General features: G+C 49.0%; 60 protein-coding genes (2 of these 60 running past the window's edge). 36 read left to right on the top strand and 24 right to left on the bottom strand.

What is annotated here, in order from left to right; all coding sequences use genetic code 11:
• The 4 genes in view from MHM93_RS08625 to MHM93_RS08610 are tightly spaced (at most 21 nt apart) and all read right to left on the bottom strand, a layout consistent with a single transcriptional unit that may run on beyond the window.
• Positions 1-578: the 5' portion of an ABC transporter ATP-binding protein gene (locus tag MHM93_RS08625; protein ID WP_138548311.1), read on the bottom strand. 445 nt of this gene lie to the left of the window's left edge; only the first 578 of its 1023 coding nucleotides appear in the window; the start codon lies at positions 576-578; the stop codon falls past the left edge of the window.
• Positions 579-599: 21 nt separating this feature from the next.
• Positions 600-2090 carry an iron ABC transporter permease gene (locus tag MHM93_RS08620; protein ID WP_239448696.1) on the bottom strand — a complete coding sequence of 497 codons (1491 nt, stop codon included), beginning with the start codon at positions 2088-2090 and terminating at the stop codon, positions 600-602.
• A complete protein-coding gene (locus MHM93_RS08615; protein WP_239448695.1) occupies positions 2090-3130 on the bottom strand; it encodes an ABC transporter substrate-binding protein in 1041 nt (346 codons plus the stop codon). Before MHM93_RS08615 ends, MHM93_RS08620 begins: the two co-directional genes overlap by 1 nt.
• Positions 3131-3943, bottom strand: coding sequence for a hypothetical protein (locus tag MHM93_RS08610; RefSeq protein WP_045979908.1), 813 nt, complete (start codon positions 3941-3943; stop codon positions 3131-3133).
• 258 nt (positions 3944-4201) lie between these two features.
• Here MHM93_RS08610 and ybaK point away from each other — a divergent pair, with 258 nt between their 5' ends.
• The 6 genes from ybaK (at position 4202) to MHM93_RS08580 (ending at position 9516) form a co-directional block, all read left to right on the top strand.
• Positions 4202-4663, top strand: coding sequence for a Cys-tRNA(Pro) deacylase (gene ybaK, locus MHM93_RS08605; protein ID WP_138508305.1), 462 nt, complete (start codon positions 4202-4204; stop codon positions 4661-4663).
• A 278-nt stretch (positions 4664-4941) separates the two neighbouring features.
• Positions 4942-7203 carry an acyl-CoA dehydrogenase gene (locus MHM93_RS08600; protein WP_239448694.1) on the top strand — a complete coding sequence of 754 codons (2262 nt, stop codon included), beginning with the start codon at positions 4942-4944 and terminating at the stop codon, positions 7201-7203.
• A 99-nt stretch (positions 7204-7302) separates the two neighbouring features.
• Positions 7303-7692 (top strand): DUF393 domain-containing protein, encoded by a 390-nt coding sequence (locus MHM93_RS08595; protein ID WP_239448693.1) that lies wholly within the window; start codon positions 7303-7305, stop codon positions 7690-7692.
• The gene (locus tag MHM93_RS08590; RefSeq protein ID WP_239448692.1) at positions 7671-8381 is read left to right on the top strand and encodes an SDR family NAD(P)-dependent oxidoreductase; all 711 of its coding nucleotides are present in this window, start codon (positions 7671-7673) and stop codon (positions 8379-8381) included. Before MHM93_RS08595 ends, MHM93_RS08590 begins: the two co-directional genes overlap by 22 nt.
• An 18-nt stretch (positions 8382-8399) precedes the next feature.
• Positions 8400-9050 (top strand): flavin reductase, encoded by a 651-nt coding sequence (locus tag MHM93_RS08585; protein ID WP_239448691.1) that lies wholly within the window; start codon positions 8400-8402, stop codon positions 9048-9050.
• A gap of 64 nt (positions 9051-9114) precedes the next feature.
• Complete coding sequence (locus MHM93_RS08580) at positions 9115-9516, top strand: cytochrome b562 (RefSeq protein WP_239448690.1); 402 nt, start codon at positions 9115-9117, stop codon at positions 9514-9516.
• An 18-nt stretch (positions 9517-9534) separates the two neighbouring features.
• On the opposite strand, the gene MHM93_RS08575 is transcribed toward MHM93_RS08580, so the two are convergent.
• From MHM93_RS08575 to MHM93_RS08560, 4 genes are all read right to left on the bottom strand, one after another.
• Positions 9535-10617 (bottom strand): substrate-binding domain-containing protein, encoded by a 1083-nt coding sequence (locus MHM93_RS08575; protein ID WP_239448689.1) that lies wholly within the window; start codon positions 10615-10617, stop codon positions 9535-9537.
• A 110-nt stretch (positions 10618-10727) separates the two neighbouring features.
• Positions 10728-10871: a type B 50S ribosomal protein L36 gene (gene ykgO / locus MHM93_RS08570; RefSeq protein ID WP_022945177.1), complete on the bottom strand. Its 144-nt coding sequence runs from the start codon at positions 10869-10871 to the stop codon at positions 10728-10730.
• Positions 10868-11122, bottom strand: coding sequence for a type B 50S ribosomal protein L31 (locus MHM93_RS08565; protein ID WP_022945176.1), 255 nt, complete (start codon positions 11120-11122; stop codon positions 10868-10870). The genes ykgO and MHM93_RS08565 overlap by 4 nt, the downstream gene beginning before the upstream one ends.
• A 279-nt stretch (positions 11123-11401) precedes the next feature.
• The gene (locus MHM93_RS08560; protein ID WP_239448688.1) at positions 11402-12055 is read right to left on the bottom strand and encodes a DUF6058 family natural product biosynthesis protein; all 654 of its coding nucleotides are present in this window, start codon (positions 12053-12055) and stop codon (positions 11402-11404) included.
• A gap of 170 nt (positions 12056-12225) precedes the next feature.
• On the opposite strand from MHM93_RS08560, the gene dapA reads away from it, so the two are divergent.
• The 23 genes from dapA to MHM93_RS08445 all read left to right on the top strand — a co-directional run bounded on the left by dapA (position 12226) and on the right by MHM93_RS08445 (position 32987).
• On the top strand, positions 12226-13143 hold the full coding sequence (dapA, locus tag MHM93_RS08555) for a 4-hydroxy-tetrahydrodipicolinate synthase (RefSeq protein ID WP_239448687.1): 918 nt from the start codon (positions 12226-12228) through the stop codon (positions 13141-13143).
• Positions 13144-13333: 190 nt separating this feature from the next.
• Positions 13334-14035: a beta-ketoacyl synthase chain length factor gene (locus MHM93_RS08550; protein ID WP_239448686.1), complete on the top strand. Its 702-nt coding sequence runs from the start codon at positions 13334-13336 to the stop codon at positions 14033-14035.
• Complete coding sequence (locus MHM93_RS08545; protein ID WP_239448685.1) at positions 14025-14795, top strand: lysophospholipid acyltransferase family protein; 771 nt, start codon at positions 14025-14027, stop codon at positions 14793-14795. The genes MHM93_RS08550 and MHM93_RS08545 overlap by 11 nt, the downstream gene beginning before the upstream one ends.
• Complete coding sequence (locus tag MHM93_RS08540; protein WP_045979917.1) at positions 14792-15055, top strand: phosphopantetheine-binding protein; 264 nt, start codon at positions 14792-14794, stop codon at positions 15053-15055. The genes MHM93_RS08545 and MHM93_RS08540 overlap by 4 nt, the downstream gene beginning before the upstream one ends.
• Before the next feature lie 13 nt (positions 15056-15068).
• The gene (locus MHM93_RS08535; RefSeq protein WP_022945170.1) at positions 15069-15314 is read left to right on the top strand and encodes an acyl carrier protein; all 246 of its coding nucleotides are present in this window, start codon (positions 15069-15071) and stop codon (positions 15312-15314) included.
• Positions 15315-15322: 8 nt separating this feature from the next.
• Positions 15323-15892, top strand: a complete 570-nt coding sequence (locus MHM93_RS08530; RefSeq protein ID WP_152441665.1) for a hypothetical protein — start codon at positions 15323-15325, stop codon at positions 15890-15892.
• On the top strand, positions 15876-17255 hold the full coding sequence (locus MHM93_RS08525) for an AMP-binding protein (RefSeq protein WP_239448684.1): 1380 nt from the start codon (positions 15876-15878) through the stop codon (positions 17253-17255). Before MHM93_RS08530 ends, MHM93_RS08525 begins: the two co-directional genes overlap by 17 nt.
• Entirely contained in the window at positions 17248-17607 is a 360-nt protein-coding gene (locus MHM93_RS08520; RefSeq protein ID WP_045979919.1) for a thioester dehydrase, read from the top strand. The genes MHM93_RS08525 and MHM93_RS08520 overlap by 8 nt, the downstream gene beginning before the upstream one ends.
• Positions 17604-18344, top strand: a complete 741-nt coding sequence (locus tag MHM93_RS08515) for a glycosyltransferase family 2 protein (protein WP_239448683.1) — start codon at positions 17604-17606, stop codon at positions 18342-18344. Before MHM93_RS08520 ends, MHM93_RS08515 begins: the two co-directional genes overlap by 4 nt.
• A complete protein-coding gene (locus tag MHM93_RS08510) occupies positions 18341-19288 on the top strand; it encodes an acyltransferase (protein WP_239448682.1) in 948 nt (315 codons plus the stop codon). Before MHM93_RS08515 ends, MHM93_RS08510 begins: the two co-directional genes overlap by 4 nt.
• A 3-nt stretch (positions 19289-19291) precedes the next feature.
• Positions 19292-20836 (top strand): aromatic amino acid ammonia-lyase, encoded by a 1545-nt coding sequence (locus MHM93_RS08505; RefSeq protein ID WP_239448681.1) that lies wholly within the window; start codon positions 19292-19294, stop codon positions 20834-20836.
• The gene (locus MHM93_RS08500; protein WP_239448680.1) at positions 20829-21257 is read left to right on the top strand and encodes a thioesterase family protein; all 429 of its coding nucleotides are present in this window, start codon (positions 20829-20831) and stop codon (positions 21255-21257) included. Before MHM93_RS08505 ends, MHM93_RS08500 begins: the two co-directional genes overlap by 8 nt.
• Positions 21254-21778 (top strand): hypothetical protein, encoded by a 525-nt coding sequence (locus MHM93_RS08495; RefSeq protein WP_239448679.1) that lies wholly within the window; start codon positions 21254-21256, stop codon positions 21776-21778. The genes MHM93_RS08500 and MHM93_RS08495 overlap by 4 nt, the downstream gene beginning before the upstream one ends.
• Positions 21775-24021: a hypothetical protein gene (locus MHM93_RS08490; protein ID WP_239448678.1), complete on the top strand. Its 2247-nt coding sequence runs from the start codon at positions 21775-21777 to the stop codon at positions 24019-24021. Before MHM93_RS08495 ends, MHM93_RS08490 begins: the two co-directional genes overlap by 4 nt.
• Entirely contained in the window at positions 24005-25255 is a 1251-nt protein-coding gene (locus tag MHM93_RS08485; RefSeq protein ID WP_239448677.1) for an NAD(P)/FAD-dependent oxidoreductase, read from the top strand. Before MHM93_RS08490 ends, MHM93_RS08485 begins: the two co-directional genes overlap by 17 nt.
• On the top strand, positions 25255-25812 hold the full coding sequence (locus MHM93_RS08480) for a DUF3261 domain-containing protein (RefSeq protein ID WP_239448676.1): 558 nt from the start codon (positions 25255-25257) through the stop codon (positions 25810-25812). Before MHM93_RS08485 ends, MHM93_RS08480 begins: the two co-directional genes overlap by 1 nt.
• Positions 25809-26984 carry a beta-ketoacyl-ACP synthase gene (locus MHM93_RS08475; RefSeq protein ID WP_239448675.1) on the top strand — a complete coding sequence of 392 codons (1176 nt, stop codon included), beginning with the start codon at positions 25809-25811 and terminating at the stop codon, positions 26982-26984. Before MHM93_RS08480 ends, MHM93_RS08475 begins: the two co-directional genes overlap by 4 nt.
• Positions 26981-27442: a hotdog family protein gene (locus MHM93_RS08470; RefSeq protein ID WP_239448674.1), complete on the top strand. Its 462-nt coding sequence runs from the start codon at positions 26981-26983 to the stop codon at positions 27440-27442. Before MHM93_RS08475 ends, MHM93_RS08470 begins: the two co-directional genes overlap by 4 nt.
• Positions 27439-28164, top strand: coding sequence for a 3-oxoacyl-ACP reductase FabG (gene fabG / locus MHM93_RS08465; protein ID WP_239448673.1), 726 nt, complete (start codon positions 27439-27441; stop codon positions 28162-28164). Before MHM93_RS08470 ends, fabG begins: the two co-directional genes overlap by 4 nt.
• Positions 28164-29384 carry a beta-ketoacyl-ACP synthase gene (locus tag MHM93_RS08460; protein ID WP_130146898.1) on the top strand — a complete coding sequence of 407 codons (1221 nt, stop codon included), beginning with the start codon at positions 28164-28166 and terminating at the stop codon, positions 29382-29384. The genes fabG and MHM93_RS08460 overlap by 1 nt, the downstream gene beginning before the upstream one ends.
• Positions 29381-30190 (top strand): MipA/OmpV family protein, encoded by an 810-nt coding sequence (locus MHM93_RS08455; protein WP_239448672.1) that lies wholly within the window; start codon positions 29381-29383, stop codon positions 30188-30190. The genes MHM93_RS08460 and MHM93_RS08455 overlap by 4 nt, the downstream gene beginning before the upstream one ends.
• Positions 30191-30193: 3 nt before the next feature.
• The gene (locus MHM93_RS08450) at positions 30194-30622 is read left to right on the top strand and encodes an excinuclease ABC subunit A (RefSeq protein WP_022943864.1); all 429 of its coding nucleotides are present in this window, start codon (positions 30194-30196) and stop codon (positions 30620-30622) included.
• Between the two features lie 139 nt (positions 30623-30761).
• Complete coding sequence (locus MHM93_RS08445; protein ID WP_239448671.1) at positions 30762-32987, top strand: DUF5916 domain-containing protein; 2226 nt, start codon at positions 30762-30764, stop codon at positions 32985-32987.
• Here the strand turns inward: MHM93_RS08445 and MHM93_RS08440 are convergent.
• From MHM93_RS08440 to MHM93_RS08415, 6 genes are all read right to left on the bottom strand, one after another.
• Entirely contained in the window at positions 32984-34342 is a 1359-nt protein-coding gene (locus MHM93_RS08440; RefSeq protein ID WP_239448670.1) for a DUF2254 domain-containing protein, read from the bottom strand. The genes MHM93_RS08445 and MHM93_RS08440 overlap by 4 nt on opposite strands.
• Before the next feature lie 429 nt (positions 34343-34771).
• A complete protein-coding gene (locus MHM93_RS08435) occupies positions 34772-35161 on the bottom strand; it encodes a DUF6173 family protein (protein ID WP_239448669.1) in 390 nt (129 codons plus the stop codon).
• A gap of 516 nt (positions 35162-35677) precedes the next feature.
• On the bottom strand, positions 35678-37267 hold the full coding sequence (locus MHM93_RS08430) for an AbgT family transporter (protein WP_026110962.1): 1590 nt from the start codon (positions 37265-37267) through the stop codon (positions 35678-35680).
• A 201-nt stretch (positions 37268-37468) separates the two neighbouring features.
• Positions 37469-38938, bottom strand: a complete 1470-nt coding sequence (locus tag MHM93_RS08425; protein ID WP_239448668.1) for an FAD-binding domain-containing protein — start codon at positions 38936-38938, stop codon at positions 37469-37471.
• Positions 38931-39230 carry a hypothetical protein gene (locus MHM93_RS08420; RefSeq protein ID WP_130146496.1) on the bottom strand — a complete coding sequence of 100 codons (300 nt, stop codon included), beginning with the start codon at positions 39228-39230 and terminating at the stop codon, positions 38931-38933. Before MHM93_RS08420 ends, MHM93_RS08425 begins: the two co-directional genes overlap by 8 nt.
• 55 nt (positions 39231-39285) lie before the next feature.
• Positions 39286-39543 (bottom strand): DUF3081 domain-containing protein, encoded by a 258-nt coding sequence (locus MHM93_RS08415; protein ID WP_022943876.1) that lies wholly within the window; start codon positions 39541-39543, stop codon positions 39286-39288.
• Positions 39544-39635: 92 nt separating this feature from the next.
• On the opposite strand from MHM93_RS08415, the gene MHM93_RS08410 reads away from it, so the two are divergent.
• Positions 39636-40616: an MBL fold metallo-hydrolase gene (locus MHM93_RS08410; RefSeq protein WP_239448667.1), complete on the top strand. Its 981-nt coding sequence runs from the start codon at positions 39636-39638 to the stop codon at positions 40614-40616.
• On the opposite strand, the gene MHM93_RS08405 is transcribed toward MHM93_RS08410, so the two are convergent.
• Positions 40600-41418, bottom strand: a complete 819-nt coding sequence (locus MHM93_RS08405) for a helix-turn-helix domain-containing protein (RefSeq protein ID WP_239448666.1) — start codon at positions 41416-41418, stop codon at positions 40600-40602. The genes MHM93_RS08410 and MHM93_RS08405 overlap by 17 nt on opposite strands.
• A gap of 56 nt (positions 41419-41474) precedes the next feature.
• Between MHM93_RS08405 and MHM93_RS08400 the strand changes: the two genes are divergently transcribed.
• Positions 41475-42299, top strand: coding sequence for a redoxin family protein (locus MHM93_RS08400; protein ID WP_239448665.1), 825 nt, complete (start codon positions 41475-41477; stop codon positions 42297-42299).
• A gap of 2 nt (positions 42300-42301) precedes the next feature.
• Here MHM93_RS08400 and MHM93_RS08395 read toward each other — a convergent pair whose 3' ends face one another.
• Together MHM93_RS08395 and MHM93_RS08390 are read right to left on the bottom strand one after the other, a co-directional pair.
• Positions 42302-43198 carry a DUF4231 domain-containing protein gene (locus MHM93_RS08395; RefSeq protein ID WP_239448664.1) on the bottom strand — a complete coding sequence of 299 codons (897 nt, stop codon included), beginning with the start codon at positions 43196-43198 and terminating at the stop codon, positions 42302-42304.
• Between the two features lie 81 nt (positions 43199-43279).
• On the bottom strand, positions 43280-43420 hold the full coding sequence (locus tag MHM93_RS08390) for a DUF2256 domain-containing protein (protein WP_239448663.1): 141 nt from the start codon (positions 43418-43420) through the stop codon (positions 43280-43282).
• Between the two features lie 101 nt (positions 43421-43521).
• Here MHM93_RS08390 and MHM93_RS08385 point away from each other — a divergent pair, with 101 nt between their 5' ends.
• On the top strand, positions 43522-43773 hold the full coding sequence (locus MHM93_RS08385) for a TIGR03643 family protein (RefSeq protein ID WP_045979941.1): 252 nt from the start codon (positions 43522-43524) through the stop codon (positions 43771-43773).
• Positions 43774-43776: 3 nt separating this feature from the next.
• Here the strand turns inward: MHM93_RS08385 and MHM93_RS08380 are convergent, their stop codons facing one another.
• Genes MHM93_RS08380 through MHM93_RS08365 form a run of 4 tightly spaced genes read right to left on the bottom strand, consistent with a single transcriptional unit; the run spans position 43777 to position 48351 of the window.
• Positions 43777-44580 carry a DUF1338 domain-containing protein gene (locus MHM93_RS08380; protein WP_022945492.1) on the bottom strand — a complete coding sequence of 268 codons (804 nt, stop codon included), beginning with the start codon at positions 44578-44580 and terminating at the stop codon, positions 43777-43779.
• Positions 44581-44615: 35 nt separating this feature from the next.
• Complete coding sequence (gene astD, locus MHM93_RS08375) at positions 44616-46082, bottom strand: succinylglutamate-semialdehyde dehydrogenase (protein WP_239448662.1); 1467 nt, start codon at positions 46080-46082, stop codon at positions 44616-44618.
• A gap of 3 nt (positions 46083-46085) precedes the next feature.
• Positions 46086-47120, bottom strand: a complete 1035-nt coding sequence (astA, locus tag MHM93_RS08370; protein WP_022946782.1) for an arginine N-succinyltransferase — start codon at positions 47118-47120, stop codon at positions 46086-46088.
• A 25-nt stretch (positions 47121-47145) separates the two neighbouring features.
• Positions 47146-48351: an aspartate aminotransferase family protein gene (locus tag MHM93_RS08365; RefSeq protein WP_239448661.1), complete on the bottom strand. Its 1206-nt coding sequence runs from the start codon at positions 48349-48351 to the stop codon at positions 47146-47148.
• 162 nt (positions 48352-48513) lie between these two features.
• On the opposite strand from MHM93_RS08365, the gene MHM93_RS08360 reads away from it, so the two are divergent.
• The 3 genes from MHM93_RS08360 to MHM93_RS08350 all read left to right on the top strand — a co-directional run bounded on the left by MHM93_RS08360 (position 48514) and on the right by MHM93_RS08350 (position 52007).
• Entirely contained in the window at positions 48514-48942 is a 429-nt protein-coding gene (locus MHM93_RS08360; protein WP_053909376.1) for an Lrp/AsnC family transcriptional regulator, read from the top strand.
• Positions 48943-49119: 177 nt separating this feature from the next.
• The gene (locus MHM93_RS08355) at positions 49120-51435 is read left to right on the top strand and encodes a S8 family serine peptidase (protein WP_239448660.1); all 2316 of its coding nucleotides are present in this window, start codon (positions 49120-49122) and stop codon (positions 51433-51435) included.
• 11 nt (positions 51436-51446) lie between these two features.
• A complete protein-coding gene (locus tag MHM93_RS08350) occupies positions 51447-52007 on the top strand; it encodes a hypothetical protein (RefSeq protein WP_239448659.1) in 561 nt (186 codons plus the stop codon).
• A 28-nt stretch (positions 52008-52035) separates the two neighbouring features.
• Here the strand turns inward: MHM93_RS08350 and MHM93_RS08345 are convergent, their stop codons facing one another.
• From MHM93_RS08345 to MHM93_RS08335, 3 genes are all read right to left on the bottom strand, one after another.
• Entirely contained in the window at positions 52036-52905 is an 870-nt protein-coding gene (locus MHM93_RS08345) for a mechanosensitive ion channel domain-containing protein (protein ID WP_022946788.1), read from the bottom strand.
• 54 nt (positions 52906-52959) lie between these two features.
• On the bottom strand, positions 52960-53880 hold the full coding sequence (locus tag MHM93_RS08340) for a hypothetical protein (protein WP_239448658.1): 921 nt from the start codon (positions 53878-53880) through the stop codon (positions 52960-52962).
• Positions 53881-54013: 133 nt separating this feature from the next.
• Positions 54014-56176: a M3 family metallopeptidase gene (locus MHM93_RS08335; RefSeq protein WP_239448657.1), complete on the bottom strand. Its 2163-nt coding sequence runs from the start codon at positions 56174-56176 to the stop codon at positions 54014-54016.
• A 359-nt stretch (positions 56177-56535) separates the two neighbouring features.
• Here MHM93_RS08335 and MHM93_RS08330 point away from each other — a divergent pair, with 359 nt between their 5' ends.
• Positions 56536-57671: the 5' portion of an HDOD domain-containing protein gene (locus tag MHM93_RS08330; RefSeq protein WP_022946791.1), read on the top strand. It continues 76 nt past the right edge of the window; 1136 of the gene's 1212 nt are visible here — the first part of the coding sequence; it begins with the start codon at positions 56536-56538; the stop codon falls past the right edge of the window.

Genomic DNA, 57671 nt, shown 5'->3' with positions numbered 1-57671 from the left:
ACAGAGAGCGCTTCTTCTTGGTCGTGGGTCACCCAAATAGCGGGCACGCCGGCTTCTTTCAAAGCGTTGCGAATATCCCAGCGTAGCGTGTCTTTAAGCGCTGCATCTAGATTTGATAAGGGTTCATCCAGTAGCACAAAATCAGGCTGATGCGCCAAAGTGCGGGCCAGGGCAACACGCTGTTTTTGGCCGCCGGAGAGGGTGGCTGGCTTTTTATCGCGAAATGCCTGAAGGCCAAGTAAGTCAATCCAATGATCGGCCAGGGTGTGGTCTTTTAAACGAAAGCAAATATTTTGCTGCACATTTAGGTGTGGGAACAACGCAAAGTCTTGGAATACCATACCTACGCTGCGTTTTTCAGGAGGCACCGTTTGCGTGGGGGTAGCGCGCCACTTGCCAACATCGATTTGCCCCTCACTGATGGGAATAAGCCCGGCGAGGGCTTGCAAAATTGTGCTTTTTCCACAGCCTGTGGGGCCTACGAGCATCAAAATTTCGCTTTTATCAAGGGCCAGGTCGAGTTCACTGACAACGCGATTGCTACCGTAATCGATAGACAGCTTACTTACAGATAGCATGTTTAGGTTTCCTCTTCACGTTTAACTGCTGCGCTTCTCGCCCGAAAGCATAATAGCGAGGCCGCCGGCGGAGATCACTACTAGAAGTAGCCCTGGAATTGCTGCGCGACCAAAATATCCGGCCTCATACACTCGCCATAGGTAGGTAGACAGGGTCTCAAAGCCAGTTGGACCAAGCAATAAAGTTGCTTCGAGCTCGCGCATAGACTCTAAAAATACCAGTGCAGCACCAGCGACAATGCCGCGTGCAGTCAGGGGCAAAGTCACGCGCTTAAAGGCCTCCCTCGGAGAAGCACCTAATACCCGCGCGGATTTGACTAAACTGCCATCCAAATGTTCAGTGCTGGTACGAATGCTCCCTACGGCTAAAGGGAGAAAGCGCAGTACATAGGCAATCACTAATAAAGCGAGGGTTTGATAGAGCAGGGGTAATTGCAGGCCACCATATACCAATGCTGTGCCCATAACAATTCCGGGAATACCAAAACCAAAGTAGGTGACGCGCTCCATAATACGCCCGGCCTTGCCGGTCAGTGCTGCATGGGCAACGGGGATAGCGACAATCACGGCGGTGAGCGCGGCTATAATCGACGCATACGCCGAGTTCCAGGCGATATTTATGTCAAAATCGGCAACGCCATCACGGGCGAGCCAAAGCATAAAAATAGCCAAAGGCAAACCAATAGCAAGCATCAGAATAGGTGTGAAAATGGTAAATAAACCCATTAACTGCAAGCGACTGGGGAACAGGACAAGCGCACGACCATGGCGCTCGGTGGCGGTTTTTATCTGTGATTCTAAAAACAATAAGAAGCCAACAATACACATTAACTGTAATGACAGCATTGCTGCTCGATTTAGGCCAAAGGCATTGTATTCAACGTAGATAACACGGGTGAAAGTATCCAGGCGCATCATCGCTGGGGTGCCAAAATCGGATAAGGTATACAGTGCCACCAGTAGCGAGCCGGCGGCGATACCATTGACCACGCGCGGTAAAATCACCTTAAAAATACTGCCGGTCATGGACATTCCTAAAGTGCGCGCAGCGTTGACCATACTGGCATCTAAGCTTAATAGCGACGAGCGGGTGGTCATCATCACAAAAGGAAAGGTATAAAGGGTCATCACTATCGCTGCGCCGCTGAGACCATACATAGGCGCGGTGGTCAGGCCAAACAACCCTTCTATTTCGCCACCGGGACCGAATGCGGCATACAAGGTAAATGCCCCGATATAACTCGGGATAGCGAGGGGAGCGGCAAAAAGAACTAACCAGAACTTTTTCAGTGGTAAGTGCACATACGCGCTTATAAACGCCAAGGGCACGCCGATAAGGATGGAGCCCAACACGGTCAATGCCATTAGCGCTAAGGTGTTGCCGAGAATCTCGAGATTATGACTGTCAAATAGGGTGTTAGCGTCACTCGCTAAGCTCAGCAGCACATACACAGGGGTTAGGGCAACTAGCGCCGCGAGCAGCGCTAGAGGGTAAGACGCAGGTAGGCGCATTACAACACACCGCTGGCGCGCATTAAATCGAGAGTCGGTCGCAAATCTGCTAGTTGTGTTAAGTCTACTTTGGGTGGTGAAATACTAGCCAGTGGCGGCAGCCCTTGTGGCTGCGAAACACCGCTTATAAGTGGAATTTCATAGGCTTCTTGGGCGAGATAACTTTGTACTTCGGCGCTTAGTAAGTAGCGCATAAAGTTCACTGCTAATGGGTCTTCGCTCAGAGCCAAAATACCAGAGGCATTGACTAAACAGCCAGCATCATCATTGGTAAAGGCTAACGCTAAATTGGCATCGGGCTTACCGGATTTCAACCTTAAGGTGTAATAATGGTTGGCAAAACCAATATCTACCTCACCGCGTTCAACAGCCATCACTACGCCCAGTTCGCCAGCGTAGGATTTGGCGCGTTTTTGCACCTTCTTTAACCATTTTGCGGTTTTGTCATCACCTTCTATGAGGCGCATGGCCGTGACAAAAGATTGGAACGAAGCGTAAGCGGGTGCCCAACCGATGCTCAAGTCGCTCTCGGCAATATCCATAATATCTGTTGGGATCTGCTCAACACTTAGACGCTCAGTGTTGTAGGGTAAAGTGCGAACCCTGCCAGTCACCGGTGCCCAACCAGGGTAACGGAACTGGGGCTGAAGCTGGGCAGACAGATCATCAGGTAAGGGGTGGGCTAGGCCTGCATCGGTGACCAGACCTATAGCGCCAGAGTCGACGGCCCAGAACAAATCGGCGCGCTGCACGCCCATTTTAGCCTCGGCTACAATAGTATTTGCCAAAGCGGCAGTCGGACCACGACGGATCCCAAGCTCTAGTTTGGGGTTTTTGTCTTGGATGGCTTGTAACACGTTTTCATACAAGCCACCTTCACCGCGACCGAGGTAAAGCGTCAGCTTCCCCTCTAAACGCGGTAACTGATCAACAGAAACAGGACTGGCTGTGGTCGCGGCAAATGCACGTGACAGAGGCAGCGGCAAGGCGCCAGCCACCCCTAACGCAGCTAGGCCTTGAATAAAGGTCCTACGCTTCACTTAAAATACATCCTTACGTGCTTTTTCGGCTTTCTCAATCAACGCCTTAGCGCGGTCTAATTTTGTTTGCATATCAATGACAACGTTGCGCACCGCATCAACGCCTTTATCATCGGCGATGGCTTTAGGCAGCGTAACGTTAAAATCTTTTTCTAGTACTTCAACGAGGTTAGCGTCTTGCTCAATCAGCGTGCCCTCTACGCCTTCAAAAAGGTGCAAGTAGGTATCGTGGACAATGCTGGTCGCTTCTTCATTAAGGCGCTCTGCGTATTTGGCAACCACGCGGTCCAGTTTGTGCTTGATTTCAACAATGGTGGCACTTTGGGTCATGGACTCCGTTGCTGTGGTTTTAACGCTCTCAAGCAAGCCTTTTTGTTGGTACTGCGCGGCAAGTTTAACAGCCCCAAGACCCTGCCACAAGGCTGCATTCATGGCTTGTTGTTGGGTACGCACGTTGCTGCTAGGTTCGCCATTATCAATGGCCATTTTTACACCATACAAACCTTGCCAAATCGAGGCATAAACCGGCACATAATTAGTTTCAATGGCACTGTGGAACTTAACCGATTCCCAGTATTCAATGAGCTCATCACTGTTTACTGACTTTTTGCCTTGCTGTTCATATTTGCTGACTAGGGTATCAACCTTGCCAACCATCCATTCAACTTCTTCTGAATAGTCTTTTAAGTTTTCCTGTAGGTGATTTACGTGCTCACCAATTGGGCCGTTTGCAAAGGCTGGTTGAGTGGCTACGGCAGAGGCTAGAACAAGGCCAAGGCCCGCGAGTTTTATAGAGTGTGACCATGTTTTCATAATTAGATTACCGAAAAGTATAAGTGTAAATGATAGCTATTATCATATCCCTCGAGGCGCACTTAATCAATACGCAGACAACCCCTTATGAGTGATTTCATGACATCCTAACGAAGCTTTTATGAAACTTAGATTAAAGTTACACTGAGTTAACATAAGAGCCTTGTTATCATATAGTTAGCTAGGTTCTGAAACATAGACAAAGAACTAACCCCGCAGTATGCTTTAAGTTACAGATGATAAAGATATGGACACACTATGACCCCCGCTGTGACCCTATTAGAAAAGCACAAACACGCATACGAGTTGCTCAGTTTTAGCCATGACCCTCAAGCTGACAATTACGGTCAGGAAGTCGTTGCCAAGCTCTCTCTAGATTGTGAAAGCGTGTTCAAAACCTTGGTTCTTAAAACCGCGAATAATGACTATGTTGTCGCCATTACGACAGTCAATCGCACGGTCGATACCAAAGCGCTGGCAAAATTAGTGGGGTGTAAAAAGGTGGCGATGGCCAGTGCGAGTGAAGTTGAGCGCATTACCGGCTATGTGCTTGGGGGAGTCAGCCCATTTGCGCAAAAAAAACGCTTGCCGACTTTTGTTTATCAAAGTGCACTACAACAGCCACGTATTTATGTCAGCGCAGGCAAGCGGGGCGTTGAGCTGGCAATTGCACCTGATGTGTTAGTACAGTTACTCCCAGTAAAATTCGGTGCCTTCTAGCACAGGCTCTGTGCCTTTTCCTTATCTTAACTACCCGAGCGTTTGGGTATTGTTTTGATTTACAGCCCGCCTGCTTTTTCGTCTCAGCCGATACCAAGGTAAATAACAAAAAAACTCAGCGTACAACTGTGCGCTTAAAGCCATTTAATTTCAATATGTTAATTGCACCAACTTAAACGGGAATTGAAATTTCTGTTAAAAAACTGGTTGGACCAATTGATCTGTTTGTATTTTTATGCCGTAATAGTGGGTAAATTAACTGGTCTGATGAGTTGGTTATGAGCTTACGTACTAAATTGAAAAAAATCCTTCCGAGTATTTCTGTTACCGAGCAAGAGGCGCTAGACGCTGGTGATGTTTGGTTAGAGGGCTCGATTTACCGGGGTAAACCTGACTTTGCTGCCCTGCGCGATGTGCCAGCGGCAACCTTGAGTGCCGAAGAGCAGGCATTCCTCGACGGCCCAGTGGCACAATTGCTTGAGATGATTGATGAGACCGAAATCCAATCGGGTAATCATCTCCCTGAGCATATTCTAGAATTTCTTAAAAAAGAGCGCTTTTTCTCGTTAATCATCCCGAAAAAGTTTGGCGGTTTAGAGTTTAGCCCATATGCAAACTCTACCATCGTTGCGACAATCTCAACGAAGTCATCGGCGGTGGCAGTGACAGTCATGGTGCCTAACTCCCTAGGCCCAGGTGAGTTACTGCTTCACTACGGCACTAACGAGCAACAAAATCACTATTTACCACGTCTGGCTGATGGCCGCGACATTCCTTGCTTCGCGCTAACTAGCCCTGAGGCCGGCTCTGACGCCGGTGGTATCCCAGACATTGGTGTGGTTAAAGAAGGTGAGTTTGAAGGTAAGAAAGTACTGGGTCTTGAGGTCACTTGGGACAAACGTTATATCACCTTAGCCCCTATCGCGACTGTACTTGGTTTGGCGTTCAAAGTCGTAGACCCTGATGGGCTACTCGGTGGCAAAGAAAACCTAGGTATCACTTGTGCGCTTATTCCTCACGACCACCCTGGCGTGCAATTAGGTAACCGTCACGACCCGATGGGCGTGCGTTTTTATAATGGCACGACACGCGGCGAGAAAGTCTTTATCCCGATGGAGTTCATCATTGGCGGACAACAGAATATTGGTCGTGGTTGGCAAATGCTGGTGAGCTGTTTAGGCGCAGGGCGCGGTATTTCACTACCTGCACTGGGCGTATCGGTATCACAAGTATCCTTTAAAGGCGCGGCAGAATACGCCGCAGTGCGTGAGCAATTCGGCTTGGCTATTGGCCAATTTGAGGGGATCCAGGAAAAACTCGCGGATATTGCCGGTAAAACTTACTTGCAAGAAGCCATGCGAGTGCTGACCACCGAAGGACTTGGCATGGGCTTGAAGCCATCAGTGGTAACCGCTATTGCCAAATACCACATGACTGAAATTGGTCGCGATGTGCTTAATTCAGCAATGGATATCCAAGCCGGTAAAGCGATTCAACGCGGCCCGCAAAACACCCTAGCTAGCGGCTTTGTGGCGCAGCCTATCGCTATCACCGTTGAAGGCGCAAACATTTTGACGCGCAACCTGATGATCTTTGGTCAAGGTGTAATGCGTTGTCACCCGTACCTGCAAAACATGGTTGAGGCGATTCACTCACAGGAAAAAGATGCCGACGCGACGTTCAATCGCATCTTGCGCAAAACTGTGGGTTACAGCACCGCAAACGCACTTCGTGCATTTAAGCACGGCATGCTCCCGTTCACTGCGTCAAGTCAGTCAAACTTGCCAGAGGTGCGTGAATATGAAAAAGCGGTACATAAGCTATCCTCTCGTTTAGCAGTATACGCCGATTTCTCGCTACTGGTGTTAGGTGGCAAGCTTAAGCAAGCAGAAATGTTGTCAGCGCGTTTAGGTGATGTGATGAGCTATATGTATGCAGCTATGGCATCCATTAAATACTATGAGCAAAAAGTCAGTGCTGAGGATAGAGAGCAAGCGGCTCCTTACTTCCACTATGCAACTCGTTGGGCGTTGCAGCAGGCGGAAAAGGCATTGCATGCATTTTTGGATAACTTCCCTGCGTCTGGTACGCGTAAGTTCATGCGCTTTTTGACATGGCAGTATGGCTACAAAATGCCTGCTATCGGCGACGAGTTGGTACGTGAGCTGGCGAAGCAAGCACAGCTTGATACCAATATTAAAGCGCAACTGACGCATCTCGTTAAGCCAACGCCAGGTGATGGCCATGACATTAATGAGCAAGCTTACAAAGCAAAACTGGCTAACCTAGACAGCCTAGCGAAAGTGCGCAAGGCTATTAAGTCGAAGCAGATCCGCTCGGGCGTGCGCTTTAGCGAAACTCTCGACAATGCGTTAGCGGCAAGCGTTATTGACGCGCAGCAGTACGCGTCACTGATTGACTATAACAACAAGCGTGAGCTGGCTATTCGTGTTGATGAGTTTGATTACGATATGAACTTATTAACCCCTAATGGTGAGCGCGCCGATGGCGAAACCACGACGTTGCGTAATGCTAGTTAACTGATAGATGCCAACGCATCACACAAGCCCTTGAGCTCCGGCCAAGGGCTTTTTTGATCTTCTCCCACCTATGGCGCGTATTTGTTTGCGGAGGTAAGTATGATCACCTTATTCTATGATGCGCAATGTCCGCTGTGTGTGGCGGAAATGAGGAAATTAAAAAAAGCGGATACGCGAGATGAAGTTCAACTCATTGATATTCACGATAGTCAAACCATGGCCGCTTATCCGCAGGTGCAATTCAGCGCTGCTAATCGTATTTTGCATGCCGTGGACGAGCAGGGGCAACTGTACCTCGGTTTAGATGCCACGGTGCGAGTGTGGCGACAAGTCGGCAAAATGCGATGGCTGGCAGTTTTACGCTGGCCGGTCATTAAATGGTTTACGGATATTGCGTACCGACTCTTCGCTCGTTATCGCCTCCCTGTTTCTCGGCTATTAATGCCGAGTCAGTGTGCGAACAACCAATGTCGCAATCCCAAGTCATGAAACAGGCGCTGATCATCGGCGCTTCCAGCGCAATTGCGAAAGCCCTTATTGAGGACCTTGAACAGCAACAGGTGGAGGTTACATCGGTTTCGCGTAGCCAACTTGAGCGCAGCCCGCATTCCCTCGTTGATTATAACGATGAGGCTATTGATGAATGGGTGAAAGAGCTCAACGGGCAGCGATTTGACTATATCTACATCTGCAATGGCGTTTTGCATGGCCAAGGCGTGGCTCCTGAAAAATCCTTATCGGCTTTTAATGAACAGCAATTCAATGAGGTGATAAGAGCTAACACCCTAGTTCCCATGTTGTGGCTTAAGCATACACCGGTGCTAGTCCCTCGTAATGAACCGTCTGTGATAACCATTTTCAGTGCCCGAGTTGGCAGTATTAGCGATAACCGATTGGGAGGGTGGTACAGTTACCGAGCCTCCAAGGCGGCGCTAAATATGTTAGTGAAAACCGCGTCTGTGGAGGTGCGCCGCACCCACAAACAAGCAAAGTTCGTGCTGTTTCATCCTGGCACCACAGACACGCCACTGTCCAAACCTTTTCAAAAAAATGTTCCTGAGCACAAATTGTTTACGCCTACGTTTGTTGCTCAGCGGCTGCGCGAACTCACTATGGAAACACAGGATTTACCTGAGTGCGGCTACTTTGATTGGGACAAATCTGCTATTCAATTTTAACTTATTTAGAGCGTTTTTATGCATTTTAGTAAACACGACATTGAGCAGATGCCATCGCGGTATCGCGCTCATTTTATTAACTCTTTGTCTGGCTATAAAAGTGCCAATTTAGTAGGCACTGCAGATAATCAAGGGCGGCATAATCTTGCCATTGTCAGCTCAGTGGTACACTTAGGGGCGCAGCCACCGCTGGTGGGGATGATCATGCGCCCGGACGTGGTCGAGCGCCACACTCTGGCCAATATTCGGGAAACCGGTTGGTACACCTTGAACCAAGTTCACCAGTCTTTTTGGCAGCAGGCGCATCAAACATCGGCCAAATACCCGGCAGGTGAGAGTGAGTTCTCAGCCACTGGCCTCACTGCCGAATTTATAGGTGATTGCCCCGCGCCCAGTGTGGCCGAGAGTCAGCTTTGTTATAGCGTTAAGCTGCTAAGCGAGCAGCCAATAGAGTACAACGGTACCATCATGTTGATCGGTGAAATTGAACAGGTGGTACTTAAGCAGCCGGCCTTGTTTGAGGATGGCCATATCGACCTCAACAGCTTGCAAACGGTCGCAGTGGCGGGGTTAGATGGCTATCATGTGGGTCACGCTCTGGGGCGCTTACAATACGCCCAGCCAGACAGTGAACCGACAGTACTTGAGGCGAAGTGTAAAGGGGATTGACAGGGCGCTTGTGTCCTGTCGATGCATCGGTACAATAGCGACTCAAAAGACAAGAGATGTAACTATGTTGCCATTACTAAAGCGCTTTAGCGCCCTTATTTTATTTACTTTGCCATGTTTGTCCCAGGCTCAATCTCAGCAGGTCGACCTTGAAGCGGTGATGAAAAACATGGGCCATAGCTACAAACAAGCAATGAAGGCGCAGCAACCAACAATCATGAGTCATGCTCTGAAGGACCTGAAAGAGCTTGTACAAGAGGCCAAACGAGCGCGCTTCTCAAAGGCAGCAGAGCAATCACAACAGGGGTTGGATAAGGTGCTTGAGCGTATAGCCTCGGCTGAACAACAACTTGCTCAGGGGCAACTTGAGGCTGCCCGTGAAACTCTCAAAGACATCGATATGCTGCGTAAAAAGTATCACGAGCTGCATGAACCGCCAGGCTTCTGGGAGCTATTGTTCGGCTAACCATTAATACTCCTTTTCTTAAGGGCAGCGCGATGCTAAGCATTGCGCGAGGTTGGATAAAGTGAAATTTAACGGTTGCGCTGCAGTTTTGCTAAACCGAGTAAAGTCGATATCCCCTAGCCCCTTATTGTGCAACGCATTAATAAGGGGCGTAAATTGCGGATCATTGGCGGCGAATATTGGGTAATTGGCATCAGAGCCGAAGGGCTGCTCAAGTATATGGGCGTCGTAAAGAGCAATAAGCGCAGCGGCTCCTAACAGTACATGCCCGCCGACAGATACATCTGCACTGACATTGCTTGGGACCTTGTCCCAATTGATACCGCCGATAACAGGCTGCGTCTCTCCCCGAGCATTACGGGCAGCACGCACAACACCGTTGGCGATGGGGTCATTGGCCGCCCACACCATATTAATTTCTTTGAACCGGGCTAGGGCTCGGATACTTTTTCGAAACCCTTCCTCTTGAGACCAATTAGCGACATCGCTGTGCACTAACTTAATATCGCGGTGCTGGCGTAAGAAAAGTTCTAAACCATGCTTGCGGTTGATTGCCGAGTCGGTACTGTAATCTCCATGCAGAGCTAATAAGTTGAGGGTTGTGCCATGAGCAAAGCGCGACTTCGCAATGTGGTATAAAGCATTTGCCAACTGATAGCCTGCGTCGAAGTTATTGGGGGCAAGATAGCCAATGAACCATTGTGGTTTAGTTTCTAATACCTCGTCATCTGGGGCGTTAAATATAAACAAAATAGGCTTGGTGATTTCGGGAGAGCCATTGAGCCACTGTGTTACCGCCTTCTTTTCGTCAACCACAACAATATAGTCGGCATCACTGCTCATTGCTTGGCGTAGCTGCGACTTCATTAAGATGTGGTTTCGGTTGGCGTAACTCACCGTCAATTCGATATTTAAATCTTCTGCGACGCTGTTCATGGCAGAGCTCACATTACGCCAAAACAAACCCGTGGCATTATTAAATTGATGACCGGGATTCACAAAGTAGACTTTTAGCGCGGGTGATGCAGTTTGCGCCTCGACTTTGGGGCTGATAAAAGCGAGGGCGATATAACAGAGCAGTGTAAACAGAAGATACTTCATTGTGACCATGCAATAGCGGAAGAGATTTAAGTGTATGCATAGGGCCACAAACAGTAAAGTTTAGACTGGTACGTAAACAGTCAATTGGCTATTTACGCACCACTTTTACATTATTTGCGCTTTTTGCCGCCTTTTCCTTGCACTGCTTTAAAGCGAGGGTTGGATTTGCAAATAACGAATACGCGGCCGCGACGTTTTACCACTTGCGTACCGGGGCGACTCTTGGCGCTTTTTAAAGAGCTCAATACTTTCATTTTCTTGCTCCTAAGCCTTTAAAACGACGGTTAAATTGGGCAATACGGCCATCTTTACCTACGGCTTTTTGTTTGCCGGTGTAGAAGGGGTGAGACGCACTAGAAATATCAATAGCGACGTAAGGGTAGGAAACGCCATCAAGGGTTACAGTTCTGTCTGTATGAATGGTTGAACCAATAACAAAGTATTGATCAGCTGATGTATCATGGAAGGCCACTTTTTGGTAGCGAGGGTGAATATTAGGTTTCATAGCAATACCTCCTTAATTATGTGATAACATATCACCTTGTTAATATTGTTGCAACTAATTCTCATTTGCTTGGCAAGAATGTGCTTGACTTGTTTATTACAACACGCAGGCCAGAAGCCGTGCACAGCGATGTTTAGTATTAAAGTGCTGAGCTAGTAGAGGCGGGTGCGTTATTTTTCACCCTCATTAGCAAATAAACAGGGCTGAGCCCGCCAAGTTATATAAAGGCGTACTGACCTGATGCTAATACTTGTAAGCACGTGATGTAGCACAGCCACTCTACATTTTTACTGATAAATCGTACTTCATGGTCAATTTATCCAGGTAGCGAGCACGCAAAGACTGGTCATATTCATGACTTGGCGGCTGAATCAACACTTTGGAAAACTGTTTCATAACAGGGTGTAACTGTTGACGTTGGGTTTTGTCGAGAGCGTGAACAGTGAGTCCCTCAGTAATAGTATCAATGCTATAACGCAATGCATCCATTTGCATGATTTCTTCTATTTGCCCATTGCGAGTTTGTGTGCCGAATTGACCAGTGAGAAACTGTTGCCAAAGGTGGGTGAGGCGCTCGTCAAAGTCTTCGGTATAGCTCTCATCAATAAATACGCCGTCTTGTTGCAAGTTTTGTAACGCTCCCTGCGCACGTTGAGCAAACAGAATAAATGCCGTGCTAGCACTTTCAATATCGGACTTTTGCAACTGTCTGCCCCAATCTTGCATGGCTACGGGATAATACTGCCAAAATACTTGGCAGGGAAAGATCCCTTGGTAAGAATGGCACTGAATACTGTTCTCAAGGCTATAGCTGGCCTGAGGAAATATGCGTAAGTGTTGCCAGTGTTGTAATTGTTCTTGCTCTACACCGAGCAACTGACACAAAGACTCTTCGCGGTAGTAGAACTGTTCAAGGTAGTCGAGTAGATGCATTGGTAAATTCAAATAACTGTATGTATGTACAGCTATTGTGGTTCAAATGCAATTCAGATGCAAGGTGTATAATTTGTTAGCATAAACACGTCAATCAGTCATAGGCATCTGCCATTGCGACGATGGATATGATTAAATGTTGCTATAAAAGAATAAATGAGATTATTTCTATGCGCTCAATGGAAAAAATACGCCAAGCTCGTGTGATCACGGCGATAAAGACGCCTTATACACAAACGGGTGAGGTATGCTTATCCACCTTTGATAAACTAGTTGAAAGACAAATCGCCGCTGGCGTTGATGGTATTGTGGTCGGCGGTACTACGGGTGAAGGTCAACTGATGAATTGGGAAGAGCACTTGATGCTTATTGCCCACAGTGTTTCGCAGTTTGCTGATAAGTTATTGATAGTCGGAAATACTGGCAGTAACAACACCCGCGAAGCGATTAAAGCAACCACCTATGGGTTCGCAACAGGGATGCATGCATCGTTGCAGATTAATCCTTATTATGGGCGTACCTCTGAGGCGGGGTTGAAGGAGCACTTTAGCCGCCTTCTTGATATTGGCCCAGCGTTTATTTACAACGTACCTGGGCGTACGGGTCAGGATTTGACTCCTGATATTATGACTCCGCTTGCACAGCATAAAAACTTTGTCGGCGTTAAGGAGTGCGGTGGCAATGAACGTATTGCCGCCTACGAGCGCCAGGGCATTGCTTGCTGGTCAGGCAACGACGACGAAGCGCATGATGCAATCCATGAGTTTGACGCTCACGGTGTGATTTCAGTAACAACCAACCTGATACCTGAGTTATTTTGTGATTTGATGCACACACCACAACCGCAGCGCAATGAGGAGCTTAAGCCGCTCATGCAGTGGCTGTTTTGCGAACCCAACCCGGTTGCTATCAATACCGCGTTGGCTATGACCGCAGCGGTTAAACCGGTGTTTAGACTTCCATATGTGCCACTGAGCGAGCAGCAGCAAGCCCAAGGTAAGGCGCTCATGGCGCAATTGCAACGCGGTGAGCTAGTTGGCGACGCGCAGCCGGAAATAATAGATAAACAAGCCGTCGTCTATATCTAAAGCAACCACGCCCAAAGTTAGAGTGCGCGTTGCGCACTCGCCATTCACTTCTTTGTCGATAACCTGCAATAGCTGGGGCACTGCTTGGACACTTCACTCCCTTAACCTGCAGTTAATTAGTGCTACATTTTTTGCTATTTAAATAACAATCCAGTACTATTTGCGCCCTTGTGGAAAACGGACTTTAGCGATGAAGTGTGCTGTTGAAAAGTTAGCGATGTATGTGCCGCCGACGGCTGAGATCAAAGACCCAGTAATGACAGACGTTATTGCTTCTTTGGCAACAATTAACAGCGACATTGATGTCAGCTGGGTGAAGCCGATGCAGCGCCGGCGTCTGAGCTTATTTGCGAAAATGGCGCTTAGCTGTGCCAATATGGTTAATACAGATGCACACGCAATGCCTGTTGTGTTCTCCTCGCGTCACGGGGATTTACACAAAACGTCTGACTTACTCGAGCAATTAGTTGAGCAGCAGCCATTATCGCCAACTCAATTTGGTCTTTCCGTACATAATGCAGTTTCCGGTTTGTTATCAATACTAACAAACAATACCGCTGCAGTAACTGCGATTGCAGGTGGTCGGAGCACTTTCTCAAGTGCGCTCATCGAAGCTTACTTGCAGTTACACAGTGGTGATACTGAGCGTGTTTTACTTCTTCATGTGGATAGGGCACTCCCTGACATATACGCGCAATACGCTGACGAAGAACAGGTGGATCATTGTGTTGCTCTAGTACTGAAAAAAAATATCAATGGGCATGGCTATGACCTTCAAGAGTTGCTTGATGCTCAACCAGAACCGTCTTTATCGGCGTTACGGTTTGCGCACGCCGCAACCCACAATCAGTCGATAGATATAGGAAAGTGGCGTTGGCATTATGCTCAGTAAACTGAACTATTGTTGGCGTGTGCTGGGCACAGGGTTTTGTTTCAGTGTCTTTGGTCTTGGCGGTGTTGTGCTCAGTGTATTGGTCTTCCCGTTGCAGCGTATGTGTTATCAAGACCCGCATGTGCGTCAAGCTCGGGCTCGAAAAGTGGTGCATTATAGCTTTCGCTTCTTCGTGGCATTGATGGATACCTTGGGCGTTATTGGTTTTCACGTGTATGACAAACAGGTGCTGAAAACGCTAAAAGGGGAGTTGGTGTTGGCTAATCACCCCAGCCTCATTGACGTAGTGGTACTGATATCTGCCATTCCCAATGCTGATTGTGTTGTTAAAGCCCACTTATTTAAAAACCCGTTCATGCGTGGGGTGATAAAAAGCACTGGCTATATAAGTAATGCCGACCCACAAGGTCTTCTCGAAGACTGTGAGCGCTCTTTAGCACAAGGTAATAACCTCATTATATTTCCGGAAGGTACGCGCTCTCACGGTGGCAACCTAAACCGTTTTAAGCGTGGAGCGGCAAATATTGCTTTACGAGCACAATGTCCCATAAGGGCGGTGTTAATTACAATGCAGCCGAGCACTTTAACTAAAGGGGTGCCTTGGTATCGAGTGGCGCCCGTGAAAGCGCACATGCATCTGCAAGTTGCCCAAGAGCAGCCGCAGCCACGGCTGCAAGATGAACAACCGGTAAGTGTGCAATCGCGCGCGCTGACACGGTATTTGCAAACCTATTTTCATAACCAAGTAGAAAAATTATGAATGAGTTAAAATTACAACTAAAACAACTAATTATAAACAGTTTAGACCTGGAAGATGTCAGCGTTGATGACATTGATGACAGCGAACCTTTGTTTGTTGACGGCCTTGGTCTAGATAGCATCGATGCTTTAGAACTCGGCTTGGCGATTAAAAAAGAGTTTAATGTGAAAATTGATGCCAATTCAGAGCAAACCAAAGCGCATTTTGCCTCAATTAATGCGCTCGCCGAGTTTATCGAACAATCCCGCAACAACGCCTAAGAGTGAAGAAGACATGAAAACCGCTGCTGAAATTTACGACGTATTACGTGGCATTTTAGAAAACGACTTTGAAATTGAAGCCGATGATATCTCCATGCAAGCTAGCTTGTATGAAGATCTCGATCTCGATAGCATTGATGCCGTCGATTTAGTCGTGAAGCTGCGTGAAATCACCGGTAAAAAGATCGAGCCTGAAGCCTTTAAGCAGGTGCGCACGGTATCGGATGTGGTTGACGAAGTACATAAACTAGTCGCTTAAGGCTCCTCATGCTCAAAGCAATTATTAACACGCTGCTGTCTATTTGTTTGCTGGCTTACCCTGTATTGGTGTATCTCGGTTTATCCCAAGGATATAGTCAACAAATCATGTGGCTGTTATTGGCTTTGCTTATTATTCGTGCCGCTTTGAGCTTGCGTATTCAAGTGCTGGGTGGCTGGCTATTACCCACTTCCGTGGCAGGCGTTATTTTAGTGGCCAGTGCCTTAGTGAGCGCACAGCCTCAGCGACTGCAATGGTATCCGGTGATTGTTAATCTTGTTATGGCGGCAGCGTTCGCTTATACACTGGTGCATAAACCCAGCATGATAGAGCGCTTTGCAAGACTGCGCGAGCCACAATTAAGCGACCAAGGCGTGCGTTACACCTATCGAGTGACGCAAATATGGTCCGTTTTCTTTGTGCTCAATGCGGCTCTTGCTGCCTACACCGTGCTACTAGAAGATATGGTGCTTTGGACTGTGTACAATGGCTTAGTCGCCTATATAGCGATGGGCATTTTGGGTGGCGGTGAGTTTGCTTATAGAATGTGGTTAAAGAGCAATGGACAGCTTAAATAAATTAATCGACCTATTGGCGCCAAATTGTGCCAGTGACGAGCACGCCTTCATCACTGCTGATACACTGATTAAGCGTATCAATGCGTTTAGCGCACATTATAAAAAGCTAGATATAAGCACAGCAGTGGTGCTGTATCACAGCGACAGCGTTGAATTCTTTATCCGCCTCATGGCGTTAGCACAAACCCCCATAGACATTATCTTACCGCCCAATGCGCAACCGCAGACTCTAGCGAGAATGCGTGAGTTAAGTGCATTTTTTTGCGGCGAACACAGTGCAGCCTCTGAAGGCGGGTTTAGCTATATTGATGAGGCGCTCGACGCTACGTCCACCTCATCATTGGCCGAGCAACGCAATGACAATATCTATTGGCCAAATGATAAAATAAGCGGTCGGTTAGTCTTCTTTACCTCAGGAAGCAGTGGCCCCGCGAAAGCCATATACAAAACTTGGACAGCGATAAATCGCGAGCTTAACACACTCGAGCAAACCTTTATGGCTCGCCTTGCTACTGAATCACCCCGGTTTGTGGCTATGGTGTCCCATCAGCATATTTACGGTTTACTTTTTAAAGTATTATGGCCTGCCCGTTTCGGCCATTGCTGGCACGGACCAATGTTCCACTATCCTGAGCACCTAGCGCAGTATATTGATTCCCAAGCGCCTAGCAACTGGGTACTGATTGCCTCCCCAGCGCAGTATTCGCGGTTAGTGCAAGATAATGTCCTCGTTGGCAAGCGCAGCAATCTCGCACTGCTATTTTCTTCCGGTGGACCGCTAGAGGACAGCGATGCAACACACTTGTATCAGCAGTTCGAGCGCGCCATTATCCAAGTGTATGGCAGTACAGAAACCGGTGGCATTGCTTATCGCCAAGTCAGCACCAGCGGCGCTATGCCTTGGCAGCCATTCCCAGGTGTCGCATTGCAGCGTCACAACGGACAATTAACACTAAAATCGCCATTGTTAGACGAGCCAATACGCTTAGATGACAAAGTTCAGCTGTTAAGCAACGGCGAGTTTATGCTTTTAGGGCGCGCCGACCGCACTGTTAAAGTGGCGGAAAAGCGGGTAAACCTAGTGGGTATGGAGGCCCGGCTAATAGCTCACCCCTGGGTCAAGCATGCGGCCATTATGCAGCTAAGTACGGGCCGCCTTGGTGCGCTTGTGGTGCTCACTCGCGAGGGCCTACATCAGTTCGAACAATGTCCGCGTAAACATATTAGCCAAACCCTAAAAGTGCACCTTGGTCAAGAATTTGAAGCGGTCTGTTTGCCGCGTAAATGGCGCTATCTACAAAGCTTACCTTACAACTCACAAGGCAAATTAGTGCCCAGTGAACTGGAGTCGTATTTTGACTGATTTTAAAGTCACTCACCCCGATATTGTTGGCGTTGATGAGCAAGCGGATGAGGTATTGCTAACCTTATCGCTTGCGCCCCAGCTTGATTACTTTAAGGGCCACTTTCCCGATGCGCCGATTTTGGCCGGGGTGGTGCAACTGGATTGGGCCATCCACTATGGACGCAAATATTTTGGCTACCATAATGCGGTTGAAAACGTCGAAGTCCTCAAGTTTCAGGTGGTCATGACCCCAGGGCTGGAGGTGACCTTAGCGCTTGAGAAAAAAAGCGAGCACAAGTTCACTTTTCGGTATTATTCGCACAAAGGCCAGCATGCCAGTGGCCGTATTGTGTTTGCGAGTGACGCATGAAACTGTGCATTGTGATCCCCAACTATAACCATACTCAGGTGATTGCCGATGTCATTGCTGAACTTGAGCCTATGGGCCTGGATATTGTGATGGTGGATGATGGCAGTGTGGCTTCGGCACAGCATTATTTGCAGCAATTAAGCGAGCGCTTTGATTGTTTACATTTGCTTAGGCATCAGGTTAATGGTGGCAAAGGCGCGGCAGTGCAAACTGGGCTACGCTGGGCTTATGCTCAAGGGTACACTCATGCCTTGCAAGTAGACGCCGATGGTCAACATTGTTTGGCCGATATGCAAAAGCTTATCGCTAAAGCCAAGGCACACCCCCATTGCCTAATCAGCGGTCGTCCGGTGTATGATGAGTCGGTGCCCAAGCATCGTTATTTAAGCCGCTATATCACCCACTTTTGGGTGTGGGTAGAAACCCTGAGCCTGTCGATTAAAGACTCCATGTGTGGCTTTCGTGTTTATCCACTGGCCCCGTGTATCGCCTTGTTTGATAGCCGAGCCCTGGGGACGCGTATGGATTTTGATATTGAGGTCATGGTGCGTCTGTATTGGCGAGGTGTTCCTTCGCTGTTTATCGATACCCAGGTGATCTATCCAGAGCAGGGCGTGTCACACTTTCAGCCGCTGCACGATAATCTCAAAATTAGCTGGCTGCATACGCGATTATTTTTCGCTATGCTGCCTCGGCTACCTAAGTTATTGCTGCGCAAGCCCAGGGTAGACTCATGAGCCAAACACATTGGTCGAAAATGCAGGAGCGCGGCAGTTATTGGGGCATGCAGTTTTTATTGGCGGTCTACAAGCTCTTTGGTCGCAAGGTGCTGTGGGTGTTTCTTTTTCCTGTGGTGTTTTACTTTTACCTTACCGGGGGCAAGGCGCGCACAGCCTCAAAGCAGTACTGGCAGAATTTACATAGGTACAACAGCACTCAGCCACCGTGGCGTTTTAGCACCGGGCTGAAACATTTTTGTACCTTTGCCGATAGTGCCTTTGATAAAATTGATGCTTGGCTAGGTCGCATTAGCCCAGCGCAAATCAATTATCGTAATCAGCATTTGTTTGATGATTTAGTGGCGCATAAGCAAGGCGCTATTTTTATCGGCTCCCACCTGGGAAACTTGGAGGTATGCCGGGCGTTAGGTATGCGCCATAGCCACTGCGTAATCAATGTGTTGGTGTTTACCCATCATGCAGTGGAGTTTAACCGCACCTTGCAACGCATTAACCCTAATGTCTCAGTTAACCTTATCCAGGTAAGTGAACTCGGCCCGGACTTGGCAATTTTACTGAAAACCAAGGTTGAGCAGGGGGAGTTTGTGGTTATCGTCGGTGATCGAACCAGCACCACGGCAATCGGGCGCGTGCAAAACTGCCCCTTTTTAGGCCGCCCCGCGCCGTTCGCGCAAGGGCCTTTTATTTTAGCTGCGCTACTGGAGTGCCCCATTTATTGGCTATTTTGCATGCGCAACGGACGCGGCTTTGATGTGCACTTTAACAAATACAGCGACGGCTTGTCGTTACCGCGCAAGAGCAGGCAACAGGCGCTGCAGAAAATAATCCAAGATTACGTGCAGGAGCTAGAGACTGTTGTGCAGCAGTACCCTTACCAATGGTTTAATTTTTTTGATTTTTGGCAGCGTGATGAGCACAGCGCGCGCCACAAGGAGAGCTAATTCGTGTCTAGCCGTCAAACGATTCATTTCGGCGAAAAGCCGTTGCGCATTGAAGATATTGTCGCCTTTGCCCATGCTTCAGTGAATGCAGAGATCAGCACCTCAGCGCATCTGCAGCGCAAGATTGATGCAGGGGTTGCGTTTTTAGATCAACTCTTGGAAAAAGAAGGCGTCATTTACGGGGTGACCACCGGCTATGGCGACTCGGTGACCGTAGATATTCCTCTGGATTTGGTGAAAGAGCTGCCGCTGCATTTAACCCGCTTTCATGGCTGCGGCTTAGGCGCACATTTCAGTGCTGCGCAAACGCGGGCGATTCTCGCGACCCGTTTAGCATCACTGACGCAAGGCTACTCAGGTGTTAGCTGGGAGCTGTTGCACTTACTGCGTGATATGATTAACCACGACATTTTACCGCTTATTCCGCAAGAGGGGTCGGTGGGGGCCAGTGGCGATTTAACGCCTTTGTCTTACGTGGCCGGTGCTTTAGTCGGCGAGCGTGAGGTACGCTTTAACGAGCAAGTAATGAGCGCCCAAGAAGCATTTGCACAAAGCGGCTTAACGGCGATTACGCTACGTCCTAAAGAAGGCTTAGCGATGATGAATGGCACAGCGGTGATGACCGCAGTGGCCTGCCTTGCCTTTGAGCGTGCCAGTTATGCCGTAAAGCTAGCTACTCGTATTACCGCCTTGAGCTCTATCGCCCTTAAAGGCAATAGCCATCACTTTGATGAGATTCTATTCTCGGTGAAACCGCACAGCGGCCAACAGCAAGTGGCAAAATGGATCCGTGACGATCTCAACCACTATAGCCATCCCCGCAATGCCGACCGCTTGCAAGATAGATACTCTATTCGCTGCGCGCCACATATTATTGGCGTGTTGGCCGATAGTTTGCCGTGGTTCCGGCAGTTTATTGAAAATGAGCTGAACTCCGCGAACGATAACCCCATTATCGATGGTGAAGGGGAGCATGTGTTGCACGGCGGGCATTTCTATGGCGGCCATATCGCCATGGCCATGGACAGCATGAAAAATGCGGTGGCTAATTTAGCCGATCTTGCCGACCGGCAAATAGCGTCCTTGGTGGACACCCGTTATAACAACGGCTTGCCTAGTAATCTCAGTGATGCCCAACAGCAGCGCCGCTATATTAACCATGGCTTTAAAGCGGTGCAGATCGGCGCCTCGGCGTTTACCGCCGAGGCGTTAAAGTTAACCATGCCGGCGAGTGTTTTTTCCCGTTCCACCGAATGTCACAATCAGGATAAGGTGAGTATGGGCACCATCGCCGCTAGAGATTGCTTGCGGGTGTTGGAGTTGACCGAGCAAGTGTTAGCATGCACGCTGTTGGCGGCAGTGCAAGGTCTGCGGCTGCGTATTCAGCGCGGCGAGTTGCAACAAAGCGCGCTCAGCGAAGACATAGCGAGCATGTACCAAGACATCAGTGGCTATTTTGCTAATCTCGAAGAAGACCGGCCACTGGAGAGCACCCTGCGGCAAACCATCGAGTACATTCAAAACCAGCGTTGGACCCTTTATGAATAATAAAAATACGCTATTGAGCGCAGCCGTTGATATTGAGATCCCATTTCACGATTGCGACCCAATGCAAATTGTTTGGCATGGCAATTATGCCCGCTACCTTGAGGTTGCGCGTTGTGAGTTGTTGCGCAAGTTCGATTACGACTATTTGCAAATGCGCGATTCTGGTTATGATTGGCCTATTGTCGATATGCGTATTAAGTACGTAGGCTCGGCCTCTTTTACGCAGCGCATTCGCGTAGAGGCTTACCTAAAAGAATATGAAACGCGGCTGAAGATTGACTACGTGATCTTCGACAGTGCCTCGAATAAGCGCCTCACGAAGGCCTATACCGTGCAAGTGGCGGTCGATAGAGCCACCCAAGAAATGCAATTTGTGTCGCCACGCATTATCGGTGACAAGCTAGCGCAGGTGATATCGTGAGTAAGTGGCTATCGGTGTTGATGATGCTGTGCTCCTTTATGACAGCGGCGCAGCAAGGGCAGTTTGAGCAACATAAGCACTTCGCTGGCTTTGATAACGCCTTTGTCAGCACCGGCAGTTATCGTCTCACGGCGCAGCAACTTTGGTGGCACACCCAAACGCCGATAGAAAATGTACTGCGTATTGATGGTGAGGGCGTGTTCGAGCGACAAGGTGAAGATCAATTTGTTAAACAGGCGCAAAGTGGTGCTTATAGCTCTTTATTACAGGCACTATTACAGCAGGACCCGCAGCAACTGGCGCAGTTTTTTATTAGCGAACCTGCGACCCGGCCCGAGCGGATTGCCGCCAAGCCTTGGTCGTGCCTTAAACTGTTGGCGCAAAGCCAAGAGTTAAAAAGCTTGTTCACGCATCTTGTCAGCTGCCAAGACAACCAACAGCAGGTGCGTTTTATTGGCTTGTATGAGCGAAAAGGCACTCGCACTGAAATCATCCTTACCCCTAATGGAGCGACGCAGTGAGCAGCTGGGTAAGGTCTGTAGGCATCGTACTTTGGCCCATCTTCCTGCTGCTTTGCACAGTAGCGGTGTGGACACTGAAAGAAGTGCGTATCAGTGCTGATATGTTGGCCTTATTAGAGCGCCAGCCCACTCAAGCCCTTGATGCGCAGTTTTATAGCGCGCAACAGCAACTATCAAGTACGGCGCAAAACCAGTTGGTGTTTTCCTTCAGTGGAAAAACGGCGGTCAATGCTTACCATGAGCTGGCGCAGCAACTGCAACAACACCCGTCGCTTAAGGTTAAAGTACAACCGACACTTAAGCGTATCGCCGATTTCTACCAGCCTTATCGTGGTGCGCTCATGAGCGAGGGCTATCAACAAGCGCTGCGCTCACCCACGGCCTTTAGTCACTATGCTCAGCGGCAATTATCGCAGACTGCCTCACCTTGGTTATCAAGCAGTATCAGTGATGACCCATCCTTAGCAACCTTTAGCTTTTTAGACACCTTTGCAACAGGTCAGCAGTTAGGGCTCGTCGATGGTAAGTTACAATGGCGCCAAGGAGATAAGCCTCCCGTTTGGCTGCTGGTCAGTGAGGTGACGACGACAGCAACAATATGGCAAAACAATGCCCTGGCAGCGGAGCTTGTAAACGCTGTTCGTACGCTTCGCCAAGCCCACCCAGAAACCGAGATTGAATACTCTGGAGTGCTATTCCACAACAGTGAAAATGCGGAGCAAGCGCAATGGGAGATGAATCGCTTTGGCTTGGCGAGCCTGGTGTTACTCGCTGTTTTTGTGTTGCTCGCCATACGCGGCGTTTGGCCACTGTGGGTGAGTTTATTAACCGTAAGCAGCGCAGTGCTCGCAGGCGCGCTAGCGCTTTTATTGCTGCGCCAACAACTGCATGTGTTGAGTTTAGTGTTCGCCACGACGTTAATTGGTGTCGCCATCGATTACGCGCTGCATGCGCTGAGCGACAGAGCCAAAAAAAGCAATAGCTACAGCGTGGCACTGAAACGCGGGTTATTGTTGGCACTTGGCTCGACAGCACTCGGCTACGCCTGCTTTTTCACAGCGCCAATGAGCTTATTGCAAGATGTCGCTATTTTTATTGTTGCTGGATTGTGCGGCGCTTGGTTTTTCGTGCGCTTTGTGGTGATCCGTGCCCAGCAACCTACGCAATTACGCCCCCTGGCACTGAGTACCGCCGATTGTGCATTAACCTTGTTTGCTCGACTGCGCCGGCGCAAAGGCGTCATCGCTTTGACTCTTGCGGGTGTGAGTGGCTTGTTGCTGAGTGTGCAGTGGCCACATGTCAACGATTCTATCGCCAGCTTTAATGCAAGCTCAGCGCAGCTTATGCAAGCGCAAAAGCGCCATCATTTGTACTTAAATGGTGATGGGCCAACGTTTCAGGTGCTAGTGCGAGGCAAAAGCATTGAGCAGTTATTAATAAACGAAGAGCGCGTGCGCAGTTTTGTGCAATTGCATCAAGGGCGATTTCAGGGTCTCAGCGTGGCCCTGCCTAGCCAGCAAAGCCAACAACAGGCTTTAACTCTTTATCGCCAGGCGCAGCAGCAGGGACGGTTTAGCTTTTTGGCGCAATTACGCGGCGCTGCGCTACCAGCGGATGCAAATACCCTGTTGAGCTATGAGCAGTTTGCTCAAGGGCCACTGGCCGATGTATTTCTTGCGCCTATCAAACAAGGCCCATATTTTTATTCATTGAGCACCGTCAGCACGCTTGAACATGCCTCGCTGAGCGGTTATCTGGCAGAGTTTGAAGATATGCAGTTGGTGGATGTGCCCGGCCAGCTGAGCGCCATGTTAGCGCACTTTCATCACAGTATTCATTGGGCTTTAGCGCTCGCAGTCTTGGCCATAGCCATTGTATTTATAGCGTTTTTTGGCCTGCGCAGAGGGGCTGCCATGGTTGCTTGGTTGGCGCTCAGCGCGTTGCTGGTGGTAACCCTTATTGCGATCGTTATGCCCCTGTCGGTATTTCATACCTTGGGGCTTATCTTAGTGTTAGCGTTAGCTGTTGATTATTTTATTTTTTATCAGCAATCAGGGCGCCAGCCGACCACCTTTGTTGCCATTAGCCTGTCAGCGTTGTCGTCCTTGGCGGTATTCGCGATGTTAGTGTTTTCGAATACCCCCGCTATCAGCCAATTCGGTGCTGCCGTGCTGATCGGGCTTATTGTTGTTTACTGGGTAGCGCCACTAAGTATTGAGAATAAAAATGATAAATCAGACTGAACAGACGGACGTTGTGGTCATCGGTGCTGGTCCCTCTGGGGCGTTAGTCAGTGCCCTGTTGCGCCAGCGTGGTTGGCACGTGGTGGTGCTTGAAGGTCAGCATTTTCCGCGCTTTTCCATCGGCGAGAGCCTACTGCCGCAATGTATGGCCTACCTTAGCGAAGCCGGCATGGACGAGGTCGTAGACAAGCATGCCGAAGAGCTGGGTTTTCAGTTTAAAAATGGCGCCGCGTTTCATTATCAAGGAACGGATACCGCTATCGACTTTACCGACAAGTTCTCTGCAGGGCGTGGCACTACTTATCAAGTCAAACGTGCAGCGTTTGACAAGCTACTCGCCGATACCGCCCAGGCCCAGGGGGTGGAGATTCGCTACGGCCATCGAGTTGAAGCGCTGCAAGAACATGATGAGCATATCGAACTGTCTGTGGCCAGCGCGCAGCAACGCTATCGGCTGCAAGCGCGATTTGTGCTCGACGCCAGTGGCTTTGGCCGGGTGTTGCCGCGCTTACTTGACCAAGAGCGCCGCTCTAGTTTGCCCACAAGAACGGCCTACTTCTGTCATATCAACGACCATATCAGCGCCGCAAATTTTGATAGAAACAAAATTTTAATTTCCGTGCACCCGCAGCATCGCGACATCTGGTATTGGCTTATCCCTTTTGCCGATGGTAGCGCCAGCTTAGGCGTGGTGGGTGAGCCCGAGTACTTTGATGAGGCCCTCAGTGAGCAGCAAAACTTATGGCGCCTGGTAGGCCAAGAGCCGAACCTAGCGGCGTTGCTTGACTCGGCGCAGGCAATCACTGATACCCAGCGCTTAGGCGGCTATTCTGCGGATGTCAGTCGCTTGTATGGCAAGCGCTATGCCTTATTGGGGAACGCCGGGGAGTTTCTTGATCCGGTGTTTTCATCTGGGGTGACGATTGCATTGAAATCGGCGTCATTGGCAGCGCCAGTCGTCGATGGCTTTTTGCGTGGTGAAAAAGTCGATTTTGACAAAGACTTCGCCCAACCACTTAAACAAGGGGTAGAGTGCTTTAAAACCTTTGTCCTCGCTTGGTACGATGGCCGCTTTCAGGATGTTATTTTTTACCCACAGCAGCGCAGTGATGTGCGGCGCATGATCAGCGCCATTTTGGCAGGCTATGCCTGGGATGAAACTAATCCCTATGTGGCACAAAGTGAGCGTCGTCTTGATGTGCTTGCGACCTTGTGTAACATGGAAGCTCAATAATGCGGGCTATATGGATAATTATTGTCACCGTGTTATCGGCCTGTACTGCGGTGCCAGAGCGCAACGCCAATAGCGTTGACTTGGCCGCTGGGGTGAGCTTCGATATGGGTGTTGCCCCGCCGTCATTACATCAGCAACAGTGGCAAAAAAAGCTGACTTTTTCTCGGGCTGAGCGCAGTGCTACACTACTGAGCCAACTGGCCGTTAATCAAAGCGGTGAGCTGCGCTTAGTGTTGACCTCGGGGGCAGGTATCCCGCTGTTGTCCATGGCCTATAGTGATGATGAGAAAATCAGCGTAAGCACTCAGTTAGCCACGCTGCCGATTGACCCAGAGTACATTTTGGCCGATGTACAATTGGTGCATTGGCCGATGAAGCAACTCAAGGCGCAGTTAAAAGGGGCGCAAATACAGGAATTCCAGCGCGGCGCGACCCGAGTGAGGGAAATTAAACGTGCTCACACGCTATTACTGCGCATAGAGTACCAAGGCGCCACAACAACGTTAACTAATTATATGCATCAATACCAAATTATATTTACCGAGGTGGGGTTATGAACGCCTGGTTAAACGACCTCGCGCTTGTCAGCGCATTAGGAGCGGATACCAGTGCCCATCTCGATGCCCTGAGCGGCGAACAGCGCAGCGGTTTGGCTCAAGTCGCTGGGCTAGATAATGAAGGCATGACCCCCTATTTAGGTCAGGTCGCTAATTTGCCCCTTGATAGCACCGGGCGCAATAACGCCATGATTGACCTTGCTTTGGCGCAATTAACTAATACCTTAGATAAGCTGCGCAGCCGCGTAGCAGCGCATCGTATTGCCGTAATCATCGGCACCAGCACCGCTGATATTTATGATGGTGAGCGTGCTCGAGCACAGCAAGCCCGCCATGGTAGCTGGCCGGATCACTATCATTACCACCAGCAATCATTGGATGCCCCTGCGCAGTATATTCGCGATAAGCTTGCCTTAGAGGGGCCATGCTACAGTATTTCCACCGCCTGTAGCTCTAGCAGTAAAGCACTAAGCAGCGCCAAAGCAATGTTACAAGCAGGGCTGGCTGATGCGGTCATCTGTGGCGGCGCAGACAGTTTATGCCAATTGACCGTCAATGGCTTTAAAGCACTGGCATCGACCAGCGCCGGGATTTGCAAGCCTTTTGCTCAGCAGCGTGATGGCATTAATATTGGCGAAGGTGTGGGTTTATTCATTATGACTCGCTCAGCGGATTTTGGCTCAGCGCGCTGTGCGTTATTAGGCTGTGGCAGTAGCTCCGATGCGTACCATATGTCTGCACCCGAGCCGCAAGGTCAAGGTGCCATAGCGGCAATGCACCAGGCGTTGGCCGAGGCGGCTTTGACAGCCACAGATATTGATTACATCAACGCCCACGGTACTGCAACGGTAAAAAATGATGCCATGGAAGCTCGGGCCATTGCCGATGTCATCGGCGCGCAAACGCTGGTAAGTTCCTCGAAGCATCTTACCGGCCATACCTTGGGTGCCGCCGGCGCAATAGAGGCTGGATTATGTTGGCTGCTGATAGAGCAGCAACGTTTAGGGAAGACCCTAACGCTGCCATATCATAGCGGCTACGCCCTTGATGCCTCCTTGGCGACGATTAATCTTGTACAACAACCCACTCGGGAACGGCCGAAAACATGTATGAGTAACTCTTTTGCTTTTGGCGGCAATAACGCCAGTGTCATTATTGGAGAAATAGCGTGACCAACAACCATCGACCTATAAGCGAATTGCTGGCGCATCGCCCCCCCATGGTGTTGATTGATGGGCTGATTTCGTTTGATAGTGACAGCGCCCATTGCCAAGTGACCATTACCCCAGACAGTGCTTTTTACCAGCGTGATATCAATGGGGTGCAAAGTTATATCGGCAGCGAATATATGGCGCAGAGTATCGCCGCCTATGCCGGTGCTCACGATTGTCAGCACCAGCGTGGTGTTAAAATTGGCTTCTTATTAGGCAGTCGAAAAATTCGCTGTTTAAAGCCGGTCTTCAAGCTTGGCAGCACACTGGATATTTATGTCACGCAAGTGGTGCAGGACGAGTCTGGGCTCAGTGTTTTCGACTGCGCCATTGAATGTGATAACGAGCGTTATCTCGAAGCCAAAATTAATGTATTTCAGCCCGCCGACCCGATGAAGTTTATTAAGGAAAATCAATGAGTAGAGCTATTTTAGTCACCGGTTCAAGCCGAGGTATAGGCAAGGCCATCGCGCTGGCCCTTGCCGAGCAAGGGTTTGACATTATCTTGCATTGTCGCACCCAGCGTGAGCAAGCTCAAAAAGTCAGTGAGCAAATCCAAGCTATGGGCCGCAGTGCGCGAGTACTGTGCTTTGATGTCACCGATAGAGACTCAGCAAGCCAAAGCATAGAGCAAGATATTGCCGAACATGGTGCATATTACGGTGTGGTGTGTAACGCTGGAGTCACGCGCGACACCGCCTTTCCAGCGATGACCGACGATGAATGGGATACGGTTATTAGCACTGGCTTAGATGGTTTTTATAATGTTGTCCGCCCGGCGGTCATGCCAATGGTCAGTGCCCGTCAGGGTGGACGTATTATTACTCTAGCTTCGGTATCTGGCATTGCTGGCAATCGTGGCCAAGTGAATTACAGCGCCGCCAAAGCAGGGATCATCGGTGCCACTAAAGCATTAGCGCTGGAGTTGGCAAAACGTAAAATTACCGTCAACTGTGTCGCCCCTGGGTTGATTGCCACGGAAATGACCGAGCAGCTCGATACCAAGGAGCTATTAAAACATGTGCCGATGCGGCGTATGGGCAAAGTTGAAGAGGTCGCGGCAACGGTGTCATTTTTAGCCTCTGATCCGGCGGCGTACATCACCCGCCAAGTTATTTCAGTCAACGGTGGGTTAGTGTAATGAAACGGGTTGTGGTTACAGGGATGTCTTGTATTACGGCACTAGGGGATGACTGGCCGAGCCTGCGCAGTGCGCTAGAGAAGGGTGACAACGCCGTTAAGGTGATGGAGCAATGGCAAGATGTAGCTGATTTGAATACCAAATTAGCGGCGCCGGTGACGCACTTTCAGCGCCCTAGCCACTATAAACGTAAGATGGTGCGCTCTATGGGGCGCGTCGCATTGATGGCCACGGTGGCCACCGAGCGGGCATTGGCGCAATCAGGCTTGCTTGAGCACCCGGCGCTTACCAATGGCGATACCGGCATTGCCTATGGTTCGTCAACTGGCTCAACGCCGCCGCTTATTGCCTTCGCTGATATGATGAAATCGGGGCAGATGAGTGGCGTGACGGCAACTAGCTATATTCAGATGATGGCCCATACTGCGCCAGTTAATATTGGCGTGTTTTTTGGTATTAAAGGCCGGGTGATCACCACGAGCTCCGCCTGTACCTCGGGTTCACAAGGCATTGGCTATGCCTATGAGGCCATTAAGTTCGGCCGACAAAAAGCCATGGTTGCCGGTGGCGCCGAAGAGCTCTGTGTGACCGAAGCCGCCGTTTTCGATACCTTATACGCCACCAGTTGTCGTAATGATGCACCTAAGCATACGCCTCGGCCATTTGATAAAAACCGCGATGGGCTAGTGATAGGTGAGGGCGCGGGAACGCTGATTTTAGAAGAGTACGAGCACGCCAAAGCACGTGGTGCAACGATTTATGCGGAAATTGTCGGCTTTGGTTGTAATTCCGATGGTGAGCATGTGACCCAGCCGACCAGCGATACCATGCAAACAGCAATTACCATGGCCCTTGATGATGCCCAGCTCAATGGCGAACAAATAGGCTATGTTAACGCTCACGGCACATCCACCGATCGCGGTGACATTGCCGAATCTCATGCCACCTTTAATGCCCTTGGCCGTAAACCCATTAGCTCGCTAAAAAGCTACCTGGGTCACACGTTAGGCGCGTGTGGAGCCATCGAGGCGTGGGCCAGTATCGAAATGATGCGTGAGGGGTGGTTTGCGCCTACCGTTAACCTTGAGAGTGTTGACCCACAGTGCGCACAGCTGGATTATCTGCGCCAGCCAACCAAATTACAGTGTGACTATGTCATGAGTAATAACTTTGCGTTTGGTGGCATTAACACATCCCTGATTTTTAAGCGCATGCCATGAGCTTGATAACGAGGTGCTTTGCGTTTATTTTAGCGCTGTACAGCGCTTCGAGTGTCAGTGCAGAGCTTGAGCTTGGAGCGGGGGTATTTCATGCTAATATTCCGCTTTATATCGGTGCCCGTGAGTCAAAAAGCTACACGTTGCCAGTGCCTTATGTGCGCTATCGCTCTGAACGCTTAAACCTTGATAGGCGCAGCGCCACCGGTTACTTATGGCAGTATAATAACTGGCATTTGGACATCTCTGCCACTGCTGGAATTGCAGTAGACAGCGGTGAGAGTAAAGCACGCGAAGGCATGGATGATTTGGACTGGGTGTTCGAGTTGGGCCCCGCATTGGATTATTATGTTGTCGGCCACTATAACCAACCTAGTTATTTTAAGCTTGGCGTGTTTACCCGTAAGGCACTGGCGACGGATTTCACTCGCATTGATGATATTGGCTTTAAGGCTGGACCTTATGCCCAGTGGCGGCAGCGATTGTGGCAACAAGGAGCACAAAGCATCACGTTAACCAGCCGCTTGGCAGTTAATTATGCCAGTTCACAATACGCCGACTACTTTTATGCAGTGCCAACGGCGGCCGCTAATTCACTGCGCAGCGAATACACCAGTGGTAACGGATATGGCGGTGAAGAAGTGTCATTGGGGCTAAGTTATGACTCAAGGCGCTGGTGGTTTGGCGGGTTTGTAAAGTATTATCGCATCAAGGATGCAAAGTGGCGTGATAGCCCACTGGTGGAGCGCAACCACAGTGTTGCCTTTGGCTTTGGGTTGGCATGGAAGTTCTATAACAACAGAGGATAAGAAATGAAAAAATATTTATTAATGGCAGCGCTTGTGGCCGCAACATCGCACAGTGTGGCGGCTCGAGATGATATCGGCAAGTACTCTATTGCCGACTTGTTAGCGACCACGAAAGCCAAGGATGCGCTATTGGATGTGCCCCTTTACTTTGCCGATCAACCACACAGCGCGGCGAAAGAGACCTTCGGTGAGGTTATGACCAATAAGAAAACCAATGCCTTTAATAAATCAGACAAAGAAGCGTGTGAGTGGGTGATGCTCAGTGCGCTTAAAGCACTGCAAGAGCGCGCTCAGCGCGAAGGCATGAATGCCGTCGTGGGTATAGAGTCGTACTATAAAAAGCGTGAATTTAAAAGCAGTGAACAATTTGAGTGTGGGGCTGGTTTTTTAATGGCCGGTGTGGCTCTTAAGGGCACGTTAGTTAAGCTATAAAACCGCACACGACAGCCCACGCGCTATAAATTAAAAAAGGTACAAAGTTCACCGCACAGGGGTGGTAATTTGTTTTTTGTTTGTTAACATAAAGTAAAATTACCACGCAGACAGTGGTGTAGTACCAATAAGGACGTTTATGGCGCGCTTCGTGTTATTATTGGCTGCGTGTTGCAGCCTTTTCAGCGCAACAGTTGTTGCATACCCTCCAGCAAAACAATTTGCACTGGCACACCTGCAAGAGCAAGTAAAACTCGATGGTAATCTTGACGAGCATGTGTGGAAAAATGCCACGCAAGTCGCTGTTAACACTCAGAATGAGCCCCTTGAACGCGCTGCCTCCCCAGTCAATACTACCGCCTACTTATTTGATGATGGCCAATTCCTATATTTAGGCATCGATGCCAAGGACCCTAACCCTGAGGCCATTCGCGGAGCCTTGCGAGACCGAGATGAGTTATGGCAGGACGACAATGTCGGTATCATCATCGATAGCCTAAATGATGAGCGCAATGCCTTTGAGTTTTTCGTTAATGCCTATGGTGCTCAAGGCGATATTCTCGCGACCGACTTTGATACCTGGGTTGAAGACCCCAGTTGGGATGCCATTTGGTACAGCGCCGCGCAAATTCATAGCGATGGATATGTGGTCGAAATGAAAATACCCCTGACGGTATTAAACCTGCCAAAAACAGATGAACCCATTACCTGGGGCATTTCCATTGCACGTAATTACCCAAGGGACGTGTTCTATCGCTTGTCTAATGTCGGCTTTGACCTTGATATAAAATGCAGTTTTTGCCAGTTTGATAAACTCACCGGGCTTGCCAATCGCACTGAGCATCGTGATGTGTTGTTTACGCCGCATATCAGTGCTAGCCGCCATGATAGTAAAGATCACGTTCCCGGTGATTGGCAAAGTGGCGATGTTGATGTTGAAGTGGGCGCCGATTTACGCTGGCGTATCAATGATGAAACCTTGCTTAATGCCACGGTTAACCCGGACTTTTCGCAGGTAGAAGCTGACGCTGTGCAGCTCGATGTAAACACCAATTTTTCATTGTATTACGCCGAAAAAAGACCGTTTTTCTTAGATGGCTCCTCGTATTTTCGCACCAATCAGCAAGAGCTATTTTACAGCCGCACCATCGCCGAGCCGGATTATGGTGTGAAAGTCACCGGCAAGCAGGGCGCGCATACCTATGCCACGTTAGTCGCCGATGATGCCAACCCCTCTGTTTTATTGCCGGGTAATCAAGGCTCATCACTGGCGCAACTGCAAGATAATGTCACCAATGCGGTGGCGCGTTACCGTTATGACTGGGGACAGCGCAGTGGGGTAGGGATGACGCTTACGCAGCGCCAAGGGGGAGATTATCATAATACCGTAGCAGCCCTCGATGGCACCTATGCACTTAATGCCAGCGACTCCTTTAACTACGGACTGTCTTATGCTGACACCGATAATAGCGCGCTGTTTGTCGAAAATTGGGACGTTGCTGCTGATCAGTCTGGCAAGGCAATTAGTTTGGCGCTTGAGCGCACTAAGCGTGATTACAACTTGCGTGGCGAGTATCAACAGATTGATGAAGACTATCGCGCCGATATGGGCTATCAGCCCAAAGCTGATTTTCGCGAGTACGTGCTCGGTGGCGGGCAAACCTGGTACGGTGACGATGGCGCCCGCATCACTAAGTGGCAATATGATTTAGAGTGGGATAAAAGCTTTGATTTAGATGGCGATTTACTTGAGCAAGAATTTGAAGGCTATTTATATGCTGAAGGGCCCTTGGTCTCTACTTACGAGCTTGGTATGTGGCATAGCGAAGAGCTTTATTACGGCGAATACTTTATCCAAAATAATGGGTATGTGCAGTTCTCTATTCGCCCACATCAAGATTTAACCTATGTGCTTTATGCCGATTACGGTTCACGTATCGACTACAGCAATGCTCGCCTTGGTGAGGGAGCCGATATTGAAAACTCCCTGAGCTGGGATGTGAACCAACATTTGCAGCTTAAGGTGAATTACAATTACAGTGAGCTCGATGTTGATGAGCAATCCGTTTATCGTGCCCAGCAGTGGGACCTGCGACTTTACTATAAATTCAATATTCGCAGCATGCTTAAGGTCATCTGGCAGTTTGAAGATATTGACCGCAACCAGCAAGCCTACCTTTACTCGCAAGTGCATAAGCGCAATCGCGATTTTGGCTCGCAGGTGGTGTATTCCTACAAAATGAATCCGCAGTCGGTATTCTATCTCGGTTATTCCGACAGCGGCTATCAAGATGACTCACTGGATGAGCTGCAACGCACTGAGCGTACATTTTTTACCAAAATCAGCTACGCTTGGCAGCTTTAGCTTTGTTGTTGCGGTGATAATGCTAAATGAACATCATCACCGCGCCGCTGGGCGACTTCATTGACACGTTCAAGCATCTCATCAATACGCTTTCGTTCATACGGGTTAGTGATGTTGTGCTCGGCATCGAATACGGTGGCTTGTACATAGCGATACAAAGCATCGACGTAAGCCTTATTACCATCGCATACAAACAGAATGTTTTTTAGCGCCTCAAGAAGGTTCACTAAAATGGTGGTGTCTTCGCGCCCGTAGTGGCGGATTGGGTCAAAGTTATCTTCTAATAAAGTAGCGATACTGGGCTCATAGAACCACAATCTAGGGGCCGTTTCTTCCTCGCTGTGCGCCAAGGTGTAATTGTGATCGGCAATGCGCAGGCGAGTGATAATTAAAATACTCAACATGTCTACTGCTTTAACAGCGGTGCCGGGGTCGTTTATCCCTGGGCTTAACGCTTTAATGGCGATTTCAGCAATTTGGCGAATGCCGTAACTGTAATGATCGCCAATATACTCTTCGATATAAAAAACACTGCACTTACAAATTTGCTCACAAAGTTCACTGTCATCGCTGATATCTTTATTCACCGCTAAGTAGGGAAAGCCTTCGACACAAAAAAAGCCAGGTTCAATCTCAACCACCAGTTCAAGGTCATGTTGTGCCAAGATTTTACTTAATTGCTGCGTATGTACACCTTTAAAGTAGCCAGCTTGAGGGCTTTTTATATGATACCACTGGGTATAGTCAGGGCGTTTTTTCGCGATGTCGGGCTGTTGTGCTTGGGCGATGGCTTGCAGTTGTTGCTGAGTTTGCGAAAACAGTGTGTTAAGCACATTGTCCACTTGTATGGAGCGGGAAATAGAATGAATGAAAAATACAAATAGCGCCAAGGCGTACAGCCCGAGCATCAAGGCTATAAAGGTGCCCAGGGATGGCGGCTGGGTATCGCCATTTTCGGCGTGTATATTCATCAAAGTGACCAAGGTAAAGACAATACTGCCTAAGTACACCCCGAGCACATACTGGTGAGACTTCATGGTAATGAGCCCGGGTAACACCCGAGGCGAGAGGGTGGATGAGGCGTTGTTAAGTACCACCATCACCATAGAAAAACTAAACACCGTCAACGAGATAAGACCACCGGCGAGAATGTTAAGCACCGTTTTAGCGGTGTCTAAATCAGCAACAAACAACATCGGCCACTGTGATTTTAAGGCCATCACCAGCTCATGATATTCGATGCTCGCCAAAAGCATCGCTAAACACAGTAGCAAGGTGATGATAATAGCAGGGTAAAAGCCAATGCTGCTGACGATGGCCCGGTAGTGGGCAGCAAGTTTGCGAGGTGTACGCACTGAACAAGCCTCCATGGCGAATATTAAAAACTAACCCTAGCACAGCGCATCATGTGAGCCTAGGCAGACTTTGCTTTCGCTGCTGTGGATGCTAAACAAAGTTGGAAACGTCTAAATAAAGCTAGAAACAACAGAATAAAGTTCGAAAGTAGCGGTTTAGGCTAGTGATGCCTGACCAACTAACAGTCATGTCCATGACTCATTAGAGCAATAAAAAAACAGCTGCATTACGCCAAAACAGCTGCATTATGCCGCTGATTTTTGCATCTAAGTGAGTTAGTTCATAAGAGATCCGCCGGTTAGCTATGAGTGAGGATGAACGGTCGGGTCAGCTCGTTTTTGGACAAGAACACGTTAGAGTATTTATTCGGTAACGACCAAGCTCAGCCGAGGAGGTGCAACTGCGCCGATGTCGGCTGGAGCGCAGTGTTATGCTTTTTGCTCGTCATATTCTTCCCAACTTGCAAATCCAATTGGTCGCTTTGGCTGACTCAGATTTTCTCTTTTTAAAGCTACAAGCAGGATGCTGATTTGGGATACGTGCTGAATAAGCTCCACAGACTCGCCGTTTTCATTCTTTCCCCGAAAGGATATTAGGGACGGATTCCAGTACCCAATATCATCGATATGGAAGGTTACAGATTGGCCAAAACTTACCAGCCTAGCGCCCGCTTCATGCTCTTCATCGAGTAAACGGTGGAAGTCATTTATCCATTCAATTAAGCGTCTATGAAACTCATCAGCAAGATTTTGATCTCTAGGTATTATTGGCATTAAGTCAGCAGGATTAAATCTAGGCATCAAATCATTTGGGTCCATGTGCTCTTTCTCCTTGGGCAGAACATGTTTATAGCGAGCGAATCGCGCGTTTTTCTACTACGCTACAGTTCACTTTTCTGAATGATATATTTTTAACAGACTAGTTAACTCATTGCCAGTATCATTAAAAATAGCTATTGCTCGTTTTCTTGACTATGTGAGCGACTGCGCTAAAACTGTTTTAATATACAGTTTTGTATATTTTCAAAGGAATGGAGAGGTGGCCGTTAGCACTTATGCGATTGAAGTAATCTGATGTTGGATATCTCAAAAGAGTTTTTATTTCCAACTTTGATATATAAAAATGAGAGCGATTTTTGCTCACTAAAATGCTCGCGTTACTTTGTTTCTGACTTTCTTCTAACTGTGCTATTCACTTCGAATCATAACGTGACCTCATACGAGATTTTTGTATGCAACCTTGTTCAACATCCTCAGCTGCATACGCCAAAGGTAATGTGCCTTGAATTTATGTGGGCAAATACAAAAAAGCCGGCATGGGCCGGCTTTTCTTATTTAAGGTTGATAGTAGGTGGGCGAGCCTGGGCCTACTGGCATCCCGAGCACAAACACCCATAAATAGAACAAACATACCCAGCCAATAAAGAACAGCATACTGTAAGGCAGCATGGTCGCGACTAAGGTGCCAATCCCCATATTCTTTTTATATTTGGTTGCAACCGCAAGTATGAGACCGAAGTAACTCATCATCGGGGTGATAAGGTTCGTTACCGAGTCGCCAATGCGGTAGGCGGCTTGGATTGTTTCCGGGGCATAACCAATGAGCATCAGCATAGGAACGAAGATAGGTGCGGTTACTGCCCATTGCGCTGATGATGAACCGAGACTCAAGTTCACCATGGCACACATAAGAATAAAGAACACAAACACCTCAGGCCCGGTTAGATTCAGCGCTTGCAACAAGGCAGCGCCATTCACCGCTAAGATAGTCCCGAGGTTGGTCCATTTGAAGAAGGCGACAAACTGCGCAGCGAAAAACACCAGAACGATATACATGCCCATCGAGCCCATACTTTTGCTCATGGCATCAATAATATCGCGGTCATTTTTCATTGAGCCGACCACACGGCCGTAAACAAAACCAGGAATAGCGAAGGTGATAAATATGATCACCACAATGCCTTCTAAGAACGGTGAACCTTTTACTTCGCCGGTCTCTTGGTGGCGTAAGATACCGTCATCGGGGATAATGGTGAACGCTAAAATTACACCAATAAGCACAAACGAAAGACCTGCCCATTTGAGGCCGGTTTTTTCCTTTTTGCTCAGGTGGTCGATTTTATTCTCGCCCAAATCAATGCTGGCTTCACTGGGGTCATACTTACCCAAGCGCGGCTCAACGATTTTTTCAGTGACCCAAGTGCCTAAAATGGCAATCATGAACACCGAAACAAACATAAAGTAATAGTTGGCCTCGGCACCTACTTGGTAGTCAGGGTCAATCATTTGTGCCGCTGGGGTGGTGATCCCTGCTAACAATGGGTCAATGGTGCCCAATAAAAGGTTGGCGCTGTAGCCACCGGAAACCCCGGCAAAAGCCGCCGCTAAACCGGCCAGAGGGTGGCGTCCAAGGCTGTGGAAAATCATTGCTGCAAGGGGAATAAGTACCACATAACCAAGCTCTGATGCGGTATTTGATAATATCGCAGCAAACACCACCATAAACGTTACTAAGCGTTTAGAGGCGCCCATGACCATGCCACGCATGGCCGCTGACAGTAGCCCCGAGTGTTCAGCAACGCTCACCCCTAGTAAGGCCACTAATACTGTGCCTAGCGGCGCAAACCCGGTAAAGTTAGTTACTAACCCTTCAAAGATACGGCGTAAGCCTTCGGCACTAAATAAGCTCACGACTTCGATAACACCATCTGGGTCGCGTCCTTTAGCGCCCTCAGGGCGCGGGTCTATGGCACTGAGGCCGGCCCAGTCGGCTATGCCGCTGATAACCACAATGGCGACACAAAAAAGTGCGAACAGAGTGATAGGGTGAGGCAGCAGGTTGCCGAGAAACTCGACCGTTGCTAGAAAGCGATTAAACCACCCCTTTTGTTGTTCTGGCATGTCAGATGAGACTGCTTTACTCATACCTGTTATTGTCCTTGGAGTCACAAATGGCGCAAAAGATACCATTATTGCGCGCGGCGGTCATCGTTTATCGGTCAAAGCCGAGCAGCGCGCGATGGATAGCCAAAAAAAAAGCAGAGGTGGGCACCTCTGCTTGCCCGCTCAGGGGCATAATGCTTTAGGGAAAAGCAATAATAGTTACGCACCAACAGTGCTAAGGGATCAAAATAATCCCAGTTGTTTGCTTGATTTTGTTTTACTTGATGCCTTGCGCTGGCGTTTACGGGAACCATGTTGGTGGCCCACGCGCGCCGTCTCGCGGCTATTCACATGGCGCTGATAATAATCGGCAATGCGCGCTTTCGCTTGTCGCAGGGCAATGTCCGGAAGCACACTCGGGCGCGGGTAGGTGTCATGACTGAGGCCATTGTATAACCACGGGGTGTGCACATAGGCGCTCGGTACCTTGCTCAGCTCGGGCAGCCAGCGGCGAATAAAATGGCCGCGCGGGTCGTATTTTTGTCCTTGTGTCACCGGGTTGTACATTCGCCACGGATTGATACCGGTGCAGCCCGATTGCATTTGCACTTGGGGATAATGAATCCCGGGTTCGTAGTCGACAAACTGCGCTGCTAAAAACGCCGCTGGTTGACGCCAATCTAACCAGAGTTGGTAACTGGCATAGGCAATAAGCATGGCGCGCATACGAAAGTTAATCCAACCATAGTGATGCAAAAAACGCATGCAGGCGTCGATAAAGGGCACACCCGTTTGCCCCTGGCACCAGGCTAAAAATTGCTGCTCATCGAACTGCTCGGCGCGTAAATGAATGAGGTCGCGGTGCACTGCGTGTTCACAATAGCTCGGCTCTGACTCCAGCTTTTGTACAAAATGACTGTGCCAATGCAAACGGGCCAATACCGCCCGCTTATGGCCTGCGGCGCCTTTGATAGCACCCAGGCTCTGGATACTTTCGCGTAGGCTGATCACGCCATAGGCGAGGTAAGGGCTTAAACGAGAGCACCGGGTGGGGGCACTGAGTACCGAGGAAATGCCGCCGCGATAGTTGTGCATGCGCGTTGCTAAAAAGCTTTGCTGGGTGGCCAAGGCACAGGCGTGGGCGCCATGCTGGGCACCGCTGGCAATAAGGTTATCGTTGCCCGGATAGCGATCTAGTAATGCTAAACCATCATGATGGCCAAGCAAACTCGTTATATGTGTGGGGCTTTCTAGTTGCGGCTGCTTAAGCCAGTGCTGCGCCTTTGATTGCCAATGATCGCGTTCTATGGCGCCACGAAATACTGCCTGTTGGCGATAGGTGGCAATGGCAATGCTGCGCTCGCGACACCATGAAAACACCTGATTATCTCGGCTATACGTCCACGAATTGCCGGTTTCTTGGTGGCTATACAGGGTATGGATAGGCGCATGTTGATGGATGCGCGCTAAGATGTCGCACACCTCTCCGCGACGCACTAATAACCGCCCGCCGATACGCTCAAGTTGAGTTGCCAGGGAGTGCAATGCTTGAGCAATAAAACGAAACTGGCGCTCGCTGGTGTCGTCAAGGCACCAATATTCGGGCTCAATCACGTACAGACACAGCACCGGGCGCATGCTTTGCGCGGCAAAATGAATAGGGGCATGGTCATTAATGCGCAAATCACGCTTTAACCACACCAAGCTAATCATCCAATACCCCTTTGTAGAGCAGGGGATAACGGCGTAAGCGTTTGCCGATATAATCGTCGCGCAGCAGGGCATCGCAGATTTCGTCGACATCGCTGTGCGCGCTAAAAACCCAATCAAAACGCTCGATGGCTAGTAAAAAGCCGCGCTTAAGGTGGCGCTGCTGGCGGTAATATTCCAAGTTATTTTTGATCAGTTCGAGCTTACTCGGGTCCGCTTTTAGTGCGGCGACTACTTGCTCGCTATGGTGTTGTAATGTCTTGGGGGTCTTTCTTGGACCTCGAGGCCTGCGCACATTTATCTCCTTAAACTGCTATGAAAGGATATACGCAGGCACAGTGACGCAGCGATCAAGCTTGTTTAGCTATCGCCTCAATTTTTTTGATGAAATCTTCTTTGTTCTTATCACTTTGGTAGTCGAGGTGGTAAGTGTTGTGAAAACCAAAGCGCATTAACACACCACTTCCTTGTAGATAGACGGTATAGCCATCAACATCAGAAAATGCCGTGAGCCCCTCATAGAACTTGCCCTCGTCGGTTTGCTCACCATGCTTTTGAATATGTTCATAGACCCGCAGCAGGGTCTTACTGTCTATTTCGTTTTTCATCGCGGCTCTCACAATGTTGCTGTCGTTACTTATATTTTGGGGGTAAGGTGCGTAAAATCAACCAACACCTTCATTTGTTCAAGGAGGCCACAATGCAGGTCCAGGTTCTCGGTAGTAGTTCGGGCACACCGACATCAACGCGCAATGTCTCAGGCTATGCGGTGTTTCGAGAGGATAAAAAGCCTTGGTATTTGGTCGATTGTGGTGAAGCAACGCAGCATCAAATATTAAAAACCACGCTCAGTCTTTATCACCTTGAAGCGATATTTATTACCCATAAACATGGCGACCATTGCTATGGCTTGCCGGGACTGCTTGCCTCGGCCGGACTCAGTGGCCGCCAAGCGCCACTTACCATCATTGCCCCGGGGCAGGTGCTGGAGTTTGTCAGTGCCACCCTTAAGCTCAGTGATTGGCAATTGAACTTTCCCTTGCAGCTTTATGATTATGATGTGCTTGATGAGTACTCAGGCTCTTGGGCCTCAGTGCGCAGCTGCGCGCTACAACACCGGGTGCCAAGCAAGGCGTATCGCTTTGACGAGCATGCCATCCCATTAAAGCTGGATATTGCACAGCTTAAGCGCCACCATATCGGCTCAGGCCGCCATTATAATCAGCTGCAACGTGGTGAAGACGTAACCTTTGAGGGCCGCACCTTAACGGCCACCCAATATACCTACCCGTCGTGGCCAGCGCGCTGCGTTATGGTGTGTGGTGATAATGAAAAGCCGCAATGCTTAGACCCGCTTATCGAAGGGGTTCAGTTATTGGTTCATGAGGCGACTTTCACCGCCAAAGATTTGCACAAGGTTGGGTTTCACACTGGCCACAGCGACGTTGAGCGCATTTGTGACTATGCCCAACAGCGCCAGGTGCCGAGCCTGATACTCACCCATTTCAGTGCCCGATACGGGGGAGATGCAATGATGGCGCACATCGCTGACATTGCCACAGACAGGTATAGCGGAGCACTGTATTTGGCGGAAGATGGTTTATGTGTTGGTGTAGACAAACAGGGCCACAGTGCGCTGATACACGCGCGCTTTACTCAGCCCTTTAGGCCGAACGATTAGCCCATTTGAGTTGTTGATAATCACGCGGGCTGAGCCCAACCACTTGCTTAAACTGACGGCTAAAGTGAGCCTGATCGGCAAAATTGAGTGCATAACTCAACTCGGTTAAAGACGTTTGGCGCTGATGTTTTATGCGCTCGCGAGCGCGGGCCACTCGTTGCAGTTTATGAATGCTGCGCAAGGAAATGCCAATGTGGTGTTTGCAGTAGCGCTCGATAGTGCGCGGCGTTTTACCCAGTTGCTCGGCTAAATCGGCGGAGCTGGTGCACACCTCAATCGCGGCGCCGCTGAGCACTTGTTGCTGGCGGGGCAAATGGATGCTCAGGGTTTTAATCATATCAAAAAACGGTTGCGCGTCACTGAATCGCGCGGCGCGGTGCAGTTGCGGGGCGGTGTCGATATCATCAATGCGAATACATTGATTCACCATCTCTGCGGCGGGTTGTCTGATGAAACTGCCCTGTGCCGCCAAATGAAAACGGGCACCGAGCAAATGAGTGCCCGCTGCACAGCTCAACACCTTGCTATGCTGCTGACAACCGGTGATGTACAGCCCCGGCGTTAACAACTGCTCGCCTAAATAAGCCTGACCCTGCGTAAGTGCGAGCAAGCCCATGCGCGCATCAGCGTGTAACAATTGCTGCGAGTAGGGCTGTTCAGCGCCGGTTCGCGCCTGCCATACCTGCGCCACACCACCTACAGACAGTGCCTTTATTTGCAGGGCAAAGTCGCTTAAAGGACGATAATACTGGCTGCTCAATATACGTGTGGGCGAGGTCATGACATTGTCGGTTTTGTTCAAGCTTTGCCACCAGCATATTGCTAATTTAGGGCCATCGCAATAACTAGGTAGCAACAATGAAATACTTCGTACTTTTGACCTTTACATTCGTTTCTTGGTTCATCCACGCCGCGCCATTGCACAACATTCAGCTAAAAGAGCTAAAAGGCGGTACCTCAGTGTCTCTCGCGCACTTGCAGGGGGCGAAGCCTCTGTATGTAAAGATGTGGGCAAGCTGGTGCAGCCCGTGCATGCAACAGATGCCAAAATTGCAGCAGCATTATCAAGATTTTAGCGATAAATTAGCCTTTATTGCCGTTAACATCGACCTGAACGATGATGCGCAGGCCATTAACAAGGTGGTTGAGCGTTTTCAACTGGATATGACGATTGCTCAGGATGAGCATAAGCAATTAGCAACCCAGGTCGGCTTGCAAGGGACGCCATTGCATTTGCTGTTTAATCGCCAAGGGCAATTAGTCTATCGCAGCCATCAAAGCGATGAACAGTTGGCCCAGGCACTTACGGCATTAGCCAACGCGCAGCCACTGCCAGCCAAGATGCATCGAGAAAATGACCCATCGCCAACAAAGCTCCCTTTGGCAGATGCAGTGCTATTTAGCGCCACATGGTGCGAAAGTTACTGGCAAGAGCGCAAGGCGGATACGGCGCGCCAGTGTCAAGCGAGCCGTGAGCGGGTGAATAAGCTCGCCGAGCAAGGCAAAAAAGTGGTGGTGGTAGTGTCAAACTTGTGGACCACGCCGGCGGATGTGCAGGTGTTTGCACAGCAATTTCACCCCAGCATTGATATTATCATAGATAACGGCGGCCAACTTTTTAAAGCCTATCAGGTCAAAGCGTTGCCACACTTGCTACACAGTAATACCCACGCAGGCCAATAAGGCTATGTTGAGCGTGCCGGCAAGGCAATAGTGAGTTCGGCAATCTGTGCCGCGCTGACATAAAAAGTTTGTTGCGCCAGCACTTCGTTACCTTGCTCGTCATAGATTTTGATGATGTGCGCGCCAAGTGCGAGATGACGCTGTGTCCACGTTTGGGCACAACAACGTATCGGGGCGGCATCGTCGATGGCAATGGCATAACAGTAGGGACTGTGGCTAAATTCCACCTTAACATTCACCGCCCCAAGTTGGGCACTCGGTTGCGTGGTTGATGGCGCTGATATTGATTCGCTTGGCTGCGACGGTGCTTGGTATTGTTGGATAAGTTCACCGAGCAATTCATTGCCGGTGGCAAACTCTGACACCCATTGCCGAGTTTCGCTTTTTTGTAATTGTGCGGTGCGCGCTAAGTAGTGGCGCGACAAATCAAACAGGGCGCGTACATCGTCCTGTTGCAGTGGCTGTTGGCGGTGTAAAATATACTGTGACCAGTCGGCCTCAAAGCGTCGGCTGAGGCTTTCCATTTCTGTTACCGTGGAAATATAGCGGATCCAACCGCTGGACCAACCAAAAATACGATCTGCCGCTTGTAACAGTCCCGCCAGAGCAAGTGCTCCGACACCTGCTTGGGTTAGGTATAGACGCTGTTGGTAATGCTCAAATAGACCGGCAAAAATAGGCAGTAAAGCCCCAAGAATAACCAAAGAGAAAGTCAGAATGCGCACCGTTAATGAGGCGCGGCGTTTGGATTGAATACTGCGCCAATACCAGTTGCGAATGTCTTGGCTGCGAGCGCCTGCGCGCTGATAAATATCCGCTAGGGCCCGATTGGGCTCGCTCGCAATATAGTGATCCCAATCCGGTAGTAGCTCGGCAGTAACATCTTGCTTTGCACCCATGCGCAACCCTTCCTTAGTGTAAAATCCAATAGCGGCATATATGCGCTAAGTATGCTAGAAAACACCTTGATAATAAAGTGCTTAGCTTACGCCTTTAGCTGCGCAGCGCTTCGAACAATAGCGTACAGAAGGCCAGTTGTTGCGCCATTTTTTACGCCACGTAAAGCGCAAGCCACACACCGGACAATATTTATAAGGAAGGTTAACTTTTTTGTGCGCCACAGTGATCTTTCCCACCTTTGCCAAGGTTTAACTGCACCATGAGCCTTGTTGCCGTTATGGCTAATAGGCGTGGTTATTTTAATCAATGAGTAGGAGATACGATGGACAGAGGTGCTGGCGATCATTCGCGTATTATTGAAATGGCGTGGGAAGATAGAACCCCGTTTGAGGCCATTGAACGCCTCTACGGTCTCAATGAGCAAGCGGTAATAAAACTGATGCGTCGTGAACTAAAGGCGGGGAGTTTTCGTCTTTGGCGAGCGCGGGTTAGTGGTCGCAAAAGTAAACACCAAGCCTTGCGTGATCCGCGTATTGAACGCGGATACTGCAAGACTCAGTATAAGCACCGTTAACGCTTAACGGGCGTTGGTGCTTTCGAAGATCTTATCCGCAGAAGCGGCGACGAAGCCAGTGTAGATTTCGCCATCAGGCTTTAAGTAGCGCAGCGCAAACTCATAGAAGCAGCTTGGTACTGCCTTTTCACCGTCTGAAAAAGCCACCTTCGCATCGTCAGCTAGCGTTGATGACTGCTCTAGTAGCACTTCTGGAGAGCCTTTAATCTCACCGCCCGAGGTATTCAGTTTAAAGCCAGCATCTTTAAGCTTTTGATTCACCTGCTCAATGGTATCAAATTGCGCTAAGTGGTTAATACTCACTGTAAAGTGGTTAGCGCGATAACCCCAAGCCGACATCCAGGCAGCGTATTCACTTTCTGCCAACAGCTTTTGATAGGTTTCATAGCTGACATCCCAATGGGTGCCAGAGTATAAGAAGTTGTCTGCAGTGACAGCGTCTTCATCAATGCTATCAACCATCTCATGAACGGTCTTTTGTAGCTCATCTGAGAACTGTTCAACAAGCAGCTCAGAGATAAACACTTTAGGTTGAGTCGGGTCTTCGTGCTCAAAATGCTTGGCGTAGAGTTTCTTCGCTTCGAAGTGATACTCGCCACATTCTTTGTAACCCACGGCTTTAAAGTGCGCAGCGAGCTTTTCTAAGCCAACCTTAGGCAAGTTAAAGGTGCGCAGCGCAATATGGTCGTTAATAACGTCATCGCGTTGAGTCGAGCCTAGTAGCTCGTGCACTTTAACGGCTGATGGAGTCACTTCAAGGTAGTTGTCCCACAAGTGTTCAAATAGTGTGTTTACATTGTTATGCATAATAATTCCTTAACACATAGATGCGTTTGATTCTTTTAAAGTATTAAGCCCGGCGCAAGTTTTTCCGGCAAGGTAGACGTGGGTGCTTCCACCGACGCTACCGGGTAGGCACAGTAATCGGCAGCATAATAGGCACTGGCTCGGTGGTTGCCACTGGCGCCAATACCACCAAAAGGTGCGGCACTTGAGGCACCGGTGATGGGGCGGTTCCAGTTAACGATACCAGCGCGAATGCGTCCTAAAAAGTAGTCGTAATCAGCTTGGCTGTCGCCTAAAAGACCGGCTGATAGACCATATGAGGTATTGTTTGCTTCATTGATGGCGCTGTCGAAATCACTGTAGCGGTACACTTTTAACAGCGGCCCAAAGTGCTCTTCATCGGCCAGGTCGATGTTAGTGACATCAACAATGCCGGGGCTAACAAAACCGGTGTTTGTATCAAGGTGTTGCATTTCCAGCAGTGACGTAGCGCCTTGTGCAAGCAATTGCTCGTACGCTGCACGCATGCCCGCTGCCGCTTTTTTGCTGATCATCGCGCCCATAAATGGCTGCTCTTCGGCGAAGCTGTCGGCAATTTTAATGTTGCTGGTTACTTCAAGTAAACGCTTGATAATGGCATCGCCCTGTTCACCTTGCTCAATAAATAGGCGGCGAGCGCAAGTACAGCGTTGACCTGAGGTAATAAAGGCTGATTGCACGATATCATGAACCGTGGCGTCGATGTCGCTGACACCTTTGACAATCAATGGGTTATTGCCACCCATTTCCAGCGCCAAGATTTTGCCCGGATGACCACCAAATTGTTGGTGCAATAAGTGCCCGGTCTGTGAGCTGCCGGTAAAGAATAAGCCATCAATGTCTTGATGTGAGGCCAGGGCCTTACCCGTTTCAATCTCACCTTGTACTAGGTTGATAACCCCATCTGGCAAACCAGCTTGTTGCCAAAGTTTGAGAGTATGCTCGGCGACCTTAGGCGTTAACTCTGATGGTTTAAATACCACGGTATTGCCAGCCAATAAGGCAGGTACAATGTGACCATTGGGTAAATGACCTGGGAAGTTGTAAGGGCCAAAAACCGCCACCACGCCATGGGGCTTGTGACGAATAAAGGCTTTGGCTCCGGGCATCGGGTTTTCTACCGTGCCGGTGCGCTCCTTATAAGCGCGAATCGAGATAGCCACTTTACCGGTCATGGCGCCGACTTCGGTGCGCGTTTCCCAAATGGGCTTGCCCGTTTCTTCGGCGATGGTGGTGGCGAGCTCTTCGGCATTGGCCTTTAACTGCTCGACAAAGCGCTCGAGTACGGCAATACGGTCATCAAGTGCACTCTGTGACCAAGCAAATTGTGCGGCACGGGCGCTGGCGATAGCGGTATCGACTTGCTCTGGGCTGGCGCCTTGGCCTTGCCAAACAACGCTGTCTGTAGCGGGGTTTATCGATTCAAAACGCGGGCCTTCACCGGCCAGCCATTGGTTATTTATAAATTGAACATTCATAGCCATTCCTTAACGACTAGAGAGTGCGAAAAAGCGCACTGAATCACCTTGGCTGACGCCTAAAGTGTCAGCAGCCTCGGCACTGATATAAAGTTGGTGCTTGATGTCGCAATATTCAACGGCATCACTAAAGATAGCGCGAAAATCGGCGACCTTATCGTTACATAACGCCCAAGTGGTGGCCTGCGGTTCAAGCTGCTCTTTGATGAGAATAGGGCATACTTTCGATTGGCGAACGGTGCTGATATTGCCTAGCTTGGCCTCCACCGTTGGCCCAGCATCGAAGAGATCAACATAGCCACGGTGCTCAAAACCCTCGCGTTGCAGCAGTCGTAACGCCGGCTTGGTGTTGTCATGGACCTGGCCAATGACCGCTTGGGCCGCTTCACTGAGAAGGTTGACGTAAATGGGGTACTTCGGCATCAACTCACTAATAAAGGTCTTATCACCTAAGCCCACCAAGTGGTCGGCTTGAGGGAACTCGATGCTAAAAAAGTGTTGTTGCAACCATTGCCAAAAAGGTGAATGGCCGTGCTCGTCGCTGACCCCACGCATTTCTGCGATGATGGTGTCGCTAAAGCGGTCGCTGTGTTCGGCCATAAACAAAAAACGGATGCGCGATAAGAAGCGTCCGGTGAGTCCTCGCCGATACGGCTCACGCAAGAACAAGGTGCAGATCTCCGAACAGCCAGTGTAATCGTTACACATAGACAAAGTATCTACGCGGTTGTAAACGTCTAAGCTTGGACTGTGATGCACCGACGTGGAGCGCCGATAATGATACAGCGGTACACTCATACCGACTGCCGCCTCAATGCCGGTGGTGCCGACAATATCACCGCTTTCGGTATCTTGCAGTACGAATAAGTAGCCCTCGTCGCCGGGGCCATTGACATGCTTTTCAACACTGCGCTCAGAGCGCTCGATTTTTGCTTGTAACAACTCGTCATCGACAGGCAGCGAGGTAAAACCATGGCCCGATTCGATGGCGATTTGTTTTAGCGCGGCGAAGTCATCGCCGCGAATAGGTCTAAGTACTAACATAAGTAGGCTCTTAGCCGTGCGGTCACTAGGCGTTAACCAGCGAAGCAACGGCTTTTTCGAAGCGTGCAAGCCCTTCTTTGATATCTGCTTCAGGGATCACCAACGATGGCGTGAAGCGAACTACATCGGCACCTGCGACTAAGCTCATTAAGCCGTTTTCAACGCTCGCATTAAGGAAATCACGGGCGCGGCCTTGGTAGTCGGCGTTAAGAACCGCGCCTAATAGCAAGCCTTTACCACGCACTTCACTGAACACGTTGTACTTTTCATTGATAGCATTGAGACCGTCACGGAATAGCTGTTCACGCACTTTTACCCCTTCTAACACTTGCTGTGTGTTTACCGTGTCAAATGCTGCTTCAGCGACCGCACAGGCCAGTGGGTTACCGCCGTAGGTTGAACCATGCGTGCCCGGTTTTAAGTGTTTGGCAATCTCTTTAGTGGTGAGCATGGCACCAATAGGGAAGCCGCCGCCCAGTGCTTTAGCTGAGCTAAGAATGTCTGGTGTTACGCCTAGGCCTTGGTAGGCGTAAAGCTCACCCGTACGACCAACACCGGTTTGAACTTCATCAAAAATAAGTAACGCATTATGCTTATCGCACAGTTCACGTACGCCTTTAACAAAGTCCATATCAGGGGCAATGATCCCACCTTCACCTTGCAATGGCTCCATCATCACCGCACAGGTGTCGTCGTCAATAAACGACTTAAAAGTCTCAAGGTCGTTATAATCGCAGTGAACCACTTCACCCGGTTTTGGCCCAAAGCCATCAGAGTAAGCGGCTTGGCCACCCACGGTAACGGTAAAGAAGGTACGGCCATGGAAGCCTTTGTTAAACGCGATGATTTTTGCTTTCTTTTCGCCGAAATTATCCAACGCCCAACGACGAGCTAGTTTTAACGCCGCCTCATTGGCTTCAGCGCCGGAGTTAGCAAAATACACTTGATCGGCAAAGGTTGCGTCGGTGAGTTTTTTCGCTAAACGCAGAGCCGGTTCATTGGTCATAACGTTGGCAAGGTGCCAGATTTTACTACCTTGTTCTTTTAATGCAGTAACCAGAGCTGGGTGGCAATGGCCCAGGCAGTTTACCGCGATGCCGCCGGCGAAATCGATAAATTCATTACCTTGTTGGTCCCAAACGCGAGAGCCTTCCCCTTTTACCGGAATAACCGCTGACGGGTTGTAGTTTGGCACCATTACTTCATTAAATAGTTCACGATTTACTTGCATGACACACCTTTATTTTTACTGTGCTTGGCCGAGTCATTGCTGCACCAAGCATAGATTCATTAAAACTTATTGCTATGGTGCCGTTAATCAAGTTCAATTTGCAGTGCCATATTGTTAAAATTGATTATAATAGCCATCAAAATAACGAAAAAGGCATGCAAAATGGTTAACCCACAAGATGAAAAGTTGTTGTCCTTGCTGCGCACCAATGCTCGCGCCAGTATTTCTGACTTGGCCAGAGCACTGGATTTATCTCGTTCGACGGTACAAAGCCGGATGCAAAAGCTAGAAGAAAGTGGCGTTATCAAAGGTTATAGTGTCGAGTATGGTGACGCCTATTTATCATCCATGGTGTCAGCCCATGTGTCGATTAAGGTGAAACAAAAGCTCACCACTAAAACCAACATTGAACTCAAGCACATAGATGCGATTACCGACTTATATGCCATCAGTGGCGAGTTTGACCTGATCGCGGTAGTGCAAGCGCAAAATCTCGAAAAGCTTAGTCACTTGCTTGATGATATTGGCAACCTGGATGGCGTAGAGCGCACCAATTCATCAGTCATTTTAGAAACAAAATTTAAACGCTGATGTAGGAAAATGTTTCCTTGAGGTACAATAAATAACCATAAAGTGCTTGGTTTTTAATCATATGCACTAAAATATGACAAATTCATGCTTTAGTTGTAAAGAGATGTAAATGCTCTATTGAGTGTATGTTCCTATTTGCGTAAATTCGGTTCCTTCATTCACAATGAAGGAAGGTCAATGAACAACAATAAAATAAAATTAAGCGCCTTGACCAGCGCAATGCTTATCGCATTAAGTGGTTGTGGTGGCAGCGACAGCGACGATCAACCTGTAGTTGATACTGCACCGAAAGCTGGGGAAGTCAGTCTTGAGGGAGTGAAACAATGGCAGCCGGTGACCGGCACTTTGATTGCTCACGATCAAGATGGCGATGCTATCACGCTGACATTCTATGACGAAGAACAGGTGGTTGCGGCCGAAGACGGCATCTATACGTTTTCACACGGCACTTTAGCACTGGGTGAAGACAAAGAGTTTATCTACACCTCTTTATCAGGACAGCCTGCTGTTATCAATTACGATGTATCCGCCAATGGTAAAACGTCGGCTGGCAGCATCACTATCAGCGATGTTACTGGTGATCCCTTAGCAGCGCAGCAGTGGCACTTACATAATAATGAGCAGCGCGCTTTTGCTCAAAGTGATATCTTCAAAGAACAGCTTGCTGTGCTTAATGGCATCGCCGAGCAAGACCAAGAAGCGTACTTCGCCCAACTCGAGGATTCGTTCGTTTCTAGCCGCGCTGCCGGTGCGGACATGAACGTATTGGAAGCGTATAAACTGGGGATCACGGGTAAAGGCAGTATTGCTGTCGTGGTCGACCAAGGCGTGGAAATTGGCCATGAAGATTTGGCTGACAACGTGCTTGCTCACCGCTCTTTAAACCTGCGTGATGATGCCCTCGACCCAACTAACCCGACCATCACCGGCGATAAAACATCGCGTCATGGTACTGCGGTGGCTGGTCTAATTGCAGCCAAAGCACACAATGGTGTGGGTGGTCGTGGTGTGGCCCCTGATGCGGGAATTATCTCTATGAACTTCCTGGATATTCCCAACCAAAATGCCGCCCATGTGGGCGCTTTAATCAGTGGCTTACCTGCCAGTGGCATCCAAAACCATGAGCAAGTGGTGTTCAACCGTAGCTACGGCTATACCCCACCGGCGTTCTTACCAGAGGACCCGTTTGAAGAGGCCAACATGGCCTACGCCAGCGATGTGTTGCGCGATGGCAAAGGCGCTTTAAGCATTAACGCAGCGGGTAATGACTTCGAAGAAGGCCGCCACAACGGCAATTACTGTAGTTCTTCAGGTGTTAATGACATCGGCCTAAGCTGTATTGATATCAACGTTTCGCAGGCTAACCGTAGCTTACACAGTGTTTCTGTGGCGGCACTGAAAGCCAATGGCGAGCGTTCAAGCTATTCTATTGCCGGTAGTGCTATGTTTATTGCGGCCCCTGCTGGTGAAGACGGCAGCTGGGAGCCAGCAATGGTCACCACGGACGAAATGACTTGCTTGCAAGGTGCATCGGGACTGCCGATGATGGATGCCCTAGAGAGAGCATGGGGTGTGCCGCTTTCGTTCCTTGAAGGATATAAGAACTTTGACTTCCCGGGTCACCCAATGAACCCAAGCTGTCACTACAGTAACTCTATGAGTGGTACGTCATCTGCGGCGCCAAACACGGCGGGTGTGGTCGCGCTACTAATGGAAGCTAACCCAGATTTGAGCGCTCGCGACATTCAACATATTTTGGCGACAACGGCGAGCATGACTGACGCTGATAACGCCGCTGTTACGCTCAATACGGCTAACGGCGAGTTTGTCGCCCACCAAGGTTGGGTAGAAAATGCGGCAGGTTACCACTTCAATAACTTCTATGGCTTTGGCCGTGTGAATGCCGGTGAAGCGGTTAAAATGGCGCTGAACTATGATGTTGATTTAGGCGAGCGTCTGCAATCAGACTGGCTTTCAGCGGGTGTTCAAAATGATGATGCATCATTAGCCCTAGTGGTTCCAGATAATAACGCGGCAGGTGCAACGCACAGCATCGAAGTGGCGGATGACTATACTATCGAAGCAATGCAGTTTAGCTTCACAGTGGCTAACGAAGAAATGCGCTCCGATTACCGTCACCCAGAAATCCCGGGCCTGATTCAAAGCTCTGCGGGTTCAGACTTGGCTATCGAAGTGACTTCGCCAAGTGGCACTAAGAGTGTGGTTCTTGCGTCTCATCATGCGCAGCTTTACCCAGCATTGGATGCCAACTTCAACTTTGCTCAAGGTTATGTTCACTTGCCAACGGTGCATTTCCGCTCAAACGCTTTCTATGGCGAGAGTGCGAAAGGAACCTGGACTGTGAAAGTCGTTGATACGGCGCAGCCTAATCAAGTTGCGTTTAGTATGAACGGTCAAACCAGCGTAGTCTTCCCTAACGAGGCAGAATCTGTCCTCGAGGGATGGGGTTTACGTGTAACTGGTCGTCAATAAGGAGCATAATAATGAATAAGTTAACAACTCTTGCAATAGCGCTAAGCGCTGCGATTATGGCGCCAGTTCATGCTACAACGCTAAAATCGACTATGGACCAAGATAATAAGCTAAGCACTCAAGATGTGCCTGCGATCAGTGCCGCTAAGTTAGAGCGAAAAGCCAGCGTAGGTCTGTATGAAAAGGTGGACAATGTCCGTATCGTACCTGCTTACTTAGCCGATCCGGCTAAAACTGTGAGCGTGCAGGGTACTAATGCCTACGTGCAAGCCAATGATGGGGCGCTAACCAGTGACCGTGAGGGGCTGTGGCAAGGCGATGTAATGCGCCACTCATTGCGTGGTGAATTTGCAACAGTAAGCGGCAATTTAGTGCTCATCCCTGCGGGCGATATTGACGCAGTACTTAACACTTTCGACTTACAAATGGTTCAAGAGTTTGCTAATGGCACCGTTTTGGTTAAGCCAGCGACGGCCACAGAATTGCAGCAACTTAATGACCAGCTACAAGCTTCTGATTTGGTTAAAGCCAGTAAAGTAGAAGTGTTACACAAGGTCGTTGATGCTTTCTAAGCACATTTAAGCGAAGTAAAAAGCCCCACTAGTTGGGGCTTTTTTGTTGGCGAATATGCAACTCACCATCAATATGCACGTCTCGTTGTGGGAATGAGATAACCACATCATGCTCGGCAAATTTTTCACAAATTCCAAAACGGATATCGCTTTTTATTTTCCGTACGTTGGACTCGGCCTCCGCATTAACCCAAAAGACTGCATCGAAGATAAGCGCACTGTCGCCAAAATCTTCAAAAATAACGCTATGAGGTGGGTTATTGAGTACGGTGGGCACCTCTTCTAGCACTTCGGTGATAAGCTGAGCCACTAAATTCACATCACTGCCATAGGCCACGCCAACTCGAACATAGGTGCGCGCCATGGTATCGATCAGTGTCCAATTGGTTACGGTATTCTCTAGCAGCTGGCTGTTAGGAACCAGTAGGTGCACGCCATCGTTACGGCGAATACGGGTCGAACGGGTGTTAATCGTTTCCACAACGCCCTTGGCATCACCGACCTCTAAAAAGTCGCCGATACGGATGGGGCGCTCACCGATGAGGATCCAACCACTGATAAAGTTGTTAATGATATTCTGTGCCCCAAAACCGACGCCAATCGCCACGGCCCCTGAGACAAATGCGAATGCGGTGAGCGGAATATTAAGCACTTCAAGGGTGGTAAAGATGATAATAATGATGCACAGCACCAAATAGATACGTTTGAATAAAAGCGCCGCATCTGGCCCCATTCGCTTTTGTATAATCCGGCGATGGATAAGCCGACCAATGTAGCGCACAACGAGCCACACGCCGGCGATGATAAGTGGGATCTGAATCAAGGTCGCTAGGGTAAACGCGGAGCCGCCGTAGCTGAATATAACGGTATCCAAGGATTCGGTAATTTGTTTTAGCATAGGACTATCTAGCACCCTATTACTCCTTAAATAGGTGGTCAGTGAGGCGCTATACTACAAGGCTTTGGAGCCATCGCTGACACGCTCTCTTTGTTGTTGTGTTAATTTTATAACATAGACATTGCGGCCTATCCCATTAAATTCCTCATCGGTGATAACCAGGGTGTCATTGTCGTAAAACGTGACGGCTTCTTTTTGTGTTACCAAACCGAGATTGATCTTATCTATGGTACCGGAGAAAAAATTATCGCCTTGCCAGTTCTCGAACAGCCATAAATGGGTGGAGTCTAGCAATACCAGCTTTTTCCTATCTGGGCTCATGGCTGCGGATGTCACCCAACATAACTTTTCGGCGGTGGTACAGGTTTGAAACGAGGCGATAAATTGCGCTTCATAATTACCCGCGTGATTGCCAATACGGTACAAGTTCGTTTTACCATCAAATGGTTGAGTTCTATTTTTGGTAAATAAGTACAGTTGGTGTCGATACTCAACAAAGGCTTCTAAATCAAAGTTCTTACGCTCAGGCGTAAGCGGCTGCTCCCACAATTCTTTGTAGGTGAATTTAATGATCTCTGCGTTGGTTTCATCAGATTTAATATCAATGGGGTTTTCTATTTTATAAATTGTCAGCCAGCGGCGCAGATTATCGTTGTTACCAAAGTCGCCTAAAAAGAAATGGCCAAATTCGTTTTGGGTCATGTCTTCCCAATCAATGTTCTTGGCATTGACCACTTGCACGCGCCGTTGCACTTTGCCTTTGTCATCGACCTGATAGAGAAATGGGCCATCGCCACTGTCGTTAATGGCCCACAAGCAACCACGTTTATCAAACTCAATCCCCGACACCTCTTTAAGTTGTGGATCTAGGGTGACAAACTTGTTCTGATATAACTGATAACTCAACCAGATAGCGCCGCCGCCAAGGACGATTGCACTGAGGGAAATAAGGGTAATAAGCGTTTTTTTTATCATAATCTGGATGGTGTGGAAAAACGCTGGGCATTATAGCAGGGCCACAGTAGGGATGCCTGTACCTGAGTATGAATTTTTTCAATAAAAAACGCGGCACAAGGGCCGCGTTATGATGTGCATATAAAGCGTTTATTTACTCTTTGCTGTCTTCCACGAGACCACGGCGTTTAAGTAATGCGTCGGTGGTTGGCTTTTGACCACGGAATTCAATGTAGCTTTGCATTAAATCACGGCTGTTACCACGCGAGAGTACTTCTTTACGATAGTGATCACCGTTTTCACGGGTCAAGCCACCTTCATTTTGCATATGTGCGAACGAGTCCGCTGCAAACACTTCTGTCCAAAGGTAGGCGTAGTAGCCCGCGCTGTAACCGCCAGCAAAGATGTGGCTAAAGTAGCAGGTTTTATAGCGCGGCGGCACTGGGTAGTAATCAATGCCGTGTTTCTCAAGCGCGTTTTGCTCAAACTGGGCAAAGTCTTCAACCTTGGTACCCGGTGCAATAGAGTGCCATTCCATATCCAGCAACGCTGCGGCTAGGTATTCTGTGGTATCAAAACCTTGGTTAAAGGTATGCGACTTCAATAACTTATCTAACAGCTCTTGAGGGATAGGCTCGCCAGTTTTGTAGTGCTTAGCATAGTTAGCGAGTACGCTCGGCTCAATGTTCCAGTCCTCGTTAGCCTGAGACGGGAATTCAACGAAGTCACGCGCAGTGGCCGTACCGGCAAGCGATGGGTATTTTACATCGGAGAACAGACCGTGAATGGCATGACCAAACTCGTGGAACATAGTCGTAACTTCAGAGAAGGTCATCAGTGTTGGCTGACCTTCAGCTGGCTTGGGAATGTTCTGCGCGTTATAAATAACAGGCTTGGTTCCTTTAAGGTGGTTTTGCGATACATAGGCACTCATCCACGCGCCGCCACGCTTACCTTCGCGGGCATAAGGGTCAAGGTAGAATAGGCCAATTGAGCTGCCATCTTCATTGAACACTTCCCATACAAACACGTCTTCGTGGTAAGTTGGCAAGTCATTGCGCTCTTTCATGGTGATGCCATAAAGCTTATTCATAGCGAAGAACAGGCCGTCGTTAATAACGGTATTCATTTCGAAATAAGGCTTTACTAAGCTTGCATCAATGTCATATAGCTCGGCGCGCACCTTAGCTCCGTAATAAGCCCAATCCCAAGGCTTAAGCTCAAAGTCTTTACCGTCTTTTTTGATTGCTGCTTGAATGAGTTCAGCTTCAGATTTGGCTTTAGCGACCGCTTTCGGCGCAAGATCATCAAGCATAGTGAACACTGCATCCGGCGTTTTCGCCATGCGATCGTCTAGCTGGTAATGAGCCCATGATTCAAAACCAAGCAAAGCGGCTTTTTCTGCTCGAAGCTGCGCTTCTTTAATAGCAATTGGGCCATTGGTTTGTTGCGCGCGCTGTGATGACGTGCGCCACACTTTTTCACGTAGCTCACGATTTTCGAGGCTTGAAAGAATGGGCTGACGGGTGGTGTTGACCAAGGTGATCATGTAGCCGTCTTTTCCTGCTTTTTGTGCAGCTGCCTTTAAGCTGGCAATTTCATCTTCAGCTAAGCCCGCTAATTGCGCTTTGTCTGTGACTAAGATGGTGTCTTGTTTGAATGACTTTAAAATATTTTGCGAAAACTCAGTGCTGAGTTTAGAAAGCTCAGAGTTAATCTCACGCATACGTTGCTTTTGGCTTTCGTCGAGCTTTGCACCCGCACGCACAAAGCGTTTATAGTAATATTCAACGAGGCGCTGATCTTCCTTGTTTAGCGTGTCTTTATTGTCATAAACAGCAGCGACACGGTCAAAAAGGGCTTTGTTTAGATAAATATTGTCACGGTGCTCGGCTAATACCGGCGCCATTTTGGCATCGATACGCTGATATTCGTCGTTTGAGATCAGCCCTGAGAGATTGTTAAAGGCGGCGCGTACACGGTCCAAAATGGCGCCGGATTGTTCCATTGCCACCAAGGTGTTTTCAAAAGTAGGCGCTTCAGAATTGTTAGCGATAGCTTCAATCTCAACACGTTGCTCTTCAATCCCCGCATCAAATGCCGGCTCATATAAACTGGTATCAATCTTATCAAATTCGGGCGCCATATATTGCAATGGGCTCGGGCTTAAAAAGAGATTTTCTTGAACAGCGTCGGTGGTGGTTTTGGCTACTTGTTCGGTTTGAGCTTGGTTTTGTTCGTTGTTAGCAGGTTGCTCGCTACAGCCTGTAACTAGGGTAGTCGCAGCAATCGCTGCGGCAATCATAGATAAACGCATTGCTTACTCCATTATCAGGAAGTTATTGTTGTCAGTTATCGCATGAGCAAGCCATATCCCCGGGAGAATGCAGTGACTTGCACTGTGTAATCATGAAAAGAAGGGTGGGGCTCTTTCATTTTGATAGGCTGTAACATTACTGGCAAAGTGTGCTGACAACAAGTAACTTGGCCTTAATTCTGCGCTTTTTCGTCGATTTGTTGGTGTTTTTTTCATCTTCAGCCATGCTTAATACCCAGGTAAAGCGTTAAATTCTTCTCCAACCCTATGCTTTTGTTTGATTGTGAAGTTTTTTGCGGTGGGTATACTTGCGTCGTAGTGAAGATTGAGTGCGAATTTGGTAGCCGAGGAGAGCAGGGTTGGACGTTTTTGTAGCGCGCCAAGCAGTATTTAACAAGCAGCAGAAGGTGGTTGCTTATGAGTTGTTGTTTCGCGATGGTGAAGATAACCGCTTCCCGAATGTCGAGGATAAAACCGCGACAGCCAAACTGATCTATGACAATCAGCTCAATCAAGGTTTATCATTTCTCACCGGTGGGCGAAAAGCGCTGATCAATTTTGGTGAGCAATCGCTACATGCCCGTTTAGGGGAGTTTCTTCCTACCGATAAAGTGGTGATTGAGATACTCGAGACTGTTGAGCCCAGTGAGGAGCACTATCAGTTGTGTCGAGAGTTGTTTCATCGTGGCTTTCGTTTGGCGCTCGATGATTTTCAATACCACCCACAATGGGAAAAGTTTCTAAAGCTAGTGCGGCTTATTAAGTTTGACCTTATGCACAGCAGCTTTGAGGAAATAGACCAAACCCTCGCAGTGTTAAAAAAGTATCCAAATATAAAGTACCTAGCGGAAAAAGTAGAAACGCAAGAGCAATACGAGCAAGCTAAAGCACGCGGTTTTGATTTTTTTCAGGGCTATTATTTTGCTCGTCCGCAAATGGTTAAACAGCGCGATTGTGTTGCTCGCTCGGCATTGATCATGATGATTTACAGCATGACCCTCAAGCCCAATATTAATCTCAATAAACTCAGCGAGGTATTTTCTCAAGACACCGCCTTAGCCTACAAACTATTGCGCTTTATTAATTCTGGGCTGTTTCCGCTTAAAGAGCGTATGGACTCCATTAAGCAAGCTTTGGTGTATCTTGGTGAGCTGCGGGTGCGGCGTTTTGTGTCACTGATAGTGACCGCCCATATCGCCCATGAAAAACCGCTTGAGCTGACCAAAATGTCGTCAATTCGCGCCCGTTTCTGTGAGCTATTAGCAAAGCGTTATTTCCCTCATCTCAGTAGCAGTGCGTTCCTTGTGGGGCTCTTTTCACTCATTGATGCCATGCTCGATAGACCCATGCAAAGCATTGTAGAGCAATTGCCTTTCCCTGATGATATTGCCAATGCGCTAAATGGGGAAAACAACACCTTGTTTTATCTGCTCGAGCTAGTAAAAGCGTACGAGTCTGGCAGTTGGTGGGCGATGCAAAGAGCCTGTGTACCGCT

It is taken from the genome of Pseudoalteromonas sp. MM17-2 (assembly GCF_022347945.1).
Taxonomy (GTDB): Bacteria; Pseudomonadota; Gammaproteobacteria; order Enterobacterales; family Alteromonadaceae; genus Pseudoalteromonas; species Pseudoalteromonas ruthenica.
Note: the sequence above shows the minus strand (reverse complement) of the source record. Positions and strands in the feature narration are given on the sequence as shown.

Bases quoted from the DNA above. Each gene is read 5' to 3' on its own strand.
- MHM93_RS08350 (WP_239448659.1), top strand. From the start codon at position 51,447: ATGAATAAGTTAACAACTCTTGCAATAGCGCTAAGCGCTGCGATTATG.
- MHM93_RS08580 (WP_239448690.1), top strand. From the start codon at position 9,115: ATGTTGCCATTACTAAAGCGCTTTAGCGCCCTTATTTTATTTACTTTG.
- MHM93_RS08360 (WP_053909376.1), top strand. From the start codon at position 48,514: ATGGTTAACCCACAAGATGAAAAGTTGTTGTCCTTGCTGCGCACCAAT.
- ybaK (WP_138508305.1), top strand. From the start codon at position 4,202: ATGACCCCCGCTGTGACCCTATTAGAAAAGCACAAACACGCATACGAG.
- MHM93_RS08425 (WP_239448668.1), bottom strand. From the start codon at position 38,938: ATGATTAGCTTGGTGTGGTTAAAGCGTGATTTGCGCATTAATGACCAT.
- MHM93_RS08485 (WP_239448677.1), top strand. From the start codon at position 24,005: ATGATAAATCAGACTGAACAGACGGACGTTGTGGTCATCGGTGCTGGT.
- MHM93_RS08530 (WP_152441665.1), top strand. From the start codon at position 15,323: ATGCTCAAAGCAATTATTAACACGCTGCTGTCTATTTGTTTGCTGGCT.
- MHM93_RS08380 (WP_022945492.1), bottom strand. From the start codon at position 44,580: ATGCATAACAATGTAAACACACTATTTGAACACTTGTGGGACAACTAC.
- MHM93_RS08340 (WP_239448658.1), bottom strand. From the start codon at position 53,880: ATGATAAAAAAAACGCTTATTACCCTTATTTCCCTCAGTGCAATCGTC.
- MHM93_RS08475 (WP_239448675.1), top strand. From the start codon at position 25,809: ATGAACGCCTGGTTAAACGACCTCGCGCTTGTCAGCGCATTAGGAGCG.
- MHM93_RS08415 (WP_022943876.1), bottom strand. From the start codon at position 39,543: ATGAAAAACGAAATAGACAGTAAGACCCTGCTGCGGGTCTATGAACAT.
- fabG (WP_239448673.1), top strand. From the start codon at position 27,439: ATGAGTAGAGCTATTTTAGTCACCGGTTCAAGCCGAGGTATAGGCAAG.
- MHM93_RS08545 (WP_239448685.1), top strand. From the start codon at position 14,025: ATGCTCAGTAAACTGAACTATTGTTGGCGTGTGCTGGGCACAGGGTTT.
- MHM93_RS08400 (WP_239448665.1), top strand. From the start codon at position 41,475: ATGAAATACTTCGTACTTTTGACCTTTACATTCGTTTCTTGGTTCATC.
- MHM93_RS08540 (WP_045979917.1), top strand. From the start codon at position 14,792: ATGAATGAGTTAAAATTACAACTAAAACAACTAATTATAAACAGTTTA.
- MHM93_RS08515 (WP_239448683.1), top strand. From the start codon at position 17,604: ATGAAACTGTGCATTGTGATCCCCAACTATAACCATACTCAGGTGATT.
- MHM93_RS08365 (WP_239448661.1), bottom strand. From the start codon at position 48,351: ATGCAAGTAAATCGTGAACTATTTAATGAAGTAATGGTGCCAAACTAC.
- MHM93_RS08575 (WP_239448689.1), bottom strand. From the start codon at position 10,617: ATGAAGTATCTTCTGTTTACACTGCTCTGTTATATCGCCCTCGCTTTT.
- dapA (WP_239448687.1), top strand. From the start codon at position 12,226: ATGCGCTCAATGGAAAAAATACGCCAAGCTCGTGTGATCACGGCGATA.
- MHM93_RS08355 (WP_239448660.1), top strand. From the start codon at position 49,120: ATGAACAACAATAAAATAAAATTAAGCGCCTTGACCAGCGCAATGCTT.
- MHM93_RS08455 (WP_239448672.1), top strand. From the start codon at position 29,381: ATGAGCTTGATAACGAGGTGCTTTGCGTTTATTTTAGCGCTGTACAGC.
- MHM93_RS08385 (WP_045979941.1), top strand. From the start codon at position 43,522: ATGGACAGAGGTGCTGGCGATCATTCGCGTATTATTGAAATGGCGTGG.
- MHM93_RS08395 (WP_239448664.1), bottom strand. From the start codon at position 43,198: ATGGGTGCAAAGCAAGATGTTACTGCCGAGCTACTACCGGATTGGGAT.
- MHM93_RS08595 (WP_239448693.1), top strand. From the start codon at position 7,303: ATGATCACCTTATTCTATGATGCGCAATGTCCGCTGTGTGTGGCGGAA.
- MHM93_RS08445 (WP_239448671.1), top strand. From the start codon at position 30,762: ATGGCGCGCTTCGTGTTATTATTGGCTGCGTGTTGCAGCCTTTTCAGC.
- MHM93_RS08610 (WP_045979908.1), bottom strand. From the start codon at position 3,943: ATGAAAACATGGTCACACTCTATAAAACTCGCGGGCCTTGGCCTTGTT.
- ykgO (WP_022945177.1), bottom strand. From the start codon at position 10,871: ATGAAAGTATTGAGCTCTTTAAAAAGCGCCAAGAGTCGCCCCGGTACG.
- MHM93_RS08460 (WP_130146898.1), top strand. From the start codon at position 28,164: ATGAAACGGGTTGTGGTTACAGGGATGTCTTGTATTACGGCACTAGGG.
- astD (WP_239448662.1), bottom strand. From the start codon at position 46,082: ATGGCTATGAATGTTCAATTTATAAATAACCAATGGCTGGCCGGTGAA.
- MHM93_RS08435 (WP_239448669.1), bottom strand. From the start codon at position 35,161: ATGGACCCAAATGATTTGATGCCTAGATTTAATCCTGCTGACTTAATG.
- MHM93_RS08585 (WP_239448691.1), top strand. From the start codon at position 8,400: ATGCATTTTAGTAAACACGACATTGAGCAGATGCCATCGCGGTATCGC.
- MHM93_RS08480 (WP_239448676.1), top strand. From the start codon at position 25,255: ATGCGGGCTATATGGATAATTATTGTCACCGTGTTATCGGCCTGTACT.
- MHM93_RS08345 (WP_022946788.1), bottom strand. From the start codon at position 52,905: ATGCTAAAACAAATTACCGAATCCTTGGATACCGTTATATTCAGCTAC.
- MHM93_RS08500 (WP_239448680.1), top strand. From the start codon at position 20,829: ATGAATAATAAAAATACGCTATTGAGCGCAGCCGTTGATATTGAGATC.
- MHM93_RS08620 (WP_239448696.1), bottom strand. From the start codon at position 2,090: ATGCGCCTACCTGCGTCTTACCCTCTAGCGCTGCTCGCGGCGCTAGTT.
- MHM93_RS08335 (WP_239448657.1), bottom strand. From the start codon at position 56,176: ATGCGTTTATCTATGATTGCCGCAGCGATTGCTGCGACTACCCTAGTT.
- MHM93_RS08565 (WP_022945176.1), bottom strand. From the start codon at position 11,122: ATGAAACCTAATATTCACCCTCGCTACCAAAAAGTGGCCTTCCATGAT.
- MHM93_RS08590 (WP_239448692.1), top strand. From the start codon at position 7,671: ATGTCGCAATCCCAAGTCATGAAACAGGCGCTGATCATCGGCGCTTCC.
- MHM93_RS08560 (WP_239448688.1), bottom strand. From the start codon at position 12,055: ATGCATCTACTCGACTACCTTGAACAGTTCTACTACCGCGAAGAGTCT.
- MHM93_RS08510 (WP_239448682.1), top strand. From the start codon at position 18,341: ATGAGCCAAACACATTGGTCGAAAATGCAGGAGCGCGGCAGTTATTGG.
- MHM93_RS08535 (WP_022945170.1), top strand. From the start codon at position 15,069: ATGAAAACCGCTGCTGAAATTTACGACGTATTACGTGGCATTTTAGAA.
- MHM93_RS08600 (WP_239448694.1), top strand. From the start codon at position 4,942: ATGAGCTTACGTACTAAATTGAAAAAAATCCTTCCGAGTATTTCTGTT.
- astA (WP_022946782.1), bottom strand. From the start codon at position 47,120: ATGTTAGTACTTAGACCTATTCGCGGCGATGACTTCGCCGCGCTAAAA.
- MHM93_RS08450 (WP_022943864.1), top strand. From the start codon at position 30,194: ATGAAAAAATATTTATTAATGGCAGCGCTTGTGGCCGCAACATCGCAC.
- MHM93_RS08525 (WP_239448684.1), top strand. From the start codon at position 15,876: ATGGACAGCTTAAATAAATTAATCGACCTATTGGCGCCAAATTGTGCC.
- MHM93_RS08550 (WP_239448686.1), top strand. From the start codon at position 13,334: ATGAAGTGTGCTGTTGAAAAGTTAGCGATGTATGTGCCGCCGACGGCT.
- MHM93_RS08430 (WP_026110962.1), bottom strand. From the start codon at position 37,267: ATGAGTAAAGCAGTCTCATCTGACATGCCAGAACAACAAAAGGGGTGG.
- MHM93_RS08410 (WP_239448667.1), top strand. From the start codon at position 39,636: ATGCAGGTCCAGGTTCTCGGTAGTAGTTCGGGCACACCGACATCAACG.